This is a genomic window from Streptomyces sp. NPDC057136 (assembly GCF_042670885.1).
Lineage (GTDB): Bacteria > Actinomycetota > Actinomycetes > Streptomycetales > Streptomycetaceae > Streptomyces.
Genome location: NZ_JBHUUV010000026.1, coordinates 1 through 54,856, shown reverse-complemented (window position 1 = coordinate 54,856; position 54,856 = coordinate 1). Strand labels below are relative to the sequence as shown.

At 71.1% G+C, this 54,856-nt stretch carries 55 protein-coding genes and 3 pseudogenes (1 of these 58 cut by a window edge); 28 read left to right on the top strand and 30 right to left on the bottom strand.

All coding sequences use genetic code 11. From position 1 onward, the window contains the following. The 4 genes from ACFT7S_RS26760 to ACFT7S_RS26745 all read right to left on the bottom strand — a co-directional run. Positions 1–226, bottom strand: the beginning of a protein-coding gene (locus ACFT7S_RS26760) for a sensor histidine kinase (RefSeq protein WP_382736074.1). It extends 962 nt beyond the left edge of the window; 226 of the gene's 1,188 nt are visible here — the first part of the coding sequence; the start codon lies at positions 224–226; the stop codon falls past the left edge of the window. Continuing rightward, on the bottom strand, positions 223–1,713 hold the full coding sequence (locus tag ACFT7S_RS26755) for a cation acetate symporter (protein ID WP_382736072.1): 1,491 nt from the start codon (positions 1,711–1,713) through the stop codon (positions 223–225). The genes ACFT7S_RS26760 and ACFT7S_RS26755 overlap by 4 nt, the downstream gene beginning before the upstream one ends. Then, a complete protein-coding gene (locus ACFT7S_RS26750; protein ID WP_382736070.1) occupies positions 1,710–2,072 on the bottom strand; it encodes a hypothetical protein in 363 nt (120 codons plus the stop codon). The genes ACFT7S_RS26755 and ACFT7S_RS26750 overlap by 4 nt, the downstream gene beginning before the upstream one ends. Before the next feature lie 63 nt (positions 2,073–2,135). Beyond that, positions 2,136–2,888 carry a LytR/AlgR family response regulator transcription factor gene (locus tag ACFT7S_RS26745; protein WP_382736068.1) on the bottom strand — a complete coding sequence of 251 codons (753 nt, stop codon included), beginning with the start codon at positions 2,886–2,888 and terminating at the stop codon, positions 2,136–2,138. 245 nt (positions 2,889–3,133) lie between these two features. Here ACFT7S_RS26745 and ACFT7S_RS26740 point away from each other — a divergent pair, with 245 nt between their 5' ends. Continuing rightward, on the top strand, positions 3,134–3,787 hold the full coding sequence (locus ACFT7S_RS26740) for a zf-HC2 domain-containing protein (RefSeq protein WP_382736066.1): 654 nt from the start codon (positions 3,134–3,136) through the stop codon (positions 3,785–3,787). A gap of 19 nt (positions 3,788–3,806) precedes the next feature. Here ACFT7S_RS26740 and ACFT7S_RS26735 read toward each other — a convergent pair whose 3' ends face one another. From ACFT7S_RS26735 to ACFT7S_RS26705, 7 genes are all read right to left on the bottom strand, one after another. Continuing rightward, positions 3,807–4,667 (bottom strand): Fpg/Nei family DNA glycosylase, encoded by an 861-nt coding sequence (locus ACFT7S_RS26735; RefSeq protein ID WP_382736064.1) that lies wholly within the window; start codon positions 4,665–4,667, stop codon positions 3,807–3,809. 57 nt (positions 4,668–4,724) lie between these two features. Continuing rightward, a complete protein-coding gene (locus ACFT7S_RS26730; protein WP_382736062.1) occupies positions 4,725–5,588 on the bottom strand; it encodes an amidohydrolase family protein in 864 nt (287 codons plus the stop codon). Position 5,589: 1 nt separating this feature from the next. Then, on the bottom strand, positions 5,590–5,901 hold the full coding sequence (locus tag ACFT7S_RS26725) for an L-rhamnose mutarotase (RefSeq protein ID WP_382736060.1): 312 nt from the start codon (positions 5,899–5,901) through the stop codon (positions 5,590–5,592). 1 nt (position 5,902) lies between these two features. Further along, positions 5,903–6,910, bottom strand: a complete 1,008-nt coding sequence (locus ACFT7S_RS26720) for an aldo/keto reductase (protein ID WP_382736058.1) — start codon at positions 6,908–6,910, stop codon at positions 5,903–5,905. Positions 6,911–7,044: 134 nt separating this feature from the next. Then, positions 7,045–8,442, bottom strand: coding sequence for a wax ester/triacylglycerol synthase family O-acyltransferase (locus tag ACFT7S_RS26715; protein WP_382736056.1), 1,398 nt, complete (start codon positions 8,440–8,442; stop codon positions 7,045–7,047). A 159-nt stretch (positions 8,443–8,601) separates the two neighbouring features. After that, the gene (locus ACFT7S_RS26710; protein ID WP_382736054.1) at positions 8,602–10,671 is read right to left on the bottom strand and encodes a SpoIIE family protein phosphatase; all 2,070 of its coding nucleotides are present in this window, start codon (positions 10,669–10,671) and stop codon (positions 8,602–8,604) included. A gap of 75 nt (positions 10,672–10,746) precedes the next feature. Continuing rightward, entirely contained in the window at positions 10,747–11,841 is a 1,095-nt protein-coding gene (locus ACFT7S_RS26705; RefSeq protein WP_382736052.1) for a DUF6777 domain-containing protein, read from the bottom strand. A 179-nt stretch (positions 11,842–12,020) separates the two neighbouring features. Between ACFT7S_RS26705 and ACFT7S_RS26700 the strand changes: the two genes are divergently transcribed. From ACFT7S_RS26700 to ACFT7S_RS26690, 3 genes are read left to right on the top strand one after another with little or no spacing between them, the layout of a single operon-like run. Next, complete coding sequence (locus ACFT7S_RS26700) at positions 12,021–12,857, top strand: YndJ family protein (RefSeq protein ID WP_382736050.1); 837 nt, start codon at positions 12,021–12,023, stop codon at positions 12,855–12,857. Then, positions 12,854–13,363 carry a DUF1990 family protein gene (locus ACFT7S_RS26695; RefSeq protein WP_382736048.1) on the top strand — a complete coding sequence of 170 codons (510 nt, stop codon included), beginning with the start codon at positions 12,854–12,856 and terminating at the stop codon, positions 13,361–13,363. Before ACFT7S_RS26700 ends, ACFT7S_RS26695 begins: the two co-directional genes overlap by 4 nt. A 27-nt stretch (positions 13,364–13,390) precedes the next feature. Further along, complete coding sequence (locus ACFT7S_RS26690; RefSeq protein WP_382736046.1) at positions 13,391–14,821, top strand: lipase maturation factor family protein; 1,431 nt, start codon at positions 13,391–13,393, stop codon at positions 14,819–14,821. Positions 14,822–14,883: 62 nt separating this feature from the next. Here the strand turns inward: ACFT7S_RS26690 and ACFT7S_RS26685 are convergent, their stop codons facing one another. Together ACFT7S_RS26685 and ACFT7S_RS26680 are read right to left on the bottom strand one after the other, a co-directional pair. Then, on the bottom strand, positions 14,884–15,057 hold the full coding sequence (locus ACFT7S_RS26685) for a hypothetical protein (RefSeq protein WP_382736044.1): 174 nt from the start codon (positions 15,055–15,057) through the stop codon (positions 14,884–14,886). Between the two features lie 360 nt (positions 15,058–15,417). Further along, positions 15,418–16,914 carry an SDR family NAD(P)-dependent oxidoreductase gene (locus ACFT7S_RS26680; RefSeq protein ID WP_382736042.1) on the bottom strand — a complete coding sequence of 499 codons (1,497 nt, stop codon included), beginning with the start codon at positions 16,912–16,914 and terminating at the stop codon, positions 15,418–15,420. 203 nt (positions 16,915–17,117) lie between these two features. Here ACFT7S_RS26680 and ACFT7S_RS26675 point away from each other — a divergent pair, with 203 nt between their 5' ends. Next, complete coding sequence (locus ACFT7S_RS26675) at positions 17,118–18,032, top strand: RNA polymerase sigma factor SigF (protein WP_382736040.1); 915 nt, start codon at positions 17,118–17,120, stop codon at positions 18,030–18,032. 127 nt (positions 18,033–18,159) lie between these two features. Beyond that, positions 18,160–18,615 (top strand): ATP-binding protein, encoded by a 456-nt coding sequence (locus tag ACFT7S_RS26670; protein WP_382736039.1) that lies wholly within the window; start codon positions 18,160–18,162, stop codon positions 18,613–18,615. A 36-nt stretch (positions 18,616–18,651) separates the two neighbouring features. Here ACFT7S_RS26670 and ACFT7S_RS26665 read toward each other — a convergent pair whose 3' ends face one another. Beyond that, positions 18,652–19,362 carry a (2Fe-2S)-binding protein gene (locus ACFT7S_RS26665; RefSeq protein WP_382736037.1) on the bottom strand — a complete coding sequence of 237 codons (711 nt, stop codon included), beginning with the start codon at positions 19,360–19,362 and terminating at the stop codon, positions 18,652–18,654. A 222-nt stretch (positions 19,363–19,584) separates the two neighbouring features. On the opposite strand from ACFT7S_RS26665, the gene ACFT7S_RS26660 reads away from it, so the two are divergent. Beyond that, on the top strand, positions 19,585–20,781 hold the full coding sequence (locus tag ACFT7S_RS26660) for a DMT family transporter (RefSeq protein ID WP_382736035.1): 1,197 nt from the start codon (positions 19,585–19,587) through the stop codon (positions 20,779–20,781). Here the strand turns inward: ACFT7S_RS26660 and ACFT7S_RS26655 are convergent. From ACFT7S_RS26655 to ACFT7S_RS26640, 4 genes are all read right to left on the bottom strand, one after another. Further along, on the bottom strand, positions 20,771–22,093 hold the full coding sequence (locus ACFT7S_RS26655) for a transglycosylase family protein (RefSeq protein ID WP_382736033.1): 1,323 nt from the start codon (positions 22,091–22,093) through the stop codon (positions 20,771–20,773). The genes ACFT7S_RS26660 and ACFT7S_RS26655 overlap by 11 nt on opposite strands. A 156-nt stretch (positions 22,094–22,249) precedes the next feature. Further along, entirely contained in the window at positions 22,250–23,761 is a 1,512-nt protein-coding gene (locus ACFT7S_RS26650) for a carboxylesterase/lipase family protein (protein ID WP_382736031.1), read from the bottom strand. Positions 23,762–23,908: 147 nt separating this feature from the next. Next, positions 23,909–25,384 carry a UDP-N-acetylmuramoyl-L-alanyl-D-glutamate--2,6-diaminopimelate ligase gene (locus ACFT7S_RS26645; protein WP_382736174.1) on the bottom strand — a complete coding sequence of 492 codons (1,476 nt, stop codon included), beginning with the start codon at positions 25,382–25,384 and terminating at the stop codon, positions 23,909–23,911. 242 nt (positions 25,385–25,626) lie between these two features. Next, on the bottom strand, positions 25,627–25,779 hold the full coding sequence (locus tag ACFT7S_RS26640; RefSeq protein ID WP_382736030.1) for a hypothetical protein: 153 nt from the start codon (positions 25,777–25,779) through the stop codon (positions 25,627–25,629). A 162-nt stretch (positions 25,780–25,941) separates the two neighbouring features. Here ACFT7S_RS26640 and ACFT7S_RS26635 point away from each other — a divergent pair, with 162 nt between their 5' ends. The 4 genes from ACFT7S_RS26635 to ACFT7S_RS26620 all read left to right on the top strand — a co-directional run bounded on the left by ACFT7S_RS26635 (position 25,942) and on the right by ACFT7S_RS26620 (position 29,953). Further along, positions 25,942–26,451, top strand: coding sequence for a DUF5709 domain-containing protein (locus ACFT7S_RS26635; RefSeq protein ID WP_382736028.1), 510 nt, complete (start codon positions 25,942–25,944; stop codon positions 26,449–26,451). A 75-nt stretch (positions 26,452–26,526) separates the two neighbouring features. After that, positions 26,527–27,969, top strand: a complete 1,443-nt coding sequence (gndA, locus tag ACFT7S_RS26630) for an NADP-dependent phosphogluconate dehydrogenase (RefSeq protein WP_382736026.1) — start codon at positions 26,527–26,529, stop codon at positions 27,967–27,969. Positions 27,970–28,082: 113 nt separating this feature from the next. Then, positions 28,083–29,159: a Dyp-type peroxidase gene (locus ACFT7S_RS26625; RefSeq protein WP_382736024.1), complete on the top strand. Its 1,077-nt coding sequence runs from the start codon at positions 28,083–28,085 to the stop codon at positions 29,157–29,159. Beyond that, entirely contained in the window at positions 29,156–29,953 is a 798-nt protein-coding gene (locus tag ACFT7S_RS26620) for a family 1 encapsulin nanocompartment shell protein (RefSeq protein ID WP_382736022.1), read from the top strand. The genes ACFT7S_RS26625 and ACFT7S_RS26620 overlap by 4 nt, the downstream gene beginning before the upstream one ends. 24 nt (positions 29,954–29,977) lie before the next feature. On the opposite strand, the gene ACFT7S_RS26615 is transcribed toward ACFT7S_RS26620, so the two are convergent. Continuing rightward, positions 29,978–31,330 carry a M64 family metallopeptidase gene (locus ACFT7S_RS26615; protein WP_382736020.1) on the bottom strand — a complete coding sequence of 451 codons (1,353 nt, stop codon included), beginning with the start codon at positions 31,328–31,330 and terminating at the stop codon, positions 29,978–29,980. A 277-nt stretch (positions 31,331–31,607) separates the two neighbouring features. On the opposite strand from ACFT7S_RS26615, the gene ACFT7S_RS26610 reads away from it, so the two are divergent. The 5 genes from ACFT7S_RS26610 to ACFT7S_RS26590 all read left to right on the top strand — a co-directional run bounded on the left by ACFT7S_RS26610 (position 31,608) and on the right by ACFT7S_RS26590 (position 37,120). Continuing rightward, positions 31,608–33,011: a helix-turn-helix domain-containing protein gene (locus ACFT7S_RS26610; protein ID WP_382736018.1), complete on the top strand. Its 1,404-nt coding sequence runs from the start codon at positions 31,608–31,610 to the stop codon at positions 33,009–33,011. Beyond that, entirely contained in the window at positions 33,008–34,666 is a 1,659-nt protein-coding gene (locus tag ACFT7S_RS26605) for a PucR family transcriptional regulator (protein ID WP_382736016.1), read from the top strand. Before ACFT7S_RS26610 ends, ACFT7S_RS26605 begins: the two co-directional genes overlap by 4 nt. A 109-nt stretch (positions 34,667–34,775) precedes the next feature. After that, positions 34,776–36,143, top strand: a complete 1,368-nt coding sequence (locus tag ACFT7S_RS26600; RefSeq protein WP_382736014.1) for a diaminopimelate decarboxylase — start codon at positions 34,776–34,778, stop codon at positions 36,141–36,143. Positions 36,144–36,179: 36 nt separating this feature from the next. Continuing rightward, positions 36,180–36,671 carry a MarR family winged helix-turn-helix transcriptional regulator gene (locus ACFT7S_RS26595; RefSeq protein ID WP_382736012.1) on the top strand — a complete coding sequence of 164 codons (492 nt, stop codon included), beginning with the start codon at positions 36,180–36,182 and terminating at the stop codon, positions 36,669–36,671. 2 nt (positions 36,672–36,673) lie between these two features. After that, entirely contained in the window at positions 36,674–37,120 is a 447-nt protein-coding gene (locus tag ACFT7S_RS26590) for a MarR family winged helix-turn-helix transcriptional regulator (protein WP_382736010.1), read from the top strand. Between the two features lie 355 nt (positions 37,121–37,475). Here the strand turns inward: ACFT7S_RS26590 and ACFT7S_RS26585 are convergent, their stop codons facing one another. The 5 genes from ACFT7S_RS26585 to ACFT7S_RS26565 all read right to left on the bottom strand — a co-directional run bounded on the left by ACFT7S_RS26585 (position 37,476) and on the right by ACFT7S_RS26565 (position 40,304). Beyond that, the gene (locus ACFT7S_RS26585) at positions 37,476–37,829 is read right to left on the bottom strand and encodes a GNAT family N-acetyltransferase (RefSeq protein ID WP_382736008.1); all 354 of its coding nucleotides are present in this window, start codon (positions 37,827–37,829) and stop codon (positions 37,476–37,478) included. Between the two features lie 57 nt (positions 37,830–37,886). After that, positions 37,887–38,312: an aspartate 1-decarboxylase gene (gene panD, locus ACFT7S_RS26580; RefSeq protein ID WP_382736006.1), complete on the bottom strand. Its 426-nt coding sequence runs from the start codon at positions 38,310–38,312 to the stop codon at positions 37,887–37,889. An 894-nt stretch (positions 38,313–39,206) separates the two neighbouring features. Then, positions 39,207–39,344 (bottom strand): hypothetical protein, encoded by a 138-nt coding sequence (locus ACFT7S_RS26575; protein WP_382736172.1) that lies wholly within the window; start codon positions 39,342–39,344, stop codon positions 39,207–39,209. Positions 39,345–39,425: 81 nt separating this feature from the next. After that, positions 39,426–39,932, bottom strand: a complete 507-nt coding sequence (locus ACFT7S_RS26570) for a hypothetical protein (protein ID WP_382736004.1) — start codon at positions 39,930–39,932, stop codon at positions 39,426–39,428. A gap of 18 nt (positions 39,933–39,950) precedes the next feature. Continuing rightward, positions 39,951–40,304, bottom strand: coding sequence for a YveK family protein (locus tag ACFT7S_RS26565; RefSeq protein ID WP_382736002.1), 354 nt, complete (start codon positions 40,302–40,304; stop codon positions 39,951–39,953). A 103-nt stretch (positions 40,305–40,407) separates the two neighbouring features. On the opposite strand from ACFT7S_RS26565, the gene ACFT7S_RS26560 reads away from it, so the two are divergent. The 9 genes and pseudogenes from ACFT7S_RS26560 to ACFT7S_RS26520 form a co-directional block, all read left to right on the top strand. Then, entirely contained in the window at positions 40,408–41,274 is an 867-nt protein-coding gene (locus ACFT7S_RS26560; RefSeq protein WP_382736000.1) for a glycosyltransferase family 2 protein, read from the top strand. Then, entirely contained in the window at positions 41,271–42,572 is a 1,302-nt protein-coding gene (locus tag ACFT7S_RS26555) for an O-antigen ligase family protein (protein WP_382735998.1), read from the top strand. The genes ACFT7S_RS26560 and ACFT7S_RS26555 overlap by 4 nt, the downstream gene beginning before the upstream one ends. Continuing rightward, positions 42,562–43,563, top strand: a complete 1,002-nt coding sequence (gmd, locus tag ACFT7S_RS26550; RefSeq protein ID WP_382735996.1) for a GDP-mannose 4,6-dehydratase — start codon at positions 42,562–42,564, stop codon at positions 43,561–43,563. The genes ACFT7S_RS26555 and gmd overlap by 11 nt, the downstream gene beginning before the upstream one ends. Continuing rightward, entirely contained in the window at positions 43,560–44,633 is a 1,074-nt protein-coding gene (locus ACFT7S_RS26545) for a hypothetical protein (protein WP_382735994.1), read from the top strand. The genes gmd and ACFT7S_RS26545 overlap by 4 nt, the downstream gene beginning before the upstream one ends. Further along, positions 44,630–46,210 carry an oligosaccharide flippase family protein gene (locus ACFT7S_RS26540; RefSeq protein WP_382735992.1) on the top strand — a complete coding sequence of 527 codons (1,581 nt, stop codon included), beginning with the start codon at positions 44,630–44,632 and terminating at the stop codon, positions 46,208–46,210. The genes ACFT7S_RS26545 and ACFT7S_RS26540 overlap by 4 nt, the downstream gene beginning before the upstream one ends. Continuing rightward, positions 46,183–47,340: a glycosyltransferase family 4 protein gene (locus ACFT7S_RS26535; RefSeq protein WP_382735990.1), complete on the top strand. Its 1,158-nt coding sequence runs from the start codon at positions 46,183–46,185 to the stop codon at positions 47,338–47,340. The genes ACFT7S_RS26540 and ACFT7S_RS26535 overlap by 28 nt, the downstream gene beginning before the upstream one ends. Next, positions 47,337–48,371: a hypothetical protein gene (locus ACFT7S_RS26530; protein ID WP_382735988.1), complete on the top strand. Its 1,035-nt coding sequence runs from the start codon at positions 47,337–47,339 to the stop codon at positions 48,369–48,371. The genes ACFT7S_RS26535 and ACFT7S_RS26530 overlap by 4 nt, the downstream gene beginning before the upstream one ends. A 107-nt stretch (positions 48,372–48,478) precedes the next feature. Further along, positions 48,479–48,775, top strand: a complete 297-nt coding sequence (locus tag ACFT7S_RS26525; protein ID WP_382735986.1) for a hypothetical protein — start codon at positions 48,479–48,481, stop codon at positions 48,773–48,775. A 204-nt stretch (positions 48,776–48,979) separates the two neighbouring features. Then, positions 48,980–49,171 (top strand): annotated as a pseudogene (locus ACFT7S_RS26520) (transposase); the annotation flags it as partial. 120 nt (positions 49,172–49,291) lie between these two features. Here ACFT7S_RS26520 and ACFT7S_RS26515 read toward each other — a convergent pair. The 6 genes and pseudogenes from ACFT7S_RS26515 to ACFT7S_RS26490 all read right to left on the bottom strand — a co-directional run. Next, positions 49,292–49,471 (bottom strand): annotated as a pseudogene (locus ACFT7S_RS26515) (LCP family protein); the annotation flags it as partial. 32 nt (positions 49,472–49,503) lie between these two features. After that, positions 49,504–49,767, bottom strand: coding sequence for a hypothetical protein (locus ACFT7S_RS26510; protein WP_382735984.1), 264 nt, complete (start codon positions 49,765–49,767; stop codon positions 49,504–49,506). After that, the gene (locus ACFT7S_RS26505) at positions 49,754–50,878 is read right to left on the bottom strand and encodes a glycosyltransferase family 4 protein (protein ID WP_382735983.1); all 1,125 of its coding nucleotides are present in this window, start codon (positions 50,876–50,878) and stop codon (positions 49,754–49,756) included. Before ACFT7S_RS26505 ends, ACFT7S_RS26510 begins: the two co-directional genes overlap by 14 nt. Then, entirely contained in the window at positions 50,875–51,561 is a 687-nt protein-coding gene (locus ACFT7S_RS26500) for an FkbM family methyltransferase (protein ID WP_382736171.1), read from the bottom strand. The genes ACFT7S_RS26505 and ACFT7S_RS26500 overlap by 4 nt, the downstream gene beginning before the upstream one ends. Positions 51,562–51,647: 86 nt before the next feature. Next, positions 51,648–52,013, bottom strand: coding sequence for a WecB/TagA/CpsF family glycosyltransferase (locus tag ACFT7S_RS26495; protein ID WP_382735981.1), 366 nt, complete (start codon positions 52,011–52,013; stop codon positions 51,648–51,650). Continuing rightward, positions 51,971–52,963 (bottom strand): annotated as a pseudogene (locus tag ACFT7S_RS26490) (WecB/TagA/CpsF family glycosyltransferase); the annotation flags it as partial. The gene ACFT7S_RS26495 and the pseudogene ACFT7S_RS26490, both read right to left, overlap by 43 nt. 84 nt (positions 52,964–53,047) lie before the next feature. Between ACFT7S_RS26490 and ACFT7S_RS26485 the strand changes: the two are divergent. The 3 genes from ACFT7S_RS26485 to ACFT7S_RS26475 all read left to right on the top strand — a co-directional run bounded on the left by ACFT7S_RS26485 (position 53,048) and on the right by ACFT7S_RS26475 (position 54,556). Beyond that, positions 53,048–53,275 carry a hypothetical protein gene (locus tag ACFT7S_RS26485; RefSeq protein ID WP_382735979.1) on the top strand — a complete coding sequence of 76 codons (228 nt, stop codon included), beginning with the start codon at positions 53,048–53,050 and terminating at the stop codon, positions 53,273–53,275. A 408-nt stretch (positions 53,276–53,683) separates the two neighbouring features. Next, positions 53,684–53,917, top strand: coding sequence for a hypothetical protein (locus ACFT7S_RS26480; protein ID WP_382735977.1), 234 nt, complete (start codon positions 53,684–53,686; stop codon positions 53,915–53,917). Positions 53,918–54,151: 234 nt separating this feature from the next. Continuing rightward, positions 54,152–54,556 (top strand): nuclear transport factor 2 family protein, encoded by a 405-nt coding sequence (locus tag ACFT7S_RS26475; RefSeq protein WP_382735975.1) that lies wholly within the window; start codon positions 54,152–54,154, stop codon positions 54,554–54,556. The last annotated feature ends 300 nt before the right edge of the window (positions 54,557–54,856 follow it).

The following is a 54,856-nucleotide window of genomic DNA, read 5'->3' as shown; positions in this document are numbered from 1 at the left end:
GTGAGCGCAGCCGTCGCGCCGACCGTCGCGCGCTCTCCTCGGTGAGACCGGCCCGCAGCGGCGGCGCCGCGAGGGACGCGGTGTGCAGGGTCTCGAACGTGGCGTGCTCCACGGGCGTGCCGACATCGCTGGTGCGTACGGGCCGGCCCGTGCGGCCCAGCAGGTAGCCCGTACCGAACAGCAGCAGGGCGATGACGGCGACGGCCGCGATCCCGGCTCCGGTCATCGCTCACGTCCCGAAATCAGTGCTTCCGGCAGATGGAAGCGGGTCATGGCGGCGTTGGTGCCGGACGGTATCCGGCCGGGGGTGGCCAGCGAGACGAGGATCATCGCGAGGAAGCCGACGGGTACGGACCAGACGGCGGGCCAGGCGAGCAGGGCGTGCGGCCAGCCGGGCGGGCGCACCGCCCCGCTGACCGTGATGGCCACCGACAGCAGCGCCGAGCCGCCGCCGAGCAGCAGTCCGGCGATCGCACCGGGCGGGGTGAGCCGCCGCCACCAGATGCCGAGCACGAGCAGCGGGCAGAACGACGAGGCGGAGACGGCGAACGCCATCCCCACGGCGTCGGCCACCGGCACCCGGCTGACCAGCAGCGAACCGGCCAGCGGCACGGCCATCGCGAGAAGTGTGGCCAGCCGGAAGTGCCGTACACCGCGCGAGGGCAGGACATCCTGAGTGATCACTCCGGCGACGGCCATCGTGAGCCCGGAGGCCGTCGACAGGAACGCGGCGAAGGCGCCACCGGCGATGAGCGCGCCGAGGAGGTCGCCGCCCAGACCGCCGATGACCCGTGCGGGAAGAAGAAGTACGGCGGCGTCGGCGTCCCCTCCGTGCATCAGCTCGGGGGCGTACAGCCGGCCCAGTGCCCCGTACACGGGCGGCAGCAGATAGAACATGCCGACCAGGGCGAGGACCGCCACGGTGGTACGGCGGGCGTCGCGCCCGTTGGGGCTGGTGTAGAAGCGGACGACGACGTGGGGCAGTCCCATGGTGCCGAGGAAGGTGGCCACGATCAGTCCGTAGGTCGCGTACAGCGGATGGTCGGCTCGGAAGACGGAGAGCTGTTCGTCGAACTGGACGCGGGGCTGTCCGTCGCCCCGCCAGGCCAGCACCAGGAAGATCGCCGGCACGAGGAGGGCGGTCAGCTTCAGCCAGTACTGGAAGACCTGGACGAAGGTGATGGAGCGCATGCCGCCCGCGGCGACGGCGATCACCACGACGGAGGCGACGAGCACGTCGCCGAGCCAGCCTGGCGCCCCGGTGAGGATCTGGAGGGTGAGCCCGGCGCCCTGGAGCTGCGGCACGAGGTAGAGCCAGCCCGCGCCGACGACGAACACACTGACGAGCCTGCGCACCTGACGGGATTCGAGCCGCCCCTCGGCGAAGTCGGGCAGGGTGTACGCCCCCGAGCGGCGCAGCGGCGCGGCGACGAACACCAGCAGCACGAGATATCCGGCGGTGTATCCGACCGGGTACCAGAGCATGTCCGGGCCGTGGACGAGGACGAGGCCGGCGATCCCGAGGAAGGAGGCGGCGGAGAGGTATTCGCCGCTGATGGCCGCCGCGTTGAGGCGGGGCCGTACGGTCCTGGACGCGACGTAGAAGTCGGACGTGGTCCGCGAGATCCGGAGTCCGAATCCGCCCACGAGGACGGTGGCGAGCACGACGAGCGCGACCGCCACCACCGATGCCAGGTGGTCGGGCCGGCTCACTGTGCGGGGCGGCCTTCCACGAGCCTGGCGAAGTCGCGCTCGTTGCGCTCCGCACGCCGTACGTACCACCAGGCGATCAGGGTGAGCGGCGGATAGGTGGCGAACCCGAGCACCGCCCAGACGACCGCGGCACTGTCCAGGGCGGCGAAGACCAGGGGCAGGGTGCCCGCGACGAGGGCGAGCATCGCGAAGGCGGTGAGTCCGGCGCGCAGCTGGCTGCGCATCAGCGAGCGCACGTAGGCACCGCCGAGCGCCGTCTGCTCGTCGATCTCCGACTGGGCGCGGTAGCGGGGCAGCGGGCGTACCCGCCGGGGCTCCCCCGTCACCACTTCGCGCCGGGATGTGGGCTCTGCGGACATGGGCTCGGAGTGTAGGCGTCGCAGGAGCGCTCTGGGAAGGGCCGGCCCTGGGGTCGATGCTGGTCAGCGGCCGGTCTGGCGCATCAGGAGGTCCCGGAGGGAGCGGCTGTGGCGGCGGCTCACAGCGAGTTCCGCCTTGCCGACGCGGACGCTCATGGTGCCCGCGTCGAGGCGGAGTTCGTCGATACGGTTCAGCGCCACGAGGTGGCGGCGGTGGATGCGTACGAAGCCCCGGGAGCGCCAGCGTTCCTCGAGAGCCGTCAGTGGAATCCGGACGAGATGGCTGCCGGAGACGGTGTGGAGCCGCGCGTAGTCGCCCTGCGCCTCGGCGTACGTGATGTCGTCGATGGGGACGAAACGGGTGACTCCGCCCAGTTCGACCGGTATCTGGTCGGTGGCGGCGTCGTGGACGGGTGCGGACCGGTCGCCGACCTGCTCGGCGACGCGGCGCACGGCCTCGGCGAGGCGCTCGCGGCGCACGGGCTTGAGGACGTAGTCGACGGCCTTGAGGTCGAACGCGTGGACGGCGAAGCCTTCGTGGGCGGTGACGAACACGATGAGCGGAGGCGCGGCGAACCCGGCCAGCAGCTGGGCAACGTCGAGGCCGGTGAGGCCCGCCATATGGATGTCGAGAAAGACCACGTCGATAGCGGACGGGTCGTCGGGTCCCGCGTCGACGGCGCCGCCGATGCGGCGCAGCGCCTCGGTGGCCCCGGTGGCTCCTTCGGCGCTGCGGATGCGGGGATCGGCGCGCAGGAGGTAGAGGAGTTCCTCCAGGGCGGGTTGTTCGTCGTCGACGGCGAGTACGCGCAGCATGAGGCCGGAGTTTAGGGCCTGTCCGGTGGATCAGGGTCGGATAGGACGCGGCGTCTGGTGCGGTGCATCGCAAGGCGCCGAAGCGTCCTAAGGTGGGTCTCCCCTGCTCGAACGAAGTTGAGAGCTTGGGGAAGTGCCAGGCGCCGTGGCCCCGGCCATGATCCACCGGACAGGCCCTAGCCCCGGGAGCGTGCCTGGGTGGGGGCGGGGTGAGTGATTCACGCGTGGCCCGCGTACCTGGGTGCATGCACTCCCCGGAACACCGTCGCGCCTCGGGCGCCTATGCGCTCGGTGTGCTCGGTGCCGCCGGTGCCTTCCGTTTCGAGGAGCATCTGGCGGAGTGTCCCGCGTGCCGGTGTCAGGTGCGTGAGTTCGGTGCGGTGACGGCGCTGCTGGCGGAGCACGGCCGCCCGACGGCCGAGGAGGTGGAGCCGGTACGGGAACCCGGACCCGGCCTCCTGAACCGGACGGTCGCCGCGGTGGCGGCCCTGCGCCGGAGGTCGCGGTGGCGGCGGGCGGCGCTGGTGGCGGCGGCGGTGCTCGCGGTGGGCGGCCCCTTGGTGGTGGCCGGTTTCCCGGACGCTCCGGGGGCGGCGCGGGCCGAGCGGTGGGGCGGGCGGGACGCGGCGTCGGGGGTGGTGGCCGCGGTGACGACCGGGGCGCGGGAGTGGGGGACGGACGTGGACCTGCGCGTGGCGCGGGTTCCGGTGGCGGGGGTGTGTGCGCTGGTCGCGGTGGGGCGGGACGGCAGCGAGCAGACGGTGACCACCTGGTCGGTCGGTCGCCCCGGCGAGGAGCCGGTACGGGTGAGCGGGGGCGCCGCCCTGCGCCCCGACGCCATCGACCGGTTCGAGGTGCGAACGGCGCGGGGGCAGCGCCTCGTCACACTCACCCGCTGACCACGTATCCGTACGGGCGTTACTTCAGCAGGCGCGAGAGGCGGCGGTCGGCGAGCGGTTTGCCGCCTGTCTGGCAGGTGGGGCAGTACTGGAGCGAGGAGTCGCTGAAGGAGACCTCCAGGATCGTGTCGCCGCAGACGGGACATGGCAGACCGGTGCGCCCGTGGACCCTCATGCCGCTCTTCTTCTCGGCCTTGAGCTTGCCCGCTTCGAGGCCGCTGGAGCGTTCGACGGCGTCGGTGAGGGTGGTGCGCAGCGCGGTGTACAGCCCGGTGATGTCGTCCTTGCTCAGGCTGGAGGTCAGCTTGAACGGGGACATCTTCGCGACGTGCAGGATCTCGTCGCTGTACGCGTTGCCGATGCCCGCGATGAGCGACTGGTCCCGCAAGGCCCCCTTGATCCGGCGGCGTTCCCCGGTGAGCAGGGCGGCGAACGCCTCACGGTCGAAGGAGTCGTCGAGCGGATCGGGCCCCAGGCGCGCGACGCCGGGCACCTGCGCCGGGTCGCGCACCAGGTGGACGGCGAGCCGTTTCGTCGTACCCATTTCGGTGAGGTCGAAGCCGTCACCTCCGGCGAGGACCACGCGCAGCGCGAGGGGGCCCTTGCCTGGCCGTGGCGGTGTGGCTGGAAAGCTGTCCTTCCACTGGAGCCAGCCGGCCCGTGCGAGGTGCGTGACCAGATGCAGGTCCCCCGCGGCGATGTCCAGGAACTTGCCGTGCCGGGCCACGGCGGTGACGGTCGCACCTTCGAGGGCGGTCACCGGCGGGTCGTACGTCTTGAGGACACTGATCGCGAGCGGCAGGACACGGGCGATCTCCTTGCCGACGAGGTGGTCGTCGAGGAAGACCCGCAGCGCTTGGACTTCCGGCAGTTCGGGCATGCCTCCAGCCTGCCGCAGCACCGCGGCGGATGCCTCCCCGCGCGCCGTCGAGGCAGCTCAGCCCAGGCTGTACACGCGGGTGGCGGTGGCCGCGAAGACGGCCAGCCGTTCCGGGCCGGAGAGGGCGGCGGTCAGCGTGCGGGCGGCGTCGACGACCTCGGCGTAACTCGCCGCCAGCCGGCACACCGGCCAGTCCGAGCCGAACATCAGCCGGTCGGGGCCGAAGGCGTCGATGACCGTCTCGGCGTACGGCCGAAGGTCCTCGACCGTCCAGGAGCGCGGGTCGGCCTCGGTGACCAGGCCGGAGAGCTTGCAGACGGTGTTGGGGCGGGCCGCCAGCGCCCGGAGGTCGTCCGCCCAGGGGTGCGTACGCCGCTCAGCGATGGGCGGTTTGCCTGCGTGGTCGAGTACGAACGTGAGTCCGGGAAGCAGCGCGGCGGCCTTCGCGGCGGCGGGCAGTTGGTGGGGCCGGACGATCAGGTCGTAGGCCAGTCCGGCGTCGGCGACGGCGGTCAGGCCGCGTTGGACATCGGGTCGCAGCAGCCACTCGGGATCGGGCTCGCCCTGCACCTGGTGCCGGATGCCGACGAGCCGGTCGCCGCCGGGCAGGTCACGCAGAGCGGCGAGGGTGTCGGCGATACCGGGTGCGGTGAGGTCGGTCCAGCCGACGACACCCGCGACCAGGGCGCTGCTCTCGGCGAGTGCGAGGAATTCGGGGGTCTCCTCGGCGACGGTGACGGTCTGGACGAGGACGGTGGCGGTGACACCGGCGGCCCGGGCCTCGGGCTCCAGGTCGGCGAGGGTGAAGGTACGCCGGAGCGGGGCCAGTTCCTCGCCGGTGATCCAGTCCTGGTCACGTACGGACAGGTCCCATACGTGGTGGTGGGCGTCGACCACGGCCGTCGGTGGGGAGGGTGTCACGTCACAGCTCCCAGGCGATGGGCAGACCCGCTTCGGCCCCGCCGGACGTGTAGTCGTGAGCGACGTCGAGGAGCTGGTCCATCCGGGCCTGCCAGGCCACGTTGACGGGCAGCTTCTCCAGTTCGGCGAGGAGGCGGGCGTAGTCCTCGCAGTCGATGAGGTGGAAGAGATCGGTGCCGCTGCGCCAGATCGTCCACGAGAGGGCGCCCGCCGCCCGGATCGCGGTGGTGAGCTCCTCGGGCACTTCGCGGTGAGCCGCCTCGTACTCCTCGATGCGGTCGGCGCGGACCTTGGTGTGCAGAGCGATCCTCATGTCAGTTGCCTTTCCGGTGGCCGTCGCCGCCCGGCTCGTCGTTCAGGAGTCCTGCGGCGCGCAGTTCGTCCCAGAGGGCGTCCGGGATCGTCGTGCGGAGCAGAGCGGCCGCGTCCCGTACTTCGTCCGGGGAACGGGTGCCGACGAGCACTCCGGCGACGGCCGGGTGGGCGAGCGGGTAGTGCAGGGCGGCGGCGCGCAGCGGGACGCCGTACCCCTCGACGACGGCCTTCATGCGCAGGGCGCGGTCGAGGACGGCGATAGGCGCTGCCGCGTAGTCGTACGTCGCACCGGGGCGCGGGTCGGCGAGGAGGCCCGAGTTGAAGACACCGCCGACGACGACGCTGCGGCCGCGTGCGGCGGCCTCCGGCAGCAATGCGGTCAGGGCACTGTGGTCGAGGAGGGTGTAGCGGCCCGCGCAGAGCACGGTGTCGACGTCGGTGTCGCGCAGGAAGCGGGTGAGCATCGCCGTCTGGTTCATGCCCGCGCCGATGGCTCCGACGACGCCCTCCGCCCGGAGCTTCTCCAGCGCCGGGTACGCCTCGCGGAAGGCGGCTTCCTCGTGGCCGTCGGGGTCGTGGAGGTAGGCGATGTCGATGCGGTCGAGGCCCAGCCGTTCGAGGCTGTCCTCGATGGAGCGCCGTACGCCGTCGGCGCTGAAATCCCAGCGGCGTCGGTGCGTGGCGCGTACCGCGAACCCTTCGGAGAGCCCGTCGGCGGCCGGGACCTCACCGGCGGGGACGCGGTCCAGCACCCGGCCGACCTTGGTGGAGACGACGTAGGCGTCGCGGGGCCTGGACCGCAGCGCCTCGCCGAGCCGCCGCTCGGAGAGACCGAGTCCGTAGTGCGGTGCGGTGTCGAAGTAGCGGATGCCCTCGTCCCAGGCCGCGTCCACGGCCGCCGCTGCCTGTGCGGGGTCGACGGCGGTGAAAAGGTTGCCGATGGCCGCCGCCCCGAAGGAGAGCCGGGTGATCTCGACCGCGCTGCGCCCGAGCCTGTTCCGTTGCATGTCTCTGCCGTCTCCTGACGATGATCGCGTGGCACTCACAGCGAATATTCATCGGATCACTGGGGCGCGTCAACACCCTGAACGCGAAAATCACCGGCCGAGTACGGTGCGTTCTCGGAAATCAGTCCGATCTATCAGGCAGTGGGGGCGGCCTGTCGGTCGAGGGAATCCTCCCGGACCACGGCCGGGGGCGTGATCAGTGACCGCAGGTCCGCGAGCTCTTCCTCGATCGCCGTCGCCAGCCTGTCGAGGTCCGGCAGCGCCTTGCCGTCGGCGACCAGGCCGACCTGGACCCGCCCTCCGTACGTGGACAGGGCCACGGCCAGCGCCTGACCGCGGGCCAGGGGCGCCATCGGGTAGACGGCACTCAGCGGGCAGCCGCCGAGCGAGAGCGCCGAGCGCGGCAGGGGGACGCTGGTGACCAGGACATCGAAGAGAATCCGCGCCGCGTTCCCTGCCAGCTGTGCACCGAACCGGTGCACCAGCGGCGGCAGCTGATCGGCGAGTACGGCGACGGCTCCCGCCCCCCGCAGCGGCCCCGCCGACTTGTTGCGGTCCATGGCGGTCCGCACCGCGCGCAGGCGCGTCCGGGCGTCGGGTTCGCGAACCGGAAGCCCGAGGAGATAGGCGGAGAGCCTGTTCCCGTTGCTCGCCGCGGTGCGCGGCCTGCGTCGGGACACGGGGACCAGGGCGCGGGGGTCCGCGCCCGGCAGTTCCTCGTCGCGTTCGAGCATCCACCGTCGCAGGCCCCCGGCGACGACGGCGAGCAGCACGTCGTTGGCCGTGCCGCCCTCGGCCCGGCGGATGTTCTGCACCACGTCGGCGTCCAGTTCCGCCGTGGCCAGCCGCCGGGTGCCGCTGGAGCCCGCGGTGAGCGCGGTCGAGACGTGCAGGTCGAGACGGCTGGCCCGGACGACGGAGGCACCCACGCCCAGCGCCCGCCCGACCTCCCCGAGCCGGTCCAGGGCCATGCCCGCCACCTGGCGCGGCCCCGGCATCCAGGACCGCGGCGGCACGGGAACGCGTCGGCGTACCGCGCCCCGGCCGGCTCCGGCAGCGGCGATCTGGTCGAAGATCCCGGCACCGATGGCGACGGCGCGCATCCCGTCGGCGAGTGCGTGGTGCAGCTTCACGAGCACGGCGAACGGTCCGTCGTCGGCGCCGCTCAGCAGATACATCTGCCAGGGCGGCACCCCGCGTTCGAGCGGCTGCTCCATCAGCTCCCCGGCGAGCCGGGTCGCTTCCGCCATGAAGTCGCCCTCGTTCAGAACCACGCGTACGACGTGGCGGTGCACGTCGAACTCCTTGTGCACCGACCAGGCCGAGCCGCCGACGGGCAGCAGGACGTCCCGTACGCGCATCCGCAGCCGGGGAATCGCGGCGGCCCGTGTGCCGAGGAGGTCCAGGATGTCGGCGGGGCCGACGCCGGGTGCAGGGGAGAACACGGCGAGTGCGCCGAGGTGCATCGGGTGCGCGTCGGATTCGAGGTGCCAAAAGGCGAGATCAAGCGGTGCCAGGAGCTCGGTACCCAAGGGGTCCTCATGTCATGGAAGGCAGCAGGGCAGGACCGGGACGCGGAAGGGAGAGCGGGGCTCGCAGCCCATGCGCTCCACCGCACGCTCGCAGTCAATCGCCGACGAACGGTTACGGTCAAGTACAGACATGTTACGTAACGTTACTTTCAGGTAGGGCTACCCGCGCGCAGGGACGAGGAACTCGCACCACACGCACTTGCCGGTGCCCCGGGACTCCACGCCCCAGACATCGGCCAGCCGGTCGACCAGCATCAGCCCGCGCCCCGAGACCCCGGACTCCCCCGCGTCCCTGCGCCGGGGCAGCGCGCTGGAGCGGTCCTCGACATCGACCCGCAGCCGCCGCTCGGGGCCCGCGAGGACCCTGATCGTCACGATCGCCCCGCCGTCGGTGTGCATCAGCGCGTTGGTGATCAGCTCGTCGGCGGCGAGTTCGATCTCGTCGGCCCGCTCCGCCGCACCCCACGCCCGCACGGCGGCCCTGATCATGTGCCGGGCGGAGCTCAGCGCCTCCGGGTCGTTCTGTGCGACGTGCTGCTGAAGCCGGCCGCCGGGCTGCGGCGCGTGGGCCGCCTTGCGGCGCAGCAGGAGCATCGCCACGTCGTCCTCGCCGCCTCGCTCGTCGACCGCCTCGCAGAGGCGGTCGGCCAGGAGTTCGAGGTTCCTGGGCCCGTTGGTCACCAGGTCGACCAGGAGTTGCATGCCCTCGTCGAGGTCGGAACCCGGCAGCTCCACCAGGCCGTCCGTGTACAGCACCATCGTCTGGCCCGGGTCCAGCTCGACCGTACTGACCGGGTAGTCGAGCCGCCCGAACTCGGCTGACAGCCCCAGCGGCAGCCCGCCCTCGACCGGCAGCCGGCGGCAGCTTCCGTCGACGTCCCGGACGAGCGGGTCGACGTGCCCCGCGCGGACCAGCTGCACCACACCGGTCCGCAGGTCGACCTCGGCGTAGCTGCACGTCGCGAAGCGATCGGTGTCGAGCTCGTGCAGGAAGACGGAGGCCCGCGCCATGACCGTGGCGGGGCTGTGCCCTTCGGCGGCGTAGGCGCGCAGTACGATCCTGAGCTGCCCCATGACCGCCGCGGCGTGCGTGTCGTGGCCCTGTACGTCCCCGATAACGGCGCCGACCCGGCCGCCCGGCAGCGGAATGATGTCGTACCAGTCGCCACCGATGTCCCGGCCGAGCCGCGCGGACCGGTAGCGGACAGCGACCTGGGCCCCCGGCACCTCGGGGATTCTGCGGGGCAGCATCGCCTGCTGGAGACCTTCGGCGAGGTCGTGCTCCTGCTCGTACAGCATGGCGCGCTGCAGGCTCTGGGCGATCGAGCTGCCCAGGGCCACCAGCAGATTCCGCTCGTCGGCCGTGAACCCCGCCTTGTCGCTGTAGAGGAGCCCGAGTGCCCCGATGGGCCGGGCCTGCGCGATCAGGGGCAGATAGGCCGCTGCGGTGATCCCGAGGTGGCTGATGTGCGGCCACAGGATGGGGTACGAAACGGCGAAGTCGGCGGCCGACTCGATGAAGCGGGGTGCGAGGGTGCGGACGACTTCACTCATCGGGTACGGCTCGTCCGTACGGGTGTACCGGGTGCCCGGCACATAGGCGCCGTCGGGCCCGTCGGCCACCAGGTGGATGCGCCCGGACTCCAGCAGCCCCATGACGAGGCTGGCCGCACCGAGGTTGGCCAGGCCGCCCTGGGAGTTCTTCAGTACGTCGGTGACGTCCTTGACCGTCCGGGCGTGGGCGAGGGCGGCCGTGGTGCCCTCCACCACACTGGTCCGCTTCCGCCGCTCCTCGTCCAGTTCCCTGCGGGCCGTGGAGTCGGAGAGCTCCTGGGTGGCATCGCGGACGATCCCGATGATGCGGCGGGGCCGGCCGGTGCCGTCCCGGCGGATGAAGCCCTGGGTGTGGGTCCAGCGGAGCGTGCCGTCGCGCCGCAGGATCCGGAAGTACGCGCCGTAATTGCTGAGCCCGCTTTTGAGGGCCTGCGAGACCATCCCGTCGAGCCGCACGCCTTCATCCGTCGGCACCCGGGTGGACAGGGTGACCGGCCGGTTGTCGTACTCCTCGGCAGGCATGTCGAACACGTCGAGTGCGGGCTGGTCCATATGCATGAGTCCGCTGTCCAGATCCCAGTCGAAACTGCCCATTCGGTTCAGGGCGAGACTGAGGTCCGGGTGGGCGGGCCAGTCTTCCGGGAGTGACAGGGCACCCGCTACCCGATCATCCATATGCGCAACTCTGCCATCAATTGCCCGATTCTTCGAGCGATTCGACCGGCCCCTCCTCCGCACCACCGGCCGCCGTCAGCCGGTGAGGAGCTCAGCGGCGTCGGGCATCGGCGGCGCCGCTCCGTCCGGGTACTGACCGCCGTCGGAGAGTGCTCCGTCCGACTCGGCGGGCAGGTCGGACGGGGCGTCGTACAGCTCGGCAGCAGGCGCCTCCACGACCTCTTCCCGCGGCACGTCCGGGGGCGTTTCCACGGCCTCCCCCATCGGCTCACCGGGCGGCGCGGCAGGGGGGGGACTGCTGGTCTCCGCGGGAAGCGCGGGCGTCGGCGACTCCGGCCCGGACGTGGCCGTGGAGGCGTCCGGCGAGGGCACGATGCCCTCACCCGGGTCGAAGGCGGGCGGATCGTCAGGGGTCCCGTCCTGCGCCCCGTCGTCGCCGGCCTGCCGCTCGATCCAGGTGCTGTCGGCCACGTCGACGATGACGAGATGCGCGATCGACTGCGTGCTGGGCTCGATAACCAGGACCCGGTTGGGGTCGTAGCCCGCCCATTCCTTGCCGCGGTACGCCAGGGAGCCCTTCATGACCACTGGTGCGCCGAGCGGGTTGCCGCACGCGCAGCGGACGCGGGGTACGCCGTGGGTGTCGGCCAGCACGGCGGTACCCGCCTGGAGGAGGGACTGGAAGGCGGTGGGCGCCCCCTCGTCGTATCCGTGGCTGGTGACGCGGATGTCGGTCCGCAGGAGTACGGGGGTGAGTCTGCGCAGGAAGGCCGGGATCTCCTTCTGCCGGATTCCCGCACCTTCGGCGAAGGCGCGGCCCTTGGCCCGGTCCCCGGTCAGGACGCGCACCTGCTCCTCGACGTCGCAGCTCGCCACGGACCGGGTGCCGCCGTAGAGCCCGGGGGTGGACCCGGAGACGGTGCGGGTCGTCATCTCGGTGACGGCGGCGGGCGACGCGGTGGCCGCCGGGGGCGGGGCCCCGGCGGTCGACCTGGCGAACGGGTCGGGGCCCGGCCCCGCGACCGGCTGGAGGAAGAGCTCCTTGACCCCCGCCGCGCCCGGGGTGCCGTTCTCGCCGCCTCCCGCACCCTGGGCGCAGCCCGTGACGAAGAGGAGACCGACGGACAGGGCGGCGAACGCGGTACGCCGTGGATGTTGGGGTGAGGGCACTGAGCTCTCCTGCTTCACCTCGAACCGATGAGTCCCCCTCATCTCTGCCGCACCGCGCGCTCCTCCGCAAGCCGGACGACCGCCTCCCCCGCAGACACCCGGACAGACTTGAACGCGTTCAAGAAAGGCCCTAGTCTCAGTTTGTCGGTTGAACGCGTTCAAGAAATCGGGGGTATGTCATGTCCGTGCTGGTGAACCTGATCGTGATGCTGGGCATGCTCGTCGTCGTACCCGCCGGGCTGCGGCTGATGGACGCCCCGGAGCTCGACCGGATACGGCGGCTGTGGCCGCTCCTGGCCGCCCCCGGCGCCGTCGCGCTCTGGCTGCCGCGCGGCCTGCCCGCCACCGCGCTCGCCGCCGCCTACGCCCTGGGCGCCGTGGCCCTGGCGCTGCACGCACCGCTCCGCGCGGCCCGCACCCGCAGCGCGCATCCCACGGAGATCGCCCTGTACACCGCACTGGCGACCCCCTCGGTCGCCGCGCTCGCCCTGGTCGCCGAGCGCTCGGGGCACGAACTGTTCGGCTTCGACCTCGGAATCCTCGCGCTGACCGTGCCGCACTTCCACTTCGCCGGTTTCGCCGCCGCACTGGTCGCCGGACTCCTCTGCCGGGCCACCGACACACCGGCGGGCCGGTTCGCCGCGCTGAGTGTGCCGCTCGGCACCCTGCTCGTACTCATCGGCTACTTCATCGGGGACTGGGCCGAGCTGGCCGGGGCAGTCGTCCTGACGGCCGGCATGTGGGCGGTCGCCCTGCTGACGCTGCGCACCGTCCGCACCGACGGCCCGGACCGCACCACCCGGGCACTGCTCCTCACCTCGGCCGCGGTCCTCGCCGCCACCATGGTGCTCGCGCTGAGCTGGGCACTCGGCGAGGCCACCGGAATCCCCCACCCCACCCTCACCTGGATGGCCGCCACACACGGCCTCGGCAACGCACTGGGCTTCGCACTCTGCTCGGTACTCGCCTGGCGCCGGCTCCAGGACCGCACCCCTCCGGAAGGCAGGACCGCATGAACACCCTCACGTACCCCGAGGTCGGCGCCACCCTCCTCGGCCCGCTCCCCGACGGCTACCACCACCTCCACCACCGGACCCGGGTGGGCAGGGGCCGGGAGGACTTCGAGGCGGCAGGGGCCGCCGTCACCGGCTGGCGCATGCACCGCGCGGCGGGAGCCGGGATGAACGCGACAACAGCACGGGCCGAGGCCGGAACCGGCGTCACGGTCTCGCTGGGCATCGGCCCGCTCCGGGTCACCGCCCCCTGCGAGGTGGTCTGGGCGGTGCACGAGAGCCGGCGCATCGGCTTCGCCTACGGCACCCGTGACCGGCATCCGGAGCGCGGCGAGGAGTGCTTCGTGGTGGAGCTCGCCGACGACGGAACGGTGTGGTTCACGGTCATGGCCTTCTCCCGCCCGGCCAGCTGGTATGCCCGCCTCGCTGGACCGCTCGTCCCACCGGTCCAGCACTGGTACGCGCGCCGGCTCGGCCGCACCCTGCGCCAGATCGTCGCCACCCGCTGAGCATGACCGTGGCCGATACTGGAAGCGATGGAGTGGTTCACCGCAGATGGCTACTGGCTGAGCCGGCTGATCTTCCAGCGGGCTCTCGCCTCGCTCTACCTGGTCGCGTTCCTCGCCGCGGCGCTCCAGTTCCGGGCGCTGATCGGCGAACGCGGAATGCTGCCCGTGCCCACTCTTCTGCGGCACACCCACTGGCGCGTCGCTCCCGGTCTCTTCCGGCTCCACTACTCGGACCGCTTCTTCGCCGTCGTGGCGTGGACGGGCTGCGCCATCGCCCTGGCGCTGATCGCGGGCGTCGACGCGCACCTGCCGCTCTGGGCGGCGATGCTCCTGTGGGCACTGCCCTGGGTGCTGTATCTGTCGATCGTCCAGGTCGGTCAGGTCTGGTACGGATTCGGCTGGGAGTCGCTGCTCCTGGAGACGGGCTTCCTGGCGGTCTTCCTCGGCAGCGGCGACACGGCGCCGCCCGTGCTCGTGCTCTGGCTGCTGCGCTGGCTCCTGTTCCGTGTGGAGTTCGGCGCCGGGCTCATCAAGATGCGCGGTGACTCCTGCTGGCGGCGGCTGACCTGCCTGGACTTCCATCACGAGACCCAGCCGATGCCGGGCCCGCTGAGCTGGTTCTTCCACCGGCTGCCGAAGCCCGTACACCGGGTGGAGGTGGCCGCGAACCATGTCACCCAGCTCCTGGTCCCGTTCCTGCTCTTCACCCCGCAGCCGGTGGCGAGCATGGCCGCGGGGCTGATGATCGTCACCCAGCTGTGGCTGGTGCTGTCGGGGAACTTCGCCTGGCTGAACTGGCTCACCATCACGCTCGCCCTGTCGGCCGTCGACTGGTCCCGCATTGCCGGGGAGCCGCCCGCACAGTCCGCGCCGCCCCTCTGGTACGAGGTGGTGGTCATCGCCGTCACGGTCCTGATCCTGGCCCTCAGCTACCGGCCCGCCCGCAATCTGGTCTCCCGCCGCCAGGTGATGAACCGGTCCTTCGACCCGCTCCACCTCGTCAACACCTACGGGGCGTTCGGGAGCATCAGCCGGGTACGCCTGGAAGTCGTCGTCGAGGGCACCGCCGAACCGGTGATCCACGAGGGCACGCGCTGGCAGGAGTACGGCTTCCGCGGCAAGCCCGGCGATCCCCGGCGGCTGTCGCGCCAGTTCGCCCCGTACCATCTGCGGCTCGACTGGATGATGTGGTTCGCCGCGCTCTCCCCCGCGTACGCCCGGTCCTGGTTCGGGCCCTTCGTCGAACGGCTCCTGGAGAACGACCGCGACACCCTGCGGCTGCTGCGGCACAACCCGTTCCCGGACAGCCCGCCCGTACACGTCCGGGCCCGCGTGTACCGCTACCGGTTCACCTCGTGGCGCGAGCTGCGGGAGACGGGAGCCTGGTGGCACCGCGACCACGTGCGCGAGTTCATGCGGCCCGCCTCGCTCGCGGGAAGGCCGGGCACTCAGCGCTGAGCCCCGCCCTTCCGCTGGTGCGGAGGGACGGGGCCCGGAGAACAGCAGACCGGTGCGAGCGGTCAGTCGATGCCGGGCAGAATATGCGGCTCGGCGAGGTCGTCCTCGTAGCCGGCCAGCCGGATCGGTGCGGACCTGGCCCAGACCTCGATGTTCCGGAGCGCTGCGGGCTTGCGGGCCCGCGCTCCGTACCGTTCGTCCGGTCGCTTCTCGTGCTTCGTCAGTTCTGGCGTCACCGCGCACTCCTTTGTGTCGCGTAACCCCGGGCAATGTCGAGCCAACGGCCGAAGCCGTGCGTCGACCGCACCGGGGCAGGGGCAGGAACAGCTCGGTCGCGGTGGCGCCCGTAGGGGGCGGGACGGCGGCCCGGTTGCAGACCTGTCCCAGGACGGCCAAGGAATCTTTGTGGATTCCTCGGTGGCGTCCGTTCCACCCCAGCCTAACCAAATGAGCGCGCCCGCGCTCGACAGAACGTATGGCTTGGGTCACTTTCAGCCAACGATGCCGCCCAACCGGAGCGGTACGCGTACATACCGGGACAGAACGACGGCGGCCCGTGGACACGGACCGCCGTCGTCGTACTCGCTGTGCCGGGGTTACCAGTTCGCGGGCGCGTAGTCCTTGAGGAAGCACCCGAAGAGGTCCACGCCGTCCTCGCCGCGCACGATCGGGTCGTAGACACGGGCGGCGCCGTCGACCAGGTCGAGCGGGGCGTGGAAGCCCTCCTCGGCGAGACGCAGCTTGTCGAAGTGCGGGCGCTCGTCGGTGATCCAGCCGGTGTCGACCGAGGTCATCAGGATGCCGTCGGCCTGGAACATCTCCTGGGCGCTGGTCCGCGTCACCATGTTCATCGCAGCCTTGGCGGCATTCGTGTTCGGGTGCCCCGCGCCCTTGTAGCCGCGGCCGAAGACGCCTTCCATCGCAGAGACGTTGACGACGTACGCGCGACCGCTCGTCGACTTCTTGGCCGCGTCGGCCATCGCCGGGCGGAGCTTACTGATCAGAATGAACGGCGCCGTGTAGTTGCACAGCTGGGTTTCGAGCAGCTCCACCGGGGAGATCTGCTCGATGGTCTGCACCCAGGTGTTGGTGTCGACGACGTCGGGGACCAGGCCGCCCGCGTCGATGGCGCTGCCGTCCAGGTGCCGGGCGACGCTGGCGTTGCCCGCGACCAGAGCGAGGTCGGCGACCTGCTGCGCGTCGATGCCGGAGATTCCGGCGGGCAGCGTGGCCAGACCGTCCACCGCGCCGGAGCCGAAGACGCCGATCACATGGTGGGCGGGGAGTTCCCCTGCGGGGAGCGGGGCGCTCTCGCCCTCGACCAGCGCGGCGTAGGCGGCGGGCAGGCGGCGCACGGTCTGCGTCGCGTTGTTGATGAGGATGTCCAGCGGGCCCTGCTCGGCAACCTGGTCGGCCACGGCGACCACCTGTGCGGGGTCGCGCAGGTCCATGCCGACGACCTCCAGGCGGTGCAGCCAGTCCGCCGAGTCGTCCATGGCCTTGAAGCGGCGGACGGCGTCCTTGGGGAAGCGGGTGGTGATGGTCGTGTGCGCACCGTCGCGCAGCAGCCGCAGCGCGATGTACATGCCAATCTTGGCACGGCCACCAGTGAGCAGGGCGCGCTTGCCGGTGAGGTCTGCGCGGGCGTCGCGCTTGGCGCGGTTCTCGGCGGCGCACTTCTGACAGAGCTGGTGGTAGAAGTAGTCGACCTCGACGTACCGCGTCTTGCAGATGTAGCAGGAGCGGGGGCGCTCGAGTATCCCGGCGATCCGGCCCGCCTCGGTGACCGACGAGGGCAGGATGCCCTCGGTCTCGTCGTCGATGCGCACGGCGGAGCCTGTCGCGGTGGCCTCCGTGACCGCCTTGTCGTTGGCGGTCTTGGCGGCGCGGCGCTCCTGGCGGCGGCGCTGCTTCACCGTGCGGTAGACGCCCGCGGTGGCCCGGCGCACGGCGATCGCGTCCGGGTGGTCGATGTCGATGGTCTCGAGCTCGTCGAGCACGCTCAGGCAGACGGCGAGCCGCTCCGGGGCGATACCGGGACCGAACTCACCGGCTCCGGGATCGAGCTCCGGGCTGTCAACTGTCACCGTCATGGCCGTTCCTCTGTTACTCGAAGATGCCGGCCACAGGCTGCGCCAGGCCGCGTTACTACGGGCCGAACGCCCCGATCAAGTTTGCCATGGTCCGGCACGGCTCCGTTTCCCCCTCCGAGGGCACCGACGAATCCGGAAGGCATGACTTCGTTTAGGCCGGGCATACGAGGTTCCACACAATCGGCAACCAGGAGGACGACACCATGACGGCGATGTCAGTGCGAACCACCGGAACGGTCGGCACAGCTACGCCGCCGAATCACCAGGTAGGTACGCGGACATATGCCTCAACGGCTGCCGGTACGGGCGGACTTCCCTGGATCGAGGACACCGGGAAGGTGGCTCCGCAGGACGCCCGTGCACTGTCCCGGATGTTCTTCGACGAGTTGCGGACTCTCGAAGAGGGGACGCCCGAGTACCAGTACGCGCGCAACACCCTCATCGAGATGAATCTCTCCCTGGTGCGCTATGCAGCGTCCCGCTTCCGCAACCGCGGCGGTGACGACGCCGAGGACATCGTCCAGGTGGGCACGATCGGTCTGATCAAGGCCATCGACCGGTTCGACCTCGCCCGGGAGGTCGAGTTCGCCACCTTCGCCGTGCCGTACATCGTGGGCGAGATCAAGCGGTTCTTCCGTGACACCACGTGGGCCGTCCATGTACCGCGCCGCCTCCAGGAGCTGCGGGTCGATCTGGCGAAGGCCAAGGAGCAGCTCTCGGCGGAGCTGGACCGCGACCCCACCGTCGCGGAGCTCGCCGCACATCTCGACCTCCCCGAGGAGGAGATCATCGAGGGCCTCGTCGCGGCCAACGGCTACTCGGCCGGCTCCCTGGACACCCCTTCGGCGGACAGCGAGTCCGGTCAGGACCAGCGGGCGTACGCCGATCTGCTGGGCGAGGCCGATCCCGGCATGGAGAGCGTGGAGAACCTCCACACGCTGGCGCCGCTGCTGGAGAAGCTCGACGACCGCGAGCGCAGGATCGTGCAGATGCGCTTCGGCCAGGAGATGACGCAGTCCCAGATCGGTGACCGTCTCGGGGTTTCCCAGATGCATGTATCGCGGCTGCTGAACAGGATCGTGCAGCGGCTGCGCACCGGAATGTGCGTGGAGGCCTGAACGGCCGCGCGGCGAAGTGCGAAGCGTCTAAGATCTGGGGACATCCCCCGGAGTGGGATCTCTCGACGCGGGTAGACGAACGGCGAGATAAGGTCTCCGACCTCCCTGCGGCGCCTTGGCTGGAGCTATGAATGAACAGGCCACCTCTCGGCCGGACGAACCCGGTCAGGGGTTCCGGTGCACGGAGGTACTGCATACCGCCGAGGTGTTCGCGGGCGAGCCGGGCTGCATAGCGCAGGCCCGTGCGCTGGCGGACCGTTTCCTGACCCGGCTCGTGGCGGAGTGGCTCGCCGTGCTGCGTGAGCACACCCGCAGCGATCTGATGCTGGCGGTCAGCGAGCTGATCACCAACGCCGAACGCTACAGCCACGGTCCGTACCTGCTGGAGCTGGAAGGCACCGCGGAGAGCATCAGCGTCACGGTGTACGACAGCAGCACGGCGCTTCCCGTCCTCTACGCACCCGACCCCGCCCGCCTCGGCGGCCACGGGATGGAGATCGTCGTCGCCCTCTGCGACCGGCTCACCGCCGAGCGCGTACCGGTCGGCAAGCGCATCCGGGCCGAGTTCCAGCTCAGCACCTGAAGCGCCCGTCCCCGAAGCCTTGCGTTCCAGGGGTGGTCACCCGGGCGCAGTGATCGCGGAGGACCCCGGCCTGCGGTCGAAGACGCAGTCGCCGCAGAGGCCGCCGTCCGGGCACCGGTAGTACAGACAGCAGCTGCGCCGCCGGAACGCCGGGCCGTGCGGGGTGCCGGTGGAGGACAGGTCCGGGTGGTCGAAGAGTTCGGCGGCCAGGGCCCGCGCCCGTCCCGCCACGTCGGGGCGCCCGTGGGTGCGCGCCCACCCGACCAGTTCCCGTACGGCGCCGCCGAGCGCCGAGCCCGCATTGCCCCACAGCAGCCGCGGGGAGATGGTTCCTTCGGCACGCAGCGCGTCGGCGAGCGGCACGAGGTGCCCGAACTGGACGGCTTCCCGGATGCGGTCGGCGGTGCCTTCCAGCGTCTCCGTGCCCGACAGCCGGAGATCGTCGGGCGAGGTGTGCGCCGGGTCCCAGGAGAGCAGGTCGGGCGAAAGGTCCGGCAGCCGGCCGGACAGGGCGGCGGGGGCCAGCGCGATGGACCAGAGCCGGGCGGCCAGCCCCAGGTGCGCGATGGACGCGGCGACTCTGCGCTCGGGGGTACGCAGACGGCCGGCGACCGTGTCGACACGGGCCGTGAGGGGTGCGAGATCGCCCGCGTAGAGGCCGGCCAGCGGACGGTGGGCACCGCCGGGGACGGGCGCGGTACGCAGAGCGAAGAAGCCACCAGGCATGGGCGCTTCGGTCCGGTCCATCGTCTGCTCCCCCTCTGACCGGTTCCTGCCCGTCCGTCCCGTTCGACCACCCGCCGTGCCGGGTTCGGAGCTCACCGTACCCGCCGGAACTCCAACTTCTGAGCTCCTGGGCAAGGAGGACTACCGTCGAGAGGAGGACGTTGGACACGCTTTCGTACTACTAGAGCAGTACGTCGAATCGCCGCCTCTGGGACGACGACTCGGCGGCCCCGACAGGACATCGTGGTCTACATGAGCTCCCTCGCGCTGTCTGTGCTGCTGTCACTGATCTCCGCGGTCGCCTACGCGGCCGGGGCGATCGTCCAGGAGCGCGTCGCCGCCGGCCGGGACGGCCGCTCGTACACCGCCCTCCTGCGCAACGCCGCCTGGTGGGCCGCCGTCGCACTCAACGGCGTGGGTGCAGTGCTCCACGTGGTGGCCCTCGCCTACGGGCCCCTCAGCCTCGTCCAGCCCCTCGGCGCCCTGACGATCGTCTTCGCTCTGCCCATGGCCGCGCTGTTCGTGCGCCGCAGGGCGGGGTCGACGGCCTGGCGCGGCGCCGTCATGGCCACCGTCGGCCTCGCCGGCCTGCTGGCCCTGACGGGGAACGCCGAGTCGCACGCACTGGGCGGTCCGGAGCAGTTGATGCTGGCCACGGTGACGTTCGGCGGGGTGGCCCTGCTCTTCCTCGTCGCGAAGGGGCTGCGCGGTCCGATGCTGCGCAGTGTCCTGCTGGCCACCGGCGCCGGGATCGCCTTCGGTATGGGCTCGGTGTTCACCAAGACCGTTGCCGTGGAGTGGACGTCCGGTTCGGTGGGTTCGGGGCTGCCTACTCTGCTGGTGATCGCGGGTCTGGCGTCGGCGGGGCTCCTGCTGTCCCAGTCCGCGTACCGGGGCGCCGGCCTGACCGCACCGCTGGCGATCGTGACGGTGGTGAATCCGGTGGTCGCGGCGGCGGTGGGGATCACGCTCTTCGGCGAGCAGTTCCGTTACGGCATGACGGGCACCCTGCTCGCGCTGTTCTGCGGCGCGGTGACAGCGGGAGGGCTGATCCTGCTCACCACGGAGCGGCTCGGGGCGGAACGGACGGGCACGGCAGGGGGTGCGGTAACGGACGCGGTGCAGGACGATGCGGGCGACGTGGCCGAGGCCGTGCCCACGCCGCGGAGCCGTGCCGGTCGCCTGCCCGAGCCTGTGAGCCCGCCCGGGCCGTCGTCGCCCGTCGACGCTCCCTCCGAACCTTCGTTGGTGATTGACGCCAACGCGGGAGGGGGCCCCTCCCTGCTCAATGGGGTCTCCCCTGCTCGAACGAAGTTGAGAGCTTGGGGAAGAAGCCGAGAGCTTGGGGGAGCGCGTGCCAGGCCCCGCGAGCCCGGCGTGATCCAAACGAGAGGCCCTAGACCGGGAGCACCCGGCAGACCGGCTCGGTTCAGATCTTGACGCCGCCCGCCCTGAGGTAGGCCAGCGGGTCGATGTCGGAGCCGTAACCGGCGCCCGTACGGATCTCGAAGTGCAGATGCGGGCCGGTGCTGTTGCCTGTGGAGCCCGAGCGGGCGACCCGCTGGCCGCTGCTCACCTGCTGGCCCGCGCGTACGTGCAGCGCCGACAGATGCGCGTACTGGCTGTACCTGCCGTCACCGTGCCGGATGACGACCTCGTAGCCGTACGCCCCCGCCCAGCCGGCCGAGACGACCTTTCCGGCGGACACCGCCTTCACCGACGTACCGGTGGGGACGGGGAAGTCGACGCCCGTGTGGTAGCCGCTGGCCCACGAGCCGGACTGGTGGTACGGCGTGCCCGTGCGGGCCGCCACCGGCGCGGTGAGGCCGGACTGCTTCTCCGCGCGCTCCGAGGACCGGTCCGAACGCGCGCTCTTCTTCGGCTCCTGCTTGGCTTCCTGCTTGGCTTCCTGCTTGGCTTCCTTCTTCGGTTCGGACTTCGGGTCCGGCTTGGCTTCCCTCTTCGGTTCCTGCTTCGGTTCCTGCTTCGGTTCCCGCTTCGGTTCCCGCTTCGGTTCCTGCTTCGGTTCCTGCTTGGGCTTCGCCGTGGGGGCTGCCGACTGCTTCGGGGCGGCTGCCGGCGCCTTGGCCACGTCGAGGCTGAGCCGCTGCCCGGGGAGGATGAGGTCGGGGTCGTCTCCGACGACCTGCCGGTTCGCCGCGTAGAGGCGCTGCCAGCCGCCGCGGACCTGTTCGGCGGCGGCGATGCCGGACAGGGAGTCGCCGCCGGCAACCGTGTACGACTCCCGCTGACCGGGCACCGTCGTCGGCGTCGCGGAGGCCGCGGTCTTCGGCTGCGCGCGCGGGGTGGCCTTCTTCGGCGCGTCGACCCGCTTGGTCCCCTGCGACTGCGGGGCGATATCGGGGGCGTCGCCCCCGCGTGTCAGCCCCGCGCGTACGGAGCAGGCCGGCCAGGCGCCCGGCCCCTGCCCGTCCAGCACCTTCTCGGCGACCGCGATCTGCTGGTCCTTGGTGGCGAGGTCGGCGCGCGGCGCGTAGGCCGTGCCGCCGTACGCCGCCCAGGTGGACCCGGTGAACTGCAGACCGCCGTAATAGCCGTTGCCCGTGTTGATGTGCCAGTTGCCGGTCGACTCACAGGCGGCGACCTTCTCCCACACATCGGTCGGGGCAGCGCCCGCCGACGCCGCGGTGATGAGCGGGAGCGCGATGCCCGCGCCGCCCGCCGTCACTGTTAGCGAGGCACGGTTGATGCGGCTGGGCTGATATCTGCGGTGCCGTCCGTTCGCGGCCATGACTTGGCTCCCCCACTGGCAGTAGGACACGTCGCAATCGGCCAACTTAGGTGCAGCGGGCGGGTGATGACAAGGGAGCCAGGGGTGCGCGGCTGTCTGAGCCCCGCACGCCCGGCTCGTCGATGTGCCTTGGTTCGTGGCGGCGTACGAGGGCGCTCACGGCGCCAGAAGCGGAAACCCGGCCGTGCGCCACAACTCGCGGAACGCGACGACGGGCGTTTGTCCCACGCCTTCTTCGGTGTCCCAGACCATCACCGCGCCGGTGGCCGCGCCGGTCCGTGGCCAGCCGGGATCGCCGGTGGCTGCGAAGTCCGCCCAGGCCCGCATCATCCGCGCGGACAGCGCGCGATCGGCCGGTCCGGGAGGGCCGCCGATCAGGAAGTGGACGCTCTTTTCGTCGAGGGTGCCGAAGGCGAAGGGGACGTCCGCGCAGTGCCAGGCGCGGACCGGCCCGCCCTCGCCGCCCCGGCGGCGGTCGAAGCGCGACAGGTACGCCGTGCCACCTGCGCGGGCGTGGGACTCGGCCAGTCTGCTGCTGTATTCGACGAAGAGCAGATCTCCGTACACCGCCAGGAAGATGTCGAGGACCGGGGCTCCCGGCATGAGCGCGCGGTAGCCATCGACGAGTTCCGCCGGCAGACCGAAGTCCGCGGCAAAGGTGGCGAGTTGGTTGTCGGTGGTGATCTTGGCGCTGCTGCCTACCGCATCGAGCAGCCAGTACTCCTCCGTGGCATGGCAGACCATCAGGTCCACCTCGCGGCCGGCCCCTGCGGCGATCGCGGTGAGCGGGTCGGTGCGCAGGGTGTCGCCGTCCACGACCGGTCCGTAGATCGCCGGATCGTAGTGGCGCTGCCCGGACCAGGGATTCCGGCGGTAGGCGTCGACGACCTGGTCGGAGGCGGCGACGAGTTCCTTCGGGGACGCGGACAGCAGGCCCGCGCGGGACGGGGAGACGCCTGCCGCGGCGGCGACCTCGGCGGTCGTCCGTGCGGCGACCGCCACCGGCGCGCAGGCATTGACGGCGCTGTGGGCGACGGCGCGGTGGAAGAGCCCGCGTGCCCGCTCCATCACCATCAGGCAGGCGACCGCTGTCGCGCCCGAGGACTGGCCGGCCACGGTGACTCGGCCGGGGTCTCCGCCGAACGCGGCGATATGGTCGCGCACCCACTCCAGTGCGGCGATCTGGTCGAGCAGCCCCCGGTTGTCCGGGCAGGCGTCCTCGCCCTCGGCGGCCGGAACATGGCCGAACCCCTCGAAGCCCAGACGGTAGTTGAGGGTGACGACGACCAGTCCCTGCCCGGCGAGCGCGGCGCCGTCGAAGTCGGGCTGCGCGGAGGAGCCGAGGACGTAGGCGCCTCCGTGTATCCAGACGAGCACCGGGAGGGCGTCGCCTTCGCCTCCCGGGGTCCAGATGTTGACGGTGAGGATGTCCTCGTCGCCGGGCGACCAACTCGGGGCGCCGGGGAGTTCGGCCGACTGCGGTGCGACGGGGCCGAACTCCGTACAGTCCCGCAGGCCGTCCCAGGCGGAGGCCGGGCGCGGCGCCCGGAAGCGGTCGGCGCCGAACGGCGGTGCCGCGTAGGAGATGCCGAGCACGGCGACGATCCCACCGTCATGGGTGGCGGGCCTGCCCCGTACCCGTCCGGCCTCCGTCGTGAATACCTTCATCGTCACTCCCGTACTCGCCACCGTGCGCCTCCCCTGGGCGCGGGTTTCAGCATTTCAGGAAGCCGGCCCCGGCGGCCAACACCTTGATCGTCGCGATTGACGCATCTGGGATGTGAGTCGGCCGGTGGCCGGTGGCGAGTCGGGGTCCTACACCTCGGTGAGTTCGCGCACGGTCGCCATGTCGCTGAAGGGGAGCAGTGCCTCGCCGACGATCTGATGCGGCTCGCTGCCCTTCCCCGCGATCAGGACGATGTCGTCCGGGCCTGCGGCGGAGAGGGCGAAAGCGATCGCCTCCCGCCGGTCCACGAACCGTTCGAAGGGTGTTCCCGTCGCTGAGAGGGCAGGGGCGATCTGGTCGAGGATGCCTTCGGGGTCCTCGTGGCGGGGGTTGTCCGAGGTGAGGACGCAGAGGTCGGAGCCGGCCCCGGCGATCGTTCCCATGTCTGCCCGTTTGGTGGTGTCCCGGTCGCCGCCGCAGCCGAAGACGGTGATGACCCGGGCACCGGCGAATCCGCGAATGGTCGTCAGGACCTTGCTCAGGGAGTCCGGCGAGTGGGCGTAGTCCACGATCACCGAGGTCCCGGACAGCGTCCTGACCCGCTCGAAACGGCCCGGGATCTGCGGCATCTGTTCGAGCGCGGCGACCAGTCCGGCCAGATCGTGGCCGAGGACGTGGCAGGCGGCCACCGTGGCGAGTGCGTTGGCCACCGAGAAGCGGCCCGGTGAGGGGATCGCGGCCGGATACTTGCGGCCGTCGTGATGCAGGGTGAACCGCGTGCCGGAGGCGTCGACCGTGAGGTCGGTGGCCCGGTAGTCGGCCTCGGCGTCGAGGGCGTACGTGGTCACGGCGCCGGGCGCCGCGTCCCGGATCGCGGCGCCGACCGGGTCGTCGACGTTGATCACGGCATGCCGGCACAGACCCTGGAACAGCCGCAGTTTGGCGTCCCGGTAGTTCTCCATCGTTCCGTGGTCGTCCAGGTGGTCCTGGGTCAGATTGGTGAAGACCCCGACATCGATGAACGTGCGGTCCACCCGGTGCGTCAGCAGACCCATCGAAGTGGCCTCCAGCACCACGGTGCCGACACCGCGGTCACGCATGCAGCCCAGCAGGTACTGGAGGTCCGGCGTCTCCGGGGTGGTCAGGACCGACTGCGGCATCGGGATCAGCTCGTCGCCGATCCGGCTGCCGGCTGTCCCGATGACCCCGGCCTTCGCGCCTTCGGCGATCCGCAGCACGGATTCGACCATGTACGAGACCGACGTCTTCCCGTTCGTTCCGGTGATCGCGATCATGTCCATCTGACGGCCGGGTTCACCGAAGTAGCGCGAGGCGACGACGGCAGCCGCGGCCCGGATGTCGGGCACCCTCACCACACACACGTCCGCCGCGGGTGCCGGGTGCTCCGGTGCCTCGGGGCCGACGAGCACTGCCGCCGCCCCGCGGGCGACCGCCGGTGCGACGGCTTCGGGGCCCCCGCCCTGGTAGCCGGGTACCGCGACGAACAACGAGCCGGGCGCGGCCAGTTCGGCGTCGAAGGTGGTGCCCGCCGTGATCGACGTCTGCGCGGGGTCGCCCTGGAGAATCTGGTGTTCCTGTCCGGCCAGCAGCTCGCTCAGCTTCACAGTGATCCCTTCGAAGTGGCTCGGCCCGGTGGTGCGGCCGTCGCCGGACAGCAGCACACCGGCGGTGTTCCGGGGCTGCGTGGTGATGTGGAGCCGGTGGTGGATCGCGCGTCCGGGAGAACGGGACGCGAAAGTTCAGCGGGGCAGGACGCCCGCCGTGTTCGGAGAGAGGCAGCGGTCAGGGGCGGAGCCCCTGCCAGAACCGCTGGAGGTCACTGACCGTGACCGGATGGAGAAGATCGCTAGCCGTGACCGTGCAGAGCGGTACGCCCGGTCCCGGGCACGCCGGTAGCGGCGGTGCTCACCGGTCCGGTGGCCACCGGACGGGCCATGGCCGGGCGCAGCACGGAGGTGGCCTGCGGCAGGCTCTCCCTCGTGGCACGTGTATGACCCATGGGCCGAGTGTACGTCCGGTCGGACCCTTCCAGTTCCGCTCCTGGGTCCCGCTGCGCTCCCTCCGGAACCGGGGATGCCGAGCCCTTCCGTTGGCGACTCGTCGCGGACCGGAGTGGAATTGCATACAGGGGGACGTCGCCCCCGGACCGAAAGGACATGCCATGACTGACAGCGAACGGGGGGACGATGTCTACCAGCCCCAGGAACCGGAAGCCTCCGACCCGAACGAGGTCCTCGATGTCGAGGACACTCTGGACACCACGGGCGTCACCGACATCCTCGATGCGGGGTACTCCCCGCCGGAGCGGCCGTGGGCCGTCGACGACGAGGGCACCACCGCGGCGGAACAGCACGACGGGGAGTCCCTCGACCGGCGGCTGACCCGGGAGCTGCCCGATATCTCCGACACGGACGAGGGCCCGGGCGACCTGGCGGAGGGCGACGGGGAGCTCTGGGACGCCGAGGTCGGCATCGTCCGTGCCGGCCGGCTCACCCAGCAGGCGGACGGCAGCGTGCCGTACACGCTGACCGCTCAGGACGTGGGGATCGACGGAGCCGCCGCCTCGGCCGAGGAAGCCGCCATGCACGTCGTCGACGACGAGGAGGAACCGCTCGACGCCACCCCTCTGGACGACGAGTCCCCGCCGGCGGGAGAAGTGACGACGCGCTGAACCCGTCGGCGCCACCGCACGTATCCATCCGGTCGCCCCCACCGGAACCCCACAGAGTTCAGGAGCACACCACAGATGACCGGCACTGCGCAGATCGGCGTCACAGGGCTCGCAGTGATGGGCCGCAATCTCGCCCGTAACTTCGCCAGGAACGGCTTCACCGTAGCCGTGCACAACCGTACGACCGCCAGGACCGACGACCTGGTCAACGAGTTCGGGGACGAGGGCACGTTCGTTCCCGCGCACACGCCGGAGGAGTTCGTGGCCGCCCTGGAGCGCCCGCGCCGCCTCGTCATCATGGTGAAGGCGGGCGATCCGACCGACGCGGTGATCAAGGAGTTCGCCCCGCTCCTCGACGAGGGTGACGTCATCATCGATGGCGGCAACGCCCACTTCGCGGACACCCGCCGCCGCGAGAAGGAGTTGCGCGAGCGGGGTATCCACTTCGTCGGCACCGGCATCTCGGGCGGCGAGGAGGGCGCGCTGCACGGGCCGAGCATCATGCCGGGCGGCTCCACGGAGTCGTACGCGTCCCTGGGACCGATGCTGGAGAAGATCGCCGCCCGCGCCGACGACGGCACTCCCTGCACCACGCATATCGGTCCCGACGGCGCCGGGCACTTCGTGAAAATGGTCCACAACGGCATCGAGTACGCGGACATGCAGCTGATCGCGGAGGCGTACGACCTGCTGCGTGCCGTCGCGGGCTACTCCCCCGCGAAGATCGCCGAGGTGTTCCGCACCTGGAACACCGGCCGCCTCGATTCGTATCTGATCGAGATCACGGCCGAGGTCCTCGCCCATACGGATGCGGCTACCGGAAAGCCCTTCGTCGACATCGTGCAGGACCGGGCCGAGCAGAAGGGCACCGGCCGCTGGACGGTGCAGATCGCGCTCGACCTGGGCGTTCCCGTGTCCGGGATCGCCGAGGCCGTCTTCGCACGGTCGCTCTCCGGCCATGTGGACCTGCGCGAGGCCGCCCGCGATCTGGCGGGCCCGTCGGCCGTGCCGCTGAGCGGCACCGAGGCGGCTGCCTTCGCCGACCGGGTCGAGCAGGCGCTGTACGCCTCCAAGATCGTCTCGTACACCCAGGGCTTCCATCTGATCCGGGCGGGCAGCGAGGAGTACGACTGGGACGTCGACCTCGGTGCCGTCGCGGCGATCTGGCGGGCCGGGTGCATCATCCGGGCGGCGTTCCTGGACCGCATCAGGGCGGCGTACGACGTGCGGCCCGAGCTGCTGAGCCTGCTCTCCGACAAGCAGTTCGCCCAGGAGATCGGGGCCGCCCAGGACGACTGGCGGACGGTGATCGCCGAGGCGGTGCGCCAGGGTGTGCCGACGCCCGGATTCGCCGCCGCGCTCTCGTACTACGACGGGCTGCGCGCCGGCCGGCTGCCCGCCGCACTGACCCAGGGCCAGCGGGACTTCTTCGGCGCGCATACCTACCGGCGCACGGACCGGGAGGGCTCCTTCCACACGCTCTGGGGCGGTGACCGCTCCGAGGTCTCCGCCGGCTGAGCGGTTCGCCCGGGCGGCCCGCCCCGCATGCGGGCGGGCCGCGGGCGTGCGTTAGTAGCAGACGAGTGCCGCTGTCGTGCCGCACCGCCGACACCACCCCATGGAGTGCGCGCATGACCGACGCCGTCCCGGACCCTGTCGCGGTCCAGCCCGTCGTAGCCCCGCTGACCAATGCCGCGCTGATTCTGGTCGGCACGATCGAACCGGGCGGCGAGGACGCCGTACGCGACATACTGCCGAATCTCCCGGCGGTGGCCCGTTCGCTCGGTTTCCGGTATCCGGATGCGGGGCTGGCCTGTGTGATGGGGTTCGGGTCCGAGGCGTGGGACCGGCTGTTCGCGGGGCCCCGGCCCGCTCAACTGCATCCGTTCCGTGAGCTGCGCGGGCCCCGTCACCATGCACCGGCCACTCCGGGCGACGTCATCTTCCATATCCGGGCCGAGCGGATGGACGTCTGTTACGAGTGGGCGGCGCAGTTGCTCGAGCGGCTCGGCGGGGCGGTGCGGATCGTCGACGAGACGCACGGGTTCCGCTACTTCGACCACCGCGATCTGCTCGGCTTCGTGGACGGCACCGAGAATCCGGTCGGTGCCGTCGCGCGCTCGGCGGCCATCGTCGGCGACAGTGATCCGGAGTTCGCGGGAGGCAGCTACATCATCGTGCAGAAGTACGTGCACGACCTCGCGTCCTGGAACTCACTGACCACCGAACAGCAGGAAATGGTCATCGGGCGCACGAAGTTCACCGACATCGAGATGCCTGACGACGTCAAGCCCGCCGACTCCCACATCGCCCTGAACACCATCACCGATCCGGACGGGACCGAGCACGACATCCTGCGCGCCAACATGCCGTTCGGCAGCTTCGGGGAGGGCGAGTTCGGGACGTACTTCATCTCCTACGCGGCCGATCCCGATATCACCGAGCAGATGCTCCGCAATATGTTCCTCGGGAGTCCGCCCGCCACGCACGACCGCATTCTCGACTTCTCGACCGCGATCACCGGCTCCAATTTCTATGCTCCTTGCGCCGATTTCTTCGACGCCCCGCCGTCCCCGCCCGCCCTCCCCGGTGCCGAGGCTCTGCCGGAACCGGCGTCCGCGCCGGTTGCGAAGGCCACGGACCCGGCGGTGGTGCCGGACGAGGGCTCGCTGCGAATCGGCAGCCTGCAAGAAAGCGCCCCGCGATGAACAACCTCCACCGCGAACTCGCCCCCGTCACGGAAGCCGCCTGGGAACAGATCGAGGAGGAGGCCCGGCGCACCTTCACCCGTCATGTGGCCGGCCGCCGGGTCGTCGATGTGACCGGCCCCGACGGTCCGACGCTGGCCGCCGTCGGCGACGGCCATCTGCGTGACATCGATCCGCCCGCTCCCGATGTGCTGGCCAGGGCCCGTACCTCGACGCCGGTCATCGAGTGGCGGGTGCCGTTCACCGTGTCCCGGGCCGCCGTCGACGATGTCGAGCGCGGTTCCGAGGACAGTGACTGGCAGCCGGTGAAGGACGCCGCGCGTACCTGCGCGTTCGCCGAGGACATGGCCGTCATCGACGGGTACGGGGCAGGCGGGATCACCGGTCTGCGCAGCGGTTCCTCGCACGGCCCGCAGCCGCTGCCCGCCGACGCCCGCGACTACCCGGCGGCGGTGAGCCAGGCCCTGACCCGGCTGCGGCTCGCGGGTGTCGACGGTCCGTACCGGCTGCTGCTGGGAGCGGACGCGTTCACCGAGGCCACGGAGACCTCCGACCACGGGTATCCGGTCGCGACGCATCTGGGCCGGCTGCTCGACGACCAGATCCTGTGGGCGCCCGCCGTGACCGGCGGAGTGCTGCTGTCCACCCGGGGCGGTGACTTCGAACTGCGTCTGGCCCAGGACCTGTCGATCGGTTACGAGCACCATGACGCGACCAGCATCCACCTCTACTTCCACCAGGCGTTCACCTTCCGCATGCTGACGCCGGAGGCCGTGGTCCCCCTCATCGCGTGAGGGGGACCACGGCCTCCGAGAGGCCTAGGCTCCCGGAGCGACGGTCCAGCTGAGCCGGTCCGTGGCCAGCGCTCGGACCGCGGGGTCGCGTACCGCGTCCGTGCGGTCGGTCAGGGTCGCGGTCACCCGATGGCGGCGCCCGTCGTTACGTACGCCGAGCGAGGTGACGGTGACTGTCGTACGGCCGCGTGCCGCGGCCCTCTCGACGCCGTCTACGTACCAGTGCAGTTCGGGCCGGGCCAGCGCGCCGAGCGGGGCCACATCCACCGTGATCGGCTGTGCGGAGCCGATGGTGTCGTCCGTGCCGACGGTGCTGCTCAGCCCGTTGCCCGCGCGGTAGAAGCCCGCGATCATCGCCTCGCGCCCCGGCAGGTTGAACTCCGTGCTGCTCAGCTCACGCATGATCGAGGTCCCGGTCGGCCGGAAGATGCCGTACGGGTAGTAGAAGCTGCCCTCGTACGTGCCGACCGTGCCGCCGGTGGGGTCGGGGCGGTCCAGCCAGCGGTACCACTTGGCCCGCTTGGCGGTGAGCTGCGCCGGTGTGTACGTGGTGGAGTTGATCCCGGCAGGTTCGCGGCCGGTCCAGGTGCCGTAGGACTCGTACGTGTACTCGTCGTCGAGCAGGCCGACGGAGTGGCCTATCTCGTGGGCGGCGATCAGGCTGGACGAGGCGTGGTCGGAGGAGAGGGTGGAGACACCGTTGAAGGGGTAACCCTCGTCGGTCAGACCGGAGTAGCCCGCACCGCCGTACTTGGTGGAGTTGGAGACGACGACCACGAGGTCGGCGGCCGGGGCCTTGGCCGCGTAGGACGCCACCTTGTCGATGTCGGCGCAGATCAGCCGTTCGATGTCCTCGCACCAGAAGTAGCTTCCGAGTGCGGTGTCCTTGACCTGGTCGGCGGTCGGGTCGCCGGTGATTCCGGACTCGTTGGAGACCGCGTCCACGGTCCAGACGTTGAAGAGTCCCTGGTAGCTCTTGTACGGCTCGATGTCGGTGATGTCGGCCCACTTGGCGGCGGCGTCCGCGTGGAAGTCGCCCTGCTGGGCTGCGGTGTAGCCGTCTCCGACGATCACGATGTCGAGGCGGTCCTCGGTGCTGCCGGTCACCGCGAGTCCGTCCGCCGTGCCGTCCACGGCGGCCTCGGCCGCGGAGAACGGGGCAGTGGTGCGCGCACCCTGTCCGCTCTGTCCGTGCCCGTCCGCCGGGACCTGTACGGTGCGGCCCTCGCCACCGGGTTCGGGGAAGTACTCGGCCTTGAGCCGGTCGGGCTCGTCACCGGCGGTCAGGGACGCCCGGTCGGCCGGGGTGGCCGAAGCGGCGGGGACGGCCGTGACGGCAGCCGTGGCCAGCAGGCCGGCGAGGGCAAGTCCTGACATGAATCCTGTGGTTCGGCGCGTGCCGAGGCGTAGGCGCATGTACAACTCCTTCAAGTCACCGCGGCGACTTCGAGTCCCCGCGGCGTTCGGCGCGGTGAGTGGGTACGGGGGGACAGAAAGTCCCGGCACTTAACGTCAGAGTTAAACTGACTTAATGTGCCGCTTAACCTAGGGGTCGCGGCGATGCGGAACAAGACCCCGGAGCAAGGGAGTTGACGCCCCAGACGGCGTCCTCACTCGGGGTCGGGACGCGCAACAGGGCGGAAAGGGTGACGCAGTGGGCGAGAAGCAGGCGGCAGGAAAGAACCCCGGGCGCAAGCAGTCCGACGATCCCGGCGCCATCGGCCGGAGAGTCCAACACCTCCGTACGGAACAGGGCCTGACGCAACGCCAATTGGCGGAGCCCTCGTACACACCGGCGTACATCTCCACCCTGGAGGCCGGCCGGGTCCGCCCTTCGGAGGCCGCCGTCCGCCATCTCGCCGAGCGCCTCGGCGTCACGTACGAGGAGCTGGCCACCGGCCGCCCGGCCCATCTCGCCACCGGCCTCCGGCTGAGGCTCGTCGAGGCCCAGCGCACCCTGGCCACCGGAGCGGCCGAGGACGCGGCCGAGGAGTACACGGGACTGCTGGGTGAGGCCGGGCGCCTGGGGCTCGACCCGGAACGGGCCAGTGCGCTGCTGGGACTTGGGCAGTGCGCGCTGGAGACCGGGGATCTGCCCGCGGCCCGCCGGCACTTCGAGGCGGCCGAGAAGGCGCTCGCCGACGCACCGCTCCCGCAGCGGGCCCCGGCCGTCCGGGGCCGGGCGGTCGCGCATCTGCTGGCGGGTGAACTCCGGTACGCCTGCTATCTGCTGGAGAGCGCCATCGACGAGCTCAACCACTCCGGCCTCCAGGACCCCGGCGCGCTCCTGCTGCTCTACACGGCGGCGATCGCACCGTACATGGACATGGGCGCCCACGCCCGCGCCGCCCAGGCGGGCGAACTGGCGCTGGCCCTGGCTCCGCGGGTCTCCGACCCGGAGCTGGTCGCGGGGCTCCACCGCGGGGTCGCCCGGACGCTCATCGCGGCAGGCCGCATCGCAGAGGCCGACGCTTCGCTGGCCAAGGCCGCCGAGATCTACCAACAGCTCCAGATCCGCACGGAGATGGCGCACTGCCACTGGATGCGCGGCTACGTCCGCGCGCAGGACGGCGATCTGAACGGCGCCGAGAGCGAACTGCGCGCCGCCCGCGACATGCTGGCGTCCAAGCGCGCCGCGCTCTACACGGCGCAGGTCGAGGTGGAGCTGGCCGATGTACTGCGCAGACAGGGCAGGGAACAGGATGCGGAGGAGCTGCTGGAGCGCCTGATCGGCGAACTCCACCCGGACCGGGGATCGGTCCACGCGGCCGGAGCGCACCGGCTCCTCGGTCTGATCTGCGAGGAGAAGGGTGCGCTCGAAACGGCCGAGGAGCATTACGTCAACGCGCTGGCCCTGCTGGAACGGGCGGGCGCGGCGGGTGATCTCGCCGACATCTGCCGCCTGCTGGGCGACCTGTTGCGCAGAACGGGCCGTACGGAGGCGGCACTTGACGCCTACCGCACGGGACTCGGCCACCGGGCGACCCCGGGAAGCACCACCCTGGGCCCCGCGCCCGTACGCCCGCAGCAGCCGCTGTCCCACGGCACTCCGACGTGACAACCGAACCGTCTCGCGACGTGCCGGTGCGGGGCAGCACGCTGCGCGACATTCTCGCGTTCGCCGACAGCGGGACGGTGCGGCTCCTGCTCGCGCCCGCCGGTCAGGATGTCGCCGTCCGGGGCGTGGTGTTCGGCGACGAGGAGGGCACGCACTCGGCCGAGGCGTGTGCGGTGCTCGCGGTCGGACCGCCGGTCTCCTCCGCCGAGGCCGTGGCGCCGGTGCGCGAGGCGGCCGCGCGCGGGGCCGGTGCCGTGGTGCTGCGCGAGACGGAGGGCATGCCTCCGGCGCCCGAAGTGCTTGCGGCGGCCGAGGAGTCGGGGCTCGCCCTGCTGACCCGGGCGGCGTGGGCGGACTGGACCGACACCGCGGCGCTGCTGCGGTCCGCGCTGTCGTACTCGGGGACGGAGCGCGCCGAGGAACCGCCGGAAGAGCCCGACGGCACGGCGGGCGGTCTGAGCGCGCTCGCCTCGGCCATCGCCGAGTACACGGGTGGCGCGATCACCATCGAGGACACCCGGTTCCGTGTACTGGCGCACTCCGCCACCCGGCCCGAGGCCGACGGGGTCCGCCGCTCCACGATCCTCGGCGGCCGGGTCCCCGAGTGGCGGGTGGCCGAGCTGCGCCGCAGCGGGATTCTGCACGCGCTGTGGACCTCCCGGGACGTCATCCACCGCCCCGCACACGGCGACAGTCCCGAACGCCTGATCATCGCCGTCCGCAGCGGGCCGGAGGTGCTCGGCTCGATCTGGGTGGCCGCCGACGGCCGCAGCCTCTCCCCGCAGGCACCGGACGCCCTGCGCCGGGCGGCGGAGGTCGCGGCCCCGCACCTGGTGCGGCACCGGCTGCGCGAGAGCGCGGCCGTACGACGTCACGACCACGCCCTGCGCGGACTGCTCCACGGGCGGGGAGACCAGCGCACGCACGCCTGGTCGCTGGGCCTCTCCCCCGACGCCCCGTGCGCGGTGCTGGTCGTCGAGCGGGCCGACGGCGCCCGGCCGGCCACCGATCGCACCCTGGACGTGCTGGCCCTGCAGGCGGCCTCGTACCGTTCCACGGTGCTGGTGCTCCGCGAACGGGACCGGCTGCTGATCCTGCTGCCCGTAGGCGACGCCCGGGACCGGGACGTCGTACGGATGGCCAGGGAGCTCGACGCGCTCGCGGTGTCGCTGCCCGGAGGTGTCCCCGTCCGGGTGGGGGCGGGTTCCGTCGTCGCGTCCGCCCTCGGCGCCGCCGCCTCGTGCGAGGAGGCGGTCCTCGTCGCACGGGTACTGCGCGAGCGCGAGAGCCGCGGCCGGGCGGAAGGCGAGCCGCGCTGTGCCACGGCCGCCGAGGCCGGCCCCTCGCTAGACGTCCTTCGGGTCCTGGACGCCGTACGGCCCCTGTGGGAGGCGGGCAGCGGGCCGGTGCACGATCTCGTACGGACCGACCTGGCGGCCGGTGGCGAGCTCGTCCGCTCGCTGGCCGCCTACCTCGATGTGTCCGGCGATGTCGCCCGAGCGGCGCAACGGCTCGTCCTGCACCCCAATACTCTGCGTTACCGGCTGCGGCGCGCCAGGGAACGCTTCGGTGTGGACATCGACGACCCCGACACCCGGCTGCTCCTCACACTCGCCGTCCGCCTCACGGCCGGGACCTTCAGCGCCGAGAGCTGAGCGTTTCGGTACGATTTAGTAGGGCAGTTGCCCGTACGGCCAAGGTTCCGCGCGAGTCTTGGCCCGTTCGACAAAGACCTGTGGGGCCGCCATCAACGACTCTCGCGGTATGACGCAGATGACTCCCGCGACTCCCGTCGCTCCGGCCGGTTCCGTCCGATTCGCCGACGCGGTCCGCCAGGCGGTGGCGGACGGCTTGCTGGGCGAACACCAGCCCGTCGCCGGCTTCATCGACACCGATGGGGTACGCGAATCCGTGGCGGCGCTGTGGGACGCCTTCCCCACCATGCCCGGCACCCTCCACACCTTCGCCGCGAAGGCCGCGTCCCTCGTCCCCGTACTGCGCCTGCTCGCCGACTGCGGCATGGGGTGCGAGGTCGCGAGCCCCGGTGAACTGCGGCTCGCGCTCGACGCCGGATTCGCCCCCGCGGACATCGTGCTCGACTCCCCCGCCAAGACGCGCGAAGAGATCAGGCTGGCACTCGCCCTCGGGGTGGCCATGAACGCCGACAGCTTCGACGAACTGCGCCGGATCGACGAACTGCGTACCCCGGACTCGGTGTCCGTCCTCGGACTGCGGGTCAATCCGCAGGTCGGCAGCGGCTCCATCGGAGCGATGAGCACGGCGACGGCGACCTCGAAGTTCGGTGTGGCGCTCCGCGACGAGGGCGCTCGCGAAGCCGTCGTACGGGCCTTCGCCGCGCGGCCGTGGCTGACCCGTCTGCACGCCCATGTCGGCTCGCAGGGCTGCCCGTTGGAGCTCATCGCACGGGGCATCGCGGAGACGTACGAGCTCGCCGAGGAGATCAACGGTGCGCTGCGCACCCAGCAGATCACCAGCATCGACATCGGCGGCGGGCTGCCCGTCAATTTCATCGACGACACAGTCCGGCCCTCGTACGCCGCATACGTGGCCGCACTCAAGGAAGCGGTGCCTGGACTCTTCGACGGCCGCTATGCGCTGGTCACCGAATTCGGCCGCTCGCTGCTCGCCAAGAACGGTTTCATCGGGGCCCTCGTGGAGTACACGAAGGACGCGGGCGGGCGCAGGATCGCCCTCACCCACGCGGGCGCGCAGACCGCCACACGTACGGTCTTCATGCCCGACGCCTGGCCGCTGCGCGTCGGGGCGTTCGACGCACAGGGGCGGCCCGGCACCGGGCCGCTCCTGGTCCAGGACATCGCGGGACCGTGCTGCTTCGCCGGAGACGTCGTGGCGCACGGCCGGGAGCTGCCGGAGCTGCGGGAGGGCGACTTCGTCGTGCTGTACGACACCGGGGCGTACTACTTCTCCACCCCGTGGGCGTACAACAGCCTGCCCAGGACCGCCGTGTACGGCTTCAGCCGGAGAGCGGGCGGCGAAGGGGTGCAGTTCGCTCCGGTGCGCGACGCGCAGTCACTGGACTCGATCGCGGCGGAGAGCGGACTGGCGCATGCCGACGCCCTCACGCGGCTCGGCACCCGGGCGCAGATTTAGTAGCCATGTACATAGTATCCATGTACTCTATTTCCCATGAGCAGCACTGACGGCACGAGCCGGCCACCCGCGGGTCCGACCCCGGGATTCCTCGTCTGGCGCCTTTCGATGAAGTGGCGCGTCGCCGTGGACCGCGCACTGGCACCGCTGGGGCTGACCCACGCGCAGTACTCGCTGCTGGGGTCCCTGATGGATCTCCAGCAGGACGGGACCCGGCCCAGCCAGCGCCGGCTGGCGGATCACACGGGCCTCGAACCGCTCTACGTCTCGAAGCTGGCCCGAGCGCTGGAGACCGCCGGTCTCCTGGAGCGCACTCCGGACCCGGCCGACACCCGTGCGGTGCAGCTGTCACTCACCGAGCAGGGCCGCGCGCTCACCTCGCGCGCGGTCGTGCTCGTACAGCAGCTCATGGACCGGCTCCTGGAGCCGCTGGGCGGACTGGGCGGCACGGACACCGGCGCCTTCGCCCGCGATCTGACCGCCCTGCTCGACGTACCCCTGCACGCGCCATCGACCAACGAGGAGTAGCCATGTCCAGCACACCCACCGTCAACGGCCAGATCATCGGCCAGGCCCACTACGCCACCCGGGCCGTTCTCGAACAGCTGCTGGCCCCGTCCGGGACCACCTTCCACCAGGGCCTGGCGCTCAACGCGACCGCGGACAACGGCGGCACGACCGAACGCGCCGGGCTCGTCGCCCGGATGACGGGATCGCTCAAGATCGACCGGGCGACGGCCGACGCCACCCTCATGGAGCTGACTGCCGCCGGACTGCTCGAAGAACTTCCGGGGGACGGGACCCGCCTCACGCTCACCGAGGCCGGCCGCGAACGACAGGAGGACATTCGGACGGGGACCGCCGCCATCGCCGCGCGTCTGTACGCCGGCCTTCCGGCGGAGGACCTGGCGGCAGCGGGCCGTGTACTCATCGCGCTGACGGCCCGGGCGAACGCCGTACTCGCCGAGGCCGTCTGACCGGCCGGCGCGTTCCCCTCAGCCGGCGGGCTGCGGCGAGGGCTCGGGGTCCGGCACCGGGTCGGGATTCGGCGTGGGCGGCTGCGGAATGGGATCAGGCGCCGGGCCCGGCGGCATGGGGCCGGGAGCCGGCGGTCCGGGGGCCGGTGGAGCGGGCGGGGTGGGCGGCGGCCCCGGCAGCGGCCCGGGCGGGCCCGGGACGGGGTTGGGCGTCGGCGGGGGCGGCAGCGGGTCGGGGTAGGGATGGGTCATCTCGGTCCTCCAGCCTCCGAAGTCGTACGAGTGGAACGCATCTCCACCGTCTCCCGGAGCGGCTGCCCGCGCCTGCCGAGTCCATACACCCGAATCGGCGATTTCAGAACATTTCGGGGTGCGACCTGAGCTGCCGCTCGGCCTCCCGCACCAGCTCGACCGGCGCCTCGGGGGCGTCGTCGGGGTGCCGCACCGCCCACTTCGCCGCGTACGGACAGAGCGGCACGACCGGGACACCCTCACGTGCCGCCATGGAGTAGAACTCCCGGACGAGGGCGCCCCCGATCCCCTTGCCCTCGTGCTCCGGCTCGACCACCGTGTGCACCGCCACGAGAGCTCCGGGAGCCGGGTCCATCACGAAGTACGCGATGACCCCGGCGGCCTTGCCTCCCTCGTAGGCCACGAGATTGCCGTGGTCCCGGTCGTCACGGATGTCGAGTGCGGCGCTCTCTGCCATGGCGGACTGCTCCCTCGTGCGTACGGGTCCGACCCGGGCGGGTCAGGGCGGTGCGGGTCAGGGCTGGGCGGGGACGGCGTGCGGGCTGCGCTCCGTAGGGGTACCCGGCACCGGCGCCGAGGCGTCCGCGCCGAGCGCGACGATGCGGTTGCCCGCGTCGACGTGGACGATGCTCGGGGTCAGCGAGCGGGCCTCGGCGTCGTCGACCTGGGCGTAACTGATCAGGATGACCAGGTCGCCGGGGTGGACGAGGTGGGCGGCGGCACCGTTGATACCGATGACGCCGGAGCCGCGCTCGCCCTCGATGACGTACGTCTCCAGGCGGGCACCGTTGTCGATGTCCACGATATGCACGAGCTCACCGGGCAGCAGGTCGGCGGCTTCCATCAACGCCGCATCGACCGTCACGGAGCCGACGTAATGCAGGTCGGCCTGGGTGACGGTGGCACGGTGGATCTTGGACTTGAACATGGTGCGAAGCATGAATTAACTCCCGATTTGTCTGCTCCCTGCCTGCTTCCCGCAGGTCAAGGGCGTTCTCCGGAGCCTACAACGATTCGCATCTTCGGTCAGCGCTCCCCAGGTCTTTCAGGACTCATGCTGACCTGCTGCGACTTTGACCCCGACCGAGGCGATCACGTCGAGGAGGTCCACCTCGCATCAGGGGCGATGTTGGAGGGTTTCGCAGGTGATGGTGTTGGAGGCACGTACTTCTTCTGCGGCGAGGGCGGCGCGGCTCTGGTCGCGATCGGTCTGACGGAGCTCCTGCTGGTCGCGCCCAGGTGGCGGGACTGCCAAGCATTCTGCGGAGGAGAGCGCCGAGCTTGCTGCCGAGTACCTGGGAGACATGCCCGACCTGGTGGCTCGGCGGGACCGTGCGGCCGCTGCTCTCGGCATTGACCTTGCCGCCGATGCCCATGTCTTGGGGCGTCTTCGCGAGGTCGCCACCGAAGAAGGCAGAAACTTCGTTCCTGATCTTCACGCCGGAGAATCATCCTTACGAATCGCTCATCAAGCCCTGAGCGTCCTCACCGACGCTGCTGGCTCGGGCATGCAGGATCCGGGCGCCTTCGTTGTCTGCCCCCTGCTGCCAGCAACATGGCCGGCGGCGGGTCGGCGCCTCTAGTGATGTCCTCAAACCCACTTTGCCCGCTTGACAACGACGATTGGGAATCAGTCACAACCGATAGTTGGCCTTACGGGCTGCCCCCCGCCAGCAGCCCGGCCAGCTCCGCGGCCGCCTCGTCGATCTCCCGCCCGCACGTCAGCAGTACGTCGTACGCGGCACCCCCGGGATCTGCGATCCCGTCTGCTCCGCAACCAGCTCCGGCCTCAATAGCCGTGACGTGAACCTCGCACTGTTCCCGCCCAGTTGTTTCAGCACGGAACCGGTCGTCGGGGCATGCCCGCGATGTGCTGGGCCCTGGTGCCCGCACTGCCCACCCGCGCTTCCGGGAGCCTGGCCGCCAACAGCCGTTCGGCCAGGGGGGAGCGGTGCACATTGCCGGTGCAGATGAAAGAGGATGGTCAGCCTAGCCGCGTCGTCGTCATCCATGGGTAGTTCTCCTCGATACCGCGGGGTGCCGTCCGGGCGCGTCACTTGACCCCACCCCGCAGCAGCACTGCTCCGTGGGACAGCTCCTCCTCGGCGCATGGACGCGGCGGCGGGGTCTGTGCGGCCGACGGGTCGCCGTATCCGTATCCCCCCTGCCTCGGCTCGGCTTCGGTGGCCGCCGCGACCCGGTCGCGCGGGGTCTTTCCGGCCCGTACGACCAGGAGTGCGCCGTGGGCGAGAGCGGCGAGGGCCACCGTGTCGGCCACGGGCAACAGCGGGGCAGTGTCGACGATCACGGCCTCGTAGCCGGCGGCGAGTTCGCGCAGCAACTCCGCCTTCGCCGGGCAGCGAACTGGTGACGACGATGACCCCAGGGCTGCCTCGGCCCGCGCCGAGTGCCCTGCGGCACCGGCGGCGAGCGGCTGCTGCGGGCTGTCCTTGTCGAAGGTAATCGAGCTGAGTACGGGCAGGCCGGTGAGGGCAGCCAAGGCGTCCGCAGACTTGAGGGTGACGTCGAGGGTCTCCCGGAGCAGGGCGGCCCCCCGCACCCAGCAAAAGACCGGCGATCAGGCCCACGGCAAGGACAGCACGGTGCCGATCGGCGCTTCCGCGGTGATCCGGCCGACGAGTTCGTCCGGCGTGGTGTCGAGGCCCAGGGAGGAGACGAGGTGCCGGGTGACCTGACGACTGGTCACAATCGCTGGGTACGACTGGACCTGAGCCAGCGAGAAGCTGTTGCCGTGCTGGAGCTCGCTGGTTTCGCCGCCGGACCGGGCGGAGACGAACAGCTGGGCGTGCGCCTGGTAGACGGGGGTCGAGAGCGCAGTGGCCGCCCAGCCGGCAGAGACCCCGAGCAGGGTGCAGACGATCACGACGGGCCAGCTCCTGGCCAGCGCTCTCAGGATGCTGCGAAGTTCCAAGATGTGCACCTCATCGGGTCGTTCGGGCAGCGCACCCGGCCAGGTTAGAATAATTTGTCGGGTTTGTCTGGCCACAATAGGAGCCTGACCGGAGGAGTCCTTCATGCTGCCAGCCCATATCGCCGTGCTGATCACCAGTCACAACCGCCGCGAGAAGACCCTGTCCGCCCTCTCTGCCCTCCACCTGCAGCGCGGACTGCCCGAGGCCACGGAGGTGCGGATCCACCTCGTGGATGCGGGCAGTACCGACGGCACACCCGAGGCGGTCCGCGCGGCGCACCCGCGGGTCGAGGTGGTGACGGCCGGCGACGACGTCTACTGGGGCCAGGGCATGCGCATCGCGAGCCGCAACAGCCACGCCGCGGGCATGCCGCCCTGGGAGTACCAGCTCTGGCTCAACGATGACGTGGTGCTGGACCGGGACGCTCTCGCCGTCCTGCTCGACACCGTACGGGCCGTCGGGCCCGGCGCCGTCGTCGTCGGCGCGGTGCGCGCGCGAAACGGCGTGCATACAACGTACTCCGGACGGAACGGCCGCGCACTCACCCTGGTCGAGCCCACAGGACGGCCCGAGCTCTGTGAGACGTACAACGGCAATGTGGTGCTCCTGCCCCGCGCAGTACATCAACGGATCGGCGACATCGACAAGGTCTTCCGGCACGGCATGGGTGACTACGACCACGGCTTCCGCGCCCGTCGGGCCGGCATCCCCGCCTATGTGAGCCCACGCCACGTAGGCAGCTGCGACCGCAACCCGCCGGACACCGGCTCCCGCGAACCGGGCATCGGGGTGCGTGAGGCGCTGCACCGCGTCACCTCGCAGCGCGAACTGCCGCCCCGCCAGTGGTGGGTGTACTGCCGTCGGCACACGTGGCCGTGGGCGCCGCTGCTGATGTTCTCGCCGTACGTGAAGACCGCCGCGCGGGCGCTGGCCGGGGGGCGCGGGGCGAACGGGGAGTACCGGCGGTGACCGTAACGATCGCTCCTGCCGCCAGGCCCGGCGCTCGGCTGCTGTGGATCACCGGGCTCGGCACCGTCGCTGTGGCCCCCCTGGTGCCCCGGTTCGCCCACGGCGTCGACCCGGCGGCCCGCGAATCCCTCTCCGGCCCGCAGCTGCTCTTTTCCCAGGGCGTGGTCCTGCTGGTCCTCATCGCGGCGGCCGCCCTCGTGACCCGCCAGGTGTTCCAGGACGTGGCGGCCGACACGCGCCCGTCCAGGACCGGCCGGGGGCTCGCCTGGGCCGCCGTCGCGTTCACTGCGGGCCCCGTCCTGTCGGCCGTGTTCGGCGAGCACGGCGCTCTGGACGCGAAGGTGGTGTTCGCGCCGCTGCTGTTCGCCGCCCTCTACCTGTGCCCTCGCCGCCCCTTCCCCGAGGTGCTGCGCCAACTCCGCATCATCTTGCGCTGTTACGTCTGGGGCAGCTTGCTCAGCGTCCTGGTCGCACCGGGCTGGGCCTTCCTGTTGCCCGCCCACGGCGACGGGAGGCGGGACTTCCTCGGCCTCGGCTGGGGCCAGTTCACGGGCCTTGCCCCCAACCCGAACCATCTGGGGCCCCTGATGGCTGTGGCTCTGCTCCTCGAAGTCACCCCGGTGGGGCGGTGGCGCGGCCGTGCAATCCATGCGGCTGCCGCGCTCCTCGCCCTGACGCTCACCCAGTCCCGAACGGGCTGGATCTGCGCCGCCTCGGTGTTCATCGTGCACGGCGCATGGGGCCGGACCGCGCTCCGCAGGCAGCTGCTCACCGTCTTCGGGGGCGCCGCCGCCCTGATGGTGCTGATGGCGGCCCCCGTACAGGCCGCGCTCGTGCGGCTCGCCGCCGATCCGATGTACGGGGGCTTCAACGGCCGCACCCTTGCCTGGCGGCTCGCCTACGACGAGTTCGAGCGCAATCCGCTGTTCGGTTACGGGCCCACTCTGTTCAGCCCGGCCCACCGACTGGAGCTCTTCGGCACCACGGACCACTGGATCGGCCAGGCGCACAGCCAGGTCATGCACACGCTCGGGGCCTCCGGTCTGATCGGGTTCGCCGGGCTGTGTCTGCTGGTGAGCTCCCTGGTCGTACAGGCCCGGCGGGCCTCCGCGCACACCAGTGGCCTCTCGACCGCGCTGGTGACCCTACTGATCGTGGCGTGCATCACCGAGGCTCCGTTGCGCGCTCTCGACGGACTGTCCGCCCCCGTTCTGCTGCTCACCGTGGTGTGGTGCGTTCTGCTCCACGGAACCCCCTTCCCCACCTCTGCAACCCAGGAGCCGTCAGATGTCCCGTAGAACCGCGCTGATCACCGGCATCACCGGACAGGACGGCTCGTATCTCGCCGAACTCCTGCTCTCCAAGGACTATCTGGTGCACGGCCTGATCCGCCGCTCGTCCACCTTCACCACCCAGCGGATCGACCACCTCTACCAGGACCCGCACGAGCCGGACGCCCGGCTCCGCCTGCACTACGGGGACCTGGCCGACGGCTCCCGCATCGCCACCCTCCTGGAGCACACCCGGCCCGACGAGGTCTACCACCTGGCCGCCCAGTCGCATGTCCGTGTCTCGTTCGACGAGCCGGAGTTCACCGGCACCACCACGGGCCTCGGTACCACCCGGCTGCTGGAGGCGATTCGGATGACCGGGCTGCCGTGCCGCTTCTACCAGGCATCCAGCTCGGAGATGTACGGGACCACTGCGCCCCCGCAGTCGGAGGAAACGCCCTTCCACCCGCGCTCCCCGTACGCCGCCGCCAAGGTGTACGCCTACTGGATCACTCGCAACTACCGAGAGGCCTACGGCATCCACGCCGTCAACGGCATCCTCTTCAACCATGAGTCACCCAGGCGCGGGGAGACCTTCGTCACCCGCAAGATCGCCCAAGCCGCGGCCCGGATCGCCCGCGGCGAGCAGGAGTTCCTGCACCTCGGCAACCTGGAGGCCCGCCGCGACTGGGGGTACGCGCCCGAGTACGTGGACGCGATGTGGCGGATGCTCCAGTGCGAGAAACCGGACGACTATGTGGTCGCCACCGGCACCAGCTACAGCGTCCGGGACTTCCTCACCTTCTGTTTCGAGCGTGCGGGCCTGGACTGGGAGCGCCATGTGCGCTTCGACGAGAGGTACTTGAGGCCCTCGGAGGTCCCCGACCTGATCGGCGACGCGTCGAAGGCGCAGCGCGAGCTGGGCTGGCGGCCGACCGTCCTCGCCCCCGAGCTCGCCCGCATCATGACCGACGCCGAGCTGGGCGCACCCCTGCCCGAGGGGCAGGTGACCCGATGACCCCGCCGACCGTCCTTCATCTGAGCAACGACCGGGCCACGGGGCCTCATCTCAGCTTCGGCCCCGCGTTCGCGGCGCTCACCGCAGGCGGCCTGTTGCGCCATGAGCCTGTCGTACCGCTCGCGCTCCTCGGCGCCGGCCCCGACGAGGCGGTACGTACGATCGGCCGACTCGCCGCGCAGGCCCGGCCCGCGGTCGTCCTCGTCCAGTCCCCCGGCGCTTTCCCCTGGCAGTCCGCCGACGTGGCGGCGCTGCTGCGCGCGGCCGGCTCGCCGCCGGTGATCTTCTGGGAGGGCGACGCGTGGGGTGGGCGCAAGCCGCTGCCCGCAGGCGCCGTTGCCTGGCTGCGCCACGCCGACGCGGTCTACAGTGTCGCGCTCGGCGGGCAGGCCACCCTCTTCGGCAGGCACACGTCCGCACCCGTGCGGTACATCCCGCAGACGGTGCCCGACAGGCTGCGTACCGCCGAACCCGTACCCCCGATCGAGGAGGCGCTGTACGACGCGGTGCTGATCGGCGGCCACTATGTGCGCTTCGGGTGCTTCGAGCGCGTCGACGACGCCCTGGACCGCAAGCGCGCCGTCAAGGGCGTGCTGCGCCTGCCAGGCATGCGGGCCGCCCTTCACGGGCACGGCTGGAAGGGCCCCGCCGCGCACGGCCCACTCCCCTTCGACCAGCAGGTCAGGGCCATCCGCGAGGGACGTCTGAGCTTCAACTGGGACCATTTCCGCCGCTACCCGGGCTCCTGCTCCAACCGCCTGCCGATCAGCCTCTACGCAGGTCGGCCCCACATCACCTCCCGGGTGCGGGGCGTCGACTGGCTGCCCGGACCCAAGCAGGGCCTGCACCAAGCCGACACACCCGCCGAAGTCGTCGACACCGTAAGGGAGCTGCTGCGCCGCGAGCCGGCCGAGTTGCACCGAGCGGGGCTCGCCGGACACCACTGGGTCCGGGACCGGCTCACCAACGAGAACGCCCTGCGCCATATGCTCGCCGGACCGCTCGGCATCGACCGGCCGCCCGCCGAGCCCTGGCAGGCGATCGCCGCGATGGACACGGCCGCTGTATGAGCACCACCGCGCGCAGCCTGGGCTGGAACTACGGCGGCTCCGCACTCGGCATACTGCTCCAACTCGGCTACACGGCGGTCACCGCGCGCCTGGTGGCCCCCGATGCCTTCGGCGCGTATGCCACCGCGGTCAGTGTCGCTATCCTGCTCGGCTACGTCGCCAACTCCGGCCTGGCCACCTGTGTGCTGCGCGCCGAGCAGCTCACCAGGTCCCTGTTGTATACCGTCTTCGCCCTCGCCGCCGTCTTCGGCGTCGTCTGCTTCTGCGCAGCGCTGTTAGCCGCCCCGCTGCTCACGGCGGTCTGGGAAGGCCCGCATACGGCTGGGATGCTGCGGGTGCTGGCCACGCAGTTCCTGGTCCAGCCCGCCGCGCTCGCGGCGGTCGCAGCGTTGCGCAGACTGGAGCGTCCTGGTGTGGCGGTTCGCGCCGAACTGACCGGTCAGACTACGGGGTCGATCCTGGCGCTGGCGCTGCTGCTGGCAGGGTGGGACCCCTACGCCCTGGCCGCCGCGCTGCCGCTGTCCGCAGCCTGCACACTGGTCCTGGCAGCCTGCTCCCTGGTGCCCGAATGGCGCCGCTCGCCGACCCGCGCACGGCGGTGGTACCGGCGGCGTTCCCACCCGGCGCCCGCAGCACGGACGCCGATGGAGTCCGGCACCCTGCCGGTTGTCAGTGCGCCCGCACGGCTGCCCGTCGGCCATCCGGTGCCCGCTCGCGAACTGCTCCGCTCCTCCGGCTTCTTCACTGCGTGGGGCCTGGTGCAGTCCGCAGCCAACAACGCCCCGCTGTGGCTGGCGGGCGCCACCTTCGGCGCTGCCACGGCCGGACACTACTCGCGGGCCGCGCTGCTGACCGGTATCCCGCTGACCGTCCTGGCTCAGGGCCTCAACCGGGCCTCGACCCCGGCGCTCGCCGCCGCCCGCTCGGCCGGGCGGATTCCCCAGCAGGCGGTGCATGACGTGCTGTGCTCGGCATCCGCCATGGGGCTCATCGGCCTGGGCGCGCTCGCCGGTCTCGGCCCGGCCATGCTGCTCGTGTTGCTGGGACCGGCCTGGGAGACGGCCGCCGGCCTGGTGCCGGTGCTCGCGGCCGGGGGCGCACTGGCGATGCTCTGCTCCACCGGGAACTCCGTCGACACGGTCCGCAGGGACATCGGGGCCCTGCTGCGCACCCAGTTCGCCTGCATCGGTACGACCGCGCTGCTCCTGGGTCTCGCATGGGCGCAAGGCAGCCTGCTGCTCGCCGCCCTCGCCACCGTGGCCGCCCCGCTGGCCGGCCATCTCGTCCAGCTCACCCACTGGCGCACTGCCAAGGTCCTCGCCGTACGCCCGCTGCTCACCGCGCACGCCGTGCACGCCGGGATCGGCACCGCCCTCGGCCTCTCGGCCGCTCTGGGCCTGCACTCCCAGCCGCCGCACACAGCGCTGCTGCTGGGACTCGGCGCGATGCTCCCGGTGGTCCTCCTGTGCGCCGCGCTCCGTACCCGTCTGCCCGTCTACGCCGCGGCCCGCCGTCACGGTCTCGGCCGATCCGACCCGAGGAGCCACCCATGCACATCGGCCTCGCAGGCCCCGTAGACCTGACTCCGCTCCAGCACCTGCTGCCCGCGCGGCTCCCCGCCGTCTACAGCGGGCCCAGCACCGGCTGGCTCGCCAGGACCTGGCTGGAGCAGGGGCACCGGCTGACGGTGTACGCACTGAGCGGCGCCGTTACCGAGCGGCAGGTGTACGGCGGCGAGGGGATCGACCTCGTCGTCGTACCGATGCGGTCCAGCGCGCGGCACCGGGGCGTGGATTTCTTCCGCCATGAGCGCCGGGTGCTGACGGCCGCTCTGCGCGACCACCCCGCCGATGTCATCAGCGCCCACTGGACGTACGAGTTCGCGCTGGCCGCGATCAGGAGCGGCCTGCCCTCGTTCGTCACCGCTCGGGACACCCCGCTGCGCTGTGCCTGGGAGATGCGCAGCGCCTACCGCTGGCTGCGGCACTCCATGGCCCTCCCGGCCGTGCACGGCGCCACCGCGCTCAGCGCCAACAGCCCGTACACCGCGCGGCATCTGCGCCGGGTGCTGGGCGTACGGCGGCCGATCGAGGTCATTCCCAACGGGGTACGGATGGAGCACCTGCCCGCCGCCACGGCGCCGCCCGACGCGGCTCCGGTGTTCGCCACCGCCGCGCAGGGCTGGGGACGGCTCAAGAACACCGGCACGCTCCTGCGCGCCTTCGCGCTCGTACGGGCCGAACTGCCCCACGTCCGGTTGCTGCTGTGCGGGGACGGGCACGACGCGCAAGGGCCGGCCCGGCAGTGGGCCGCGGCGCGCGGGCTCACCGCCGGGGTCGAATTCGCCGGCCCGCTGGCGCACCACACGCTGTTGCGCAGGATCGCCGCCGAGGCCCATGCGCTGGTCCACCCGTCCCGTGTCGAGTCGTTCTCGATGATCACTGCCGAGGCGATGGGCATGGGGCTCCCCGTCATCGTGGGCGAACGCAGTGGGGCCGTGCCCTGGGTCGCCGGGGACGGCGGTCTCGCCGTGGACGTCAACTCGCCCGCGGCACTGGCCGGCGCCATGAGCCGGCTGGCCCGAGACCCGCGGCTGCGGGCCCGGCTCGCGGCGGCGGGTCGCAGCCGTACGGCGGCCTGCTTCGACCTGCGGGACGTGGCCGCCGCGTACACCAGCTGGTTCACGAAGGAAGGCAACCGCCCATGACCACCGCCGCGCCCCTCGTCCTGCACATCAGCAATGAGCCCGCGCCGTTCGGGCCGCACACCGGCTTCGCACGCGGCTTCGCCGGCCTCGTCGAGGAGGGCCTGCTGCGGTACGTCTGCGTCGTCCCCGCTGCCGGGGACGAACTGCCCGCCCTCCGGCCGGAGCTGGTCTTCGTCCAGTCGCCCCAGTCGTATCCGTGGACGAAGCGGCAGGTCCGCGAGTGGCTGCGGACGGCCGGGGATCCGCCGGTCTCGGTGTGGGACGGTGACGCGTGGGGCGGACCGACCAAGCCGCTTCGAGAGCGGAACCTGGTATGGATGCGGTGTGCACAGGAGGTCTTCAGCGTCGCTGTGGGCAAGCAGGCGGTGATGCTGCGGCGAGCCTGCGGCCGGCCGGTGCGGTACGTGCCGAACGTCGCACCGCTGCATTTGCTCGGCCCCGACGCAGAGTGCGGGCCCGGACCGGCCCGCGGCGGCGTGACCATGGTCGGCAAGCGACTCACGTACTTCGGCGTCGAGCTGATCCCCGACGACCGGGAGCGGGCCCTCCTGGTGAAGGAACTGCACAAGGTGCCCGGTTCGCGGCTGTCCGTCTACGGCAAGGGCTGGCGCGGCCCGTACGCGCGCGGACCCGTCCCGTTCGCCGAGCAGATGGCCGTGATGAGACGGGCTTTGATCACAGCGGGGTGGAACCGCTACCGCGGCTACACCGGCTACTTCTCCGACCGGTTGCCCATCGCCATGTGCGCCGGCCGGGTGCATGTCACATCGCGTCAGCCGGCTCTGGAGTGGCTGCCGGGCCCCGACCGTGGCCTGCACCTCATGGGTACCCCGCGCGCCGCGGCCGAACGCGTCCGCGAACTGCTGCGCCGGGATCCCGCCGAACTCCTCGCACAGGGACGGCGAATGAGCGAGTGGGCCCGAGCCCGGCTCACCGAACGGCAAGCCCTGCTCCACATGCTCTCGCCGTACATCCCGCTGCCCGCCCCGCCCACCGACCCGTGGGCCGGGCTCGCCGCCCTGGACTGTTAGGAGCTGTCCGGCCGATCACGGCTGGTGGGAGATCTGGCTGACTGTGGTGTCCGCGCTGCGATCTGAAGTCGATTGCCCGGGCTGAAATAGTGCGCGATCATCGCCGGGTGAACAACGCCGAGGGCCAGGCATTGGTACGAGTTGTGCAGACATGTTCCGCCTGCCCGTCTCAGTGGGACGCCTGGACAGCCGACGGCCAGTACCTGTATCTCCGATACCGGCATGGCGAAGGCTGCGTCGAACGGCACCCCGACCCCGAAACCGACACACCCGACAGCTGGAACGAGGGCCTTTCAGAGCTCCTGGTCGAGTGGGATGACGGCACCGACGGTGGTCTCATCAGCCTCGAGGCATTCCTCGCGGCCGCAGGCTTGACGCTGGCACCGGGTGCATCGGTGAGTTGAGCGTCATGCGACTCGGTCACGTGCGGAGCCAGATGGTGAGGGCGGCTGCGGTGACCGTCATGACCTCGTCGACTTGGCCGGCGGACACGGTCCGGACCAGATTGGCCCGGCGTGCGGACGGAGCCGAAGCTGCGGACCGGCGGGGCCCGTTGCCGGATCCCCGACAGGGAACGGCACCGGCCGAAGTGGCAGCTCGCGCTGGACATGCTCGACGAACTGGCCGCCCTCGGACTGCGGCCGGCGGTGCTGGTCGCGGACACCGGTTACGGGGCGAACGCCGACTTCCGCCACGGCCTGGAAGACCGCGGGCGGGCCTATGCGCTGCAGGTCAGGCGTGAGATGACCGCCCATGCCGAGCCGGCCGTGCCGCACCAGCCGCCCTACGGCGGGCTCGGGCCGCGTCCGCTGCCCCGCTACCGCGCCCGGCCGGTCAGCCTGCGCGAACACGTCCTGGCCGGACGCGTTCACCTCCACACCCCCGACAGCGTCGAGGACCCTTCTGAAGCCGGAGAAGTCGACGACGAGATGGTGGTCGACCGGGATGCCGGAGATGTCCTCGAAGGTACGGACCGCACAGGCGGCCCTGCCGAACTGGAAGGCCCAGTTGAACGGGGCGTACTGGGCAGTGCTGCGGGAGCCGTCCGGCAGCAGGCAGCTGGGGATGTCCACCATCAGGTCGCGCGGCACGCTGACCACGGAACCCCGGCTTCGGTCCGCGGAGAGGTGGATCAGCAAGGTGGTGTCGGAGCGTTCGCTTCCTTGTCCGAGCCGAGCACCAGGATGTTCTGGGCCTTGCCAGGCGCGGGGCGGGGTCGCTTGCCGTGGTCTGCGGCGAGGGCCCGGGCGGCGGCCTCGTCGGTGCGGATGTTGCCGTCGAGCCGCTGGTAGAGCAGCCAGCCGGCACCTGCCGTCACCGCGAACAGTAGGACGGCGCCGATACCGAGCCGTCTCAGGACCTTGCGACTGCGCCACCAGCTCTCAGGTACCGGCATGGATCAAGCCCTCCACTCCGTCGGCAAATCGCTGTGCCATTGACTCGACCGTGTAGAGCTCGGCATCCGTCCGGCAGGCGGAAAGCAGTCTGTCGTAGAGTGCGGGCCGGGTGAGCAGATCCGTGACGGCCGCGCTGTACGCGTCCAGGCCACCATCCACGACAAGGGCATTGCGGCCGTGCTGCAGATACTCGAACTCGGGCCCGTGCGCGGCGTGGGTGGTGGTGACCAGGGGCGTGTCCAGCGCGAACGAGTCGACCGCGGCGAGCCCCACCGCGCCGGGCACCAGCAGGACGTCGGCGACAGCGCCGAGCCGGGCCTTCTCCTCAGCGGTGGCCGTCCCCACATACACGACGGGACCGCCCGTGCGCTGGACTTCCTCCACCAGGTGTCGCTGCGCCCCGTCGCCCGCGACGAGCAGCCTGAAGCCGGGCAGCAGTTGCGCAACCCGGTCGGCCGCCGCCAGCAGGAACGGGATACGTTTGGCGGCGTCGAGGCCGCCGACGTACAGCGCGGTACGGCCGGGGCGCAGCCCGTACGACTGCCGCAGGGCCGAGCGTTCGGTGCCGGGGATACGGGAACGGGCTACGGCCAGGGCCCTGGTGTCCACGGTGTTGCGGACCGTAGTGACCCGCTGTTCGGGGAAGCCCTCGCCGATGACGTGCCGGGCGCCCTTCTCCGTATAGGCGAAGAACCAGCGGGCCCGCTGGGTCAGAGTGCGCTTGGCTGCGCGCAGCGGAGCCGGGTGGCTGCGCGTGTAGGTCCCGCCGTGGCCCCACAGCCCGACGGGTGGGCCGCCACGGCTCAGCAGTGCGCGGTAGTTCTCCAGGCTGTGCAGGGACTGGCCGAGGACCAGGGCGTCGCAGTCGCGGGCGAGGGGGCCCAGGCGGCGCCAGACGAGATGGCGGCCGGCGAGGCTGAAGGTGCGCTGCGGCAGTAGGACCGTTCCGGCAAGGGCGCAGGCGTCGGCGCGCCGGATGTCCTTGCCCCAGGGTCGGCCGTGGGCGATGGTCAGCTCGATGTCTCGGCCGGCGAGTTCGCGGGTCAGGCGTTCGTAGAAGGCGAGACGGTAGCCCGGCACGTACTGCTGTACGACGACGGCTCTTTTCACCGGGCCGCCCGCGCCGCCTGGGCAGGCATGCGCCCGTCCTGGGCGGCGGTGTCCGCGCGGAAGAGCACCAGGTCGCACTGGAGCATCTGGCCGGTGCGCGGGTCGGTGAACCCGGGCACGACGGACATCAGGGTGAGGCCCAACTCGCCCTGGGTGAGGGCGAGGGCGTCGTCGAAGAGCAGGCCGTCCCGGTACAGGGGCACGAAGGACGTCTCGGTCTGGATGCCGACGCACTCGCTCGCGTACCGACCGGCGCCGCGCAGCACATGCGCCTCGTACCCCTGGACGTCCATCTTGAGGAACACCCGCTCGCCGGGGGCAACGATCTGCTCCCACAGTTCGTCGAGGCGGCGGATCTCGGCGGTCTGTCGGCTCAGGTAGGCGGCGTGCGGGGCGGCCGCGCGGTGGCGTTCGAGCATGGGAAGGACGGAGCTGCTCGCACCCGCGTTGCCCGCGACGTTCATGACAATGGTCCCGGAGTGGTCGCCGAGCGCGTACGGCAGGACCGTCCAGGCCGGGTCGGACGCCGCCCTGCGGTGGAGCTCCATGCGTGGGCCGGTGAGCGGCTCGAAGGAGACGATACGGCCGCGGTAGCCGGAGTGGCGGAGCATCGTGCCGTAGCCGCCGGCGTGTGCACCCGCGTCAATGACGAGGCCGACATCGAACTTTCGGAGCAACTGCACGAGTTGCTGACCGCTCCAGCTTGCCGGATAGCGCGCGATATCGATGCCGAGGCGCTGCATGGCGCTGCGCGTACGGTGAAGAAGGGTCACTGTCGTGCTCCTTTGTATGCTGCCCAGAGGAAACGGGGATGCCCCCACAGATCCCGGCGCCACAGCCGGCGCGGTTCGCTGCAGAGGCGGAAGAGCCATTCCAGGCCGTGTCGCTGCATCCACAGCGGGGCCTGCGGCTTGTTGCCGGAGACGAAGTCGAAGGCGGCGCCGAGCACCGCGGGGTGCGCGGCGGCGAGCCGGGCGGCCTCGTAGTCCTGTTTGGGGGTGCCGAGGCCGAGCCAGACGATCTGGGCGCCGCTCGCGCGGATCCGGTCAAGCTGCGACTGCCGTTCCCCGTCGGTCGTTCGCGGAACGGCGGCGACTCGGCGGCGACGATCACGGCGCGCGGGAAGCGGGCGCACAGCTCGGCTCCCAGCTGTTCCAGTACTGCGGGGGTGGAGCCGAGGAGGTAGTGGCGCAGGCCCACATCCTGGCCGGTTCGGAAGACGTCCAGGAAGAGGTCGGGGCCGTACACCCGCATCGGCGGCAAGGAGCGGCTCCGGTGGACGATCCGGTTGGCCCACACCACCCCTTGTCCGTCGGGGAGGTTGAGCGTCGCGGTCCGCAGCACCTGGCCCAGTCGCGGGTCCCGGTCGGCGAGGGCGAGGGTGTACGCGTTGCAGAGGTGGACGTCAGCCGCCACGCCCTCGGTTGCGAGCCGGACGGCCGCGGCGGCCGCGGCGGCCGGAGTCGCAGCGGCCACAGGAACCCCGGCGCACAGGTCGGTGGTCAGGCCGGTGGACACGTCCGTACGCGTTGTGGCCGGCAGGCGCACGTCCCTGCCCGTCAACTGCTTGCCGTATCGATCGCTCGGCCGCCAGCCGGTGAGGGTGTGGATGCGTGCGGTGTCGGGCAGCCGGCGCTCCATGTCCTCGAAACCCTGGCCGTACGCCTGGTGGTAGGGGACCAGCCGGATGTCCGAGTTGCTGGCGCTGCGTGCGATGACGCGGGCGGCCAGCCCTGCGATGGTGGTCTCTTCCTCGACGGCCTGGCGCACCAGCCGGGGCACGACCATCCCGTACGCGGGGCTCTGCCGCGGTCCGACCGTGTTGAACAGCCGTACCACGATGGTGGGCAGGCCCAGTTCGCGGTGGTAGGCGAAGGCGAGGATCTCGTCGACGGCCTTGGCGGTGGAGTACGACCAGCGCGCCACGCTTGTGCTGGCGACGAGCACTTCGCGGCGGTAGCGGTGGGCCGCCTCGATGACGGTCTCGGTACCGCGGAGGTTGGTGGTGAACGAAAGTACGTCGAGGGATTCATACGCCGCCTGTTCGGTTGCGGTATCCGAGTGATGCGGAACGGCATCTGTTATATGCCGCTGACAAAATAGCCCCTTTTGTCACAACCTGTAACGAACAACACGGCTCGCATCGCACGCAGATCGGAGAAACGTCAGATGGGATCAACAGAGACCTCAGCACGACGGAACGTTCTGGTAGTTGGACTGGGAAATGTGGGGCTGCCGCTGGCGGTGCGTGCTGCGGAGGCGGGCTTCCGGGGCACCGGCCTGGACACCAACGAGCAGCGCGTCAAGCGGCTGGAGGCCGCCGACTCGTATATCAGCGGGCGAGGAAGTTCCGGGGCGGTGTGTGGCCAACCATCGTTCGACGGAGTGGCCAAATAGGAATGGACGGATGGCTGCACCCTGCGGCTCACCTGGCTGCTTGGCTATCGACAGGTCGGACATCGACGCGCCGGCCTCCGCCAGGGCAAGGGGCCCGACCCGTCCTGGCCTCGGCGGGGTGCGCCCCACGCCGCATGCATTGAAGCAATGCATCGCCACTTCGACCAGCGGGTACGGCAGGGGGCGCACCGATCAGGCGGCGCCGCGAGGGTGTGGCCATCCACGGACCAGCAGGGCCCGTACGACGCCCATCACGAGCATTACGGCTGGTCAAGTGGCATGTAGGCCGTGCGCTACCAGCACACGAGGGATCTTGTGACCAGCAGTGCAAGAGCCAAGTCTCCGGTGTGGGGGCGGGAGGCCGCCGAATTCCCCCACTGCCGTCTCCGAGGTCAGCAACGGCGGGACATGATCGGGACCGATGCTGACTACTTTCAAATGGCTGGAGCAGCAAAAGATCTACTGACCGTCAACACTGGGCCATTCACCATGACAACCGGCGGTGGTCGCCGCGTCCGAATCCCACGGCACCTGCTGGTATCAACCAGCCAGCCCGAGGCGTACGACTCGAAGCCCGATACAGACTTCACCCAGCTTCGCGAGGAGAACGTGAACGCCGAGGGCTTCGGCCAGGCCGCCTGAATCAGGCCGGCAACGCGGCCGGTCCGGCTTGCTGGGCACAGCGATTGGACACGGCGCGGGCCAGCGCGTCGTCGGACCCGGCGCTGAGTAAGAGGACGTCTCAGTTGGGGCGGGCAAGAGGCAGACGAGCCGGAGCAGGATGGGTGTCACGTAGGCAGGGTTGTTGTCACCGGGACGGTTGTTGTCACCGGGACCGTTCCCTCAGCGCTGTGTGATCCTGGCGGCGACCGGCAGATGGTCGCTGCCGGTGGCGCCCCCGCCGACGTGGTGCGCCGTCAGTACCTCGCCTCCGCGAACGGCGACCTCGAAGCCCTGCGGGCCACCCTGGCCGATGACGTGGAATGGACCGAGATGGCGGGCTTCCCCCTGGCCGGCACCTACCGCACCCCCAACGGCGTCACCTCCGCCGTCATGGAACAGCTGGGCAAGGACCGGGCCGACTGGACCGCCCACGACGACACCTACGTCGTCGACGGCGAGAACGTCGTGGTCCTGGCCCGCTACACCGCCACCAACAAGGCCACCGACAAGGACATCGACGTCCGTGTCGCCCACCACTTCATCGTCCGCGGCGGCCGCATCGTCCGCTTCGAACAATTCGTGGACACCGCCAAAGTCCGCGACGCCATGAACGCCTGAAACCGCGACGCAAGGGCCGGACTACACGAACACTGCCTGAGCCAGCTTACTCCTGCTCGTCATCGTCCTCCCTCGAGGTCGATGAGCCACGGCGCCGACCCCCGAGAGCACAGGTGCCCTGGGTCATCACCCTCGATGCGGATCGACGGAGAGCGCCCGAGCCCGCCCGATCTCATGAGGCTGCGGGCAAGCGGTGCCGATCTCGCCGAGTCCGACCAGCCCGACGTCGTCGGCGAGGTCATCAGAAGGCGAAGGTGGCGCACTGGACGTCGCTGTGGAACCCGTCGCCCGCCCCGGTGC

What these genes read in the sequence shown, in the direction of transcription:
- ACFT7S_RS26750 (WP_382736070.1), bottom strand. Translation starts at nt 2,072, where the DNA reads ATGTCCGCAGAGCCCACATCCCGGCGCGAAGTGGTGACGGGGGAGCCC.
- ACFT7S_RS26745 (WP_382736068.1), bottom strand. Translation starts at nt 2,888, where the DNA reads ATGCTGCGCGTACTCGCCGTCGACGACGAACAACCCGCCCTGGAGGAA.
- ACFT7S_RS26740 (WP_382736066.1), top strand. Translation starts at nt 3,134, where the DNA reads ATGCACTCCCCGGAACACCGTCGCGCCTCGGGCGCCTATGCGCTCGGT.
- ACFT7S_RS26735 (WP_382736064.1), bottom strand. Translation starts at nt 4,667, where the DNA reads ATGCCCGAACTGCCGGAAGTCCAAGCGCTGCGGGTCTTCCTCGACGAC.
- ACFT7S_RS26725 (WP_382736060.1), bottom strand. Translation starts at nt 5,901, where the DNA reads ATGAGGATCGCTCTGCACACCAAGGTCCGCGCCGACCGCATCGAGGAG.
- ACFT7S_RS26720 (WP_382736058.1), bottom strand. Translation starts at nt 6,910, where the DNA reads ATGCAACGGAACAGGCTCGGGCGCAGCGCGGTCGAGATCACCCGGCTC.
- ACFT7S_RS26710 (WP_382736054.1), bottom strand. Translation starts at nt 10,671, where the DNA reads ATGGATGATCGGGTAGCGGGTGCCCTGTCACTCCCGGAAGACTGGCCC.
- ACFT7S_RS26700 (WP_382736050.1), top strand. Translation starts at nt 12,021, where the DNA reads ATGTCCGTGCTGGTGAACCTGATCGTGATGCTGGGCATGCTCGTCGTC.
- ACFT7S_RS26695 (WP_382736048.1), top strand. Translation starts at nt 12,854, where the DNA reads ATGAACACCCTCACGTACCCCGAGGTCGGCGCCACCCTCCTCGGCCCG.
- ACFT7S_RS26690 (WP_382736046.1), top strand. Translation starts at nt 13,391, where the DNA reads ATGGAGTGGTTCACCGCAGATGGCTACTGGCTGAGCCGGCTGATCTTC.
- ACFT7S_RS26680 (WP_382736042.1), bottom strand. Translation starts at nt 16,914, where the DNA reads ATGACGGTGACAGTTGACAGCCCGGAGCTCGATCCCGGAGCCGGTGAG.
- ACFT7S_RS26675 (WP_382736040.1), top strand. Translation starts at nt 17,118, where the DNA reads ATGACGGCGATGTCAGTGCGAACCACCGGAACGGTCGGCACAGCTACG.
- ACFT7S_RS26670 (WP_382736039.1), top strand. Translation starts at nt 18,160, where the DNA reads ATGAATGAACAGGCCACCTCTCGGCCGGACGAACCCGGTCAGGGGTTC.
- ACFT7S_RS26665 (WP_382736037.1), bottom strand. Translation starts at nt 19,362, where the DNA reads ATGGACCGGACCGAAGCGCCCATGCCTGGTGGCTTCTTCGCTCTGCGT.
- ACFT7S_RS26655 (WP_382736033.1), bottom strand. Translation starts at nt 22,093, where the DNA reads ATGGCCGCGAACGGACGGCACCGCAGATATCAGCCCAGCCGCATCAAC.
- ACFT7S_RS26650 (WP_382736031.1), bottom strand. Translation starts at nt 23,761, where the DNA reads ATGAAGGTATTCACGACGGAGGCCGGACGGGTACGGGGCAGGCCCGCC.
- ACFT7S_RS26640 (WP_382736030.1), bottom strand. Translation starts at nt 25,779, where the DNA reads ATGGGTCATACACGTGCCACGAGGGAGAGCCTGCCGCAGGCCACCTCC.
- ACFT7S_RS26635 (WP_382736028.1), top strand. Translation starts at nt 25,942, where the DNA reads ATGACTGACAGCGAACGGGGGGACGATGTCTACCAGCCCCAGGAACCG.
- gndA (WP_382736026.1), top strand. Translation starts at nt 26,527, where the DNA reads ATGACCGGCACTGCGCAGATCGGCGTCACAGGGCTCGCAGTGATGGGC.
- ACFT7S_RS26625 (WP_382736024.1), top strand. Translation starts at nt 28,083, where the DNA reads ATGACCGACGCCGTCCCGGACCCTGTCGCGGTCCAGCCCGTCGTAGCC.
- ACFT7S_RS26620 (WP_382736022.1), top strand. Translation starts at nt 29,156, where the DNA reads ATGAACAACCTCCACCGCGAACTCGCCCCCGTCACGGAAGCCGCCTGG.
- ACFT7S_RS26615 (WP_382736020.1), bottom strand. Translation starts at nt 31,330, where the DNA reads ATGTCAGGACTTGCCCTCGCCGGCCTGCTGGCCACGGCTGCCGTCACG.
- ACFT7S_RS26600 (WP_382736014.1), top strand. Translation starts at nt 34,776, where the DNA reads ATGACGCAGATGACTCCCGCGACTCCCGTCGCTCCGGCCGGTTCCGTC.
- ACFT7S_RS26595 (WP_382736012.1), top strand. Translation starts at nt 36,180, where the DNA reads ATGAGCAGCACTGACGGCACGAGCCGGCCACCCGCGGGTCCGACCCCG.
- ACFT7S_RS26590 (WP_382736010.1), top strand. Translation starts at nt 36,674, where the DNA reads ATGTCCAGCACACCCACCGTCAACGGCCAGATCATCGGCCAGGCCCAC.
- ACFT7S_RS26585 (WP_382736008.1), bottom strand. Translation starts at nt 37,829, where the DNA reads ATGGCAGAGAGCGCCGCACTCGACATCCGTGACGACCGGGACCACGGC.
- panD (WP_382736006.1), bottom strand. Translation starts at nt 38,312, where the DNA reads ATGCTTCGCACCATGTTCAAGTCCAAGATCCACCGTGCCACCGTCACC.
- ACFT7S_RS26560 (WP_382736000.1), top strand. Translation starts at nt 40,408, where the DNA reads ATGCTGCCAGCCCATATCGCCGTGCTGATCACCAGTCACAACCGCCGC.
- gmd (WP_382735996.1), top strand. Translation starts at nt 42,562, where the DNA reads ATGTCCCGTAGAACCGCGCTGATCACCGGCATCACCGGACAGGACGGC.
- ACFT7S_RS26545 (WP_382735994.1), top strand. Translation starts at nt 43,560, where the DNA reads ATGACCCCGCCGACCGTCCTTCATCTGAGCAACGACCGGGCCACGGGG.
- ACFT7S_RS26540 (WP_382735992.1), top strand. Translation starts at nt 44,630, where the DNA reads ATGAGCACCACCGCGCGCAGCCTGGGCTGGAACTACGGCGGCTCCGCA.
- ACFT7S_RS26535 (WP_382735990.1), top strand. Translation starts at nt 46,183, where the DNA reads ATGCACATCGGCCTCGCAGGCCCCGTAGACCTGACTCCGCTCCAGCAC.
- ACFT7S_RS26530 (WP_382735988.1), top strand. Translation starts at nt 47,337, where the DNA reads ATGACCACCGCCGCGCCCCTCGTCCTGCACATCAGCAATGAGCCCGCG.
- ACFT7S_RS26510 (WP_382735984.1), bottom strand. Translation starts at nt 49,767, where the DNA reads ATGCCGGTACCTGAGAGCTGGTGGCGCAGTCGCAAGGTCCTGAGACGG.
- ACFT7S_RS26485 (WP_382735979.1), top strand. Translation starts at nt 53,048, where the DNA reads ATGGGATCAACAGAGACCTCAGCACGACGGAACGTTCTGGTAGTTGGA.
- ACFT7S_RS26480 (WP_382735977.1), top strand. Translation starts at nt 53,684, where the DNA reads ATGATCGGGACCGATGCTGACTACTTTCAAATGGCTGGAGCAGCAAAA.
- ACFT7S_RS26475 (WP_382735975.1), top strand. Translation starts at nt 54,152, where the DNA reads ATGGTCGCTGCCGGTGGCGCCCCCGCCGACGTGGTGCGCCGTCAGTAC.